Here is a 55,934-nt window from a genome sequence, read left to right on the forward strand (position 1 = left end):
CGCACCAGCCTGCTCGGCAACCTGGCCGCCATGCTGCGGGAGACCGCGCACCCGGTCGCTCTCCGGTACGCGGAACAGGCGTTGACGCTGGCCTGCCGGACCGGCTCCGCGTACCACCGGTCCGGCTGCCTCGACGTCCTCTGCGGACTGCACGCCGCACACGGCGAGTTCGAGGAATCAGTGCGCTACGGCGTTCCCGGCCTGGAGGCGGCCCGGCGTTCCCAGGACCCGCTGTTGGAGGCGAACCTGCTGATCAACCTGGGCCTGGCGGAACACGGGCTCGACGACACCGAGGCGGCCACGCGGTACTTCCGGGACGCGCTCGCCCTGTGCTCCGCCAACGGAGACCGCTATCACGAGGCGTTGGCTCTCGCCGCCCTGTCCAGGACGGGGTGGCCGGCGGGGTCCCAGCGGACGGCCGAGGATCTGGCGGACCAGGCGCGGGAGAAGGTGGCGGAGCTGGGCACGGCGGAGGCCGCCGTCGTCACCGGCCTCGTGGCCTCGTTGGACGCCATCGACGCAGGCCCCGCGGCACCGATCCGCTGCACGGCGCTGGGCGGCGTCACCCCGTTGCGCTGATCGCGCTGCCACAGCACCACCGCTTCGACCCGGCTGTTCGCGCCCAGCTGCCGGAAGATGCGGTTGAGATGGTTCTTCACGGTCTTCTCGCTGAGGCGCAGCCGTTCGGCGATCTCGGCGTTGCGCGCGCCGCGGGAGACCAGGGCCATCACCTCGTGCTGGCGCCGGGAGAGGGCGGACTCCGCAGGGCCGGACGCCTGGTCCGGCACCTTCGGCGCCGGGGCGGGTTCCTGCCGGTCCCCCGGGTCGGCCTCCGGGCCCGTGTCCCCGGTCTGGTCGACCACGTTCAGCCGGTACTCCGCACACAGCCGTCGCGTCGTCCGCGGGCCGCGGCGGACGATGCCGCCCGCCCGGCGGTCCGGCACGGCCTCCAGAGCGGGCCGGGGGACGGCGGCGGTCCCGTCCACCGGCCGGACATCGACGTCGATGTAAGGCATCTGGACGATGTCCACATCGAGGTTCTTGTCGGCGAAGACCTGCTTGATCCGAGCCAGGATGTCCGGGCTGACGATGGCGATACGTATCCGTTCGGCGGTGTTCTGCTGAAGTGCGGAGGTGACAGCGGCGCTCATTCCCTCAGCTTGCCGGAGCCCGCTTCATGTTCTCTTCATACCTGCCTCATGCCGGTGCATCGGCTCCGCCGGCCGGTTTCCCCGACTCCGCCGCCGGGGACAACTCGTCCAGTTCCGTGAGGACTTCGTCCTCCGTCGGGGCGTCGATCCGGTTCGACCAGCGCAGCGTCGACACGATCATGTCGAAGAGCAGCATGACGGCCTGGACCGGCTCGGCCTCCGGGTCGCCGTCGGTCAGCACGGTGTAGGTCAACAGGCCCCACACCCCGGGCGCGTCCGGGTTGGACACGTAGTACGAGACCCGCCAGGACGGCGCCTTGCGTCCCGCGCGGGCGCTGTCCACGATGGCGGCTAGGCGGACCGCCGGTGCCTGGCCGATCTCCAGGTAGCTCCCGGAGTCGCCCGCGTCAGCGAGGATGGACGCCAGCAGGGCCTCCGCGTCCTCGTCCTCCTCACCGCTTTCGATGACGGTGACCACCAGGGACCCGGGCAGCTTCACGCCGTTGAACTCGCGCAGCGGCAGCAGCACCGAGCGGGCGCCCTGCCGCGCGGCCTCATCGGTCGCCTCGATCAGCTCCTTGCGGAGCATCCGCCGGAACGGGCCCGCCTTGTCGCGCGGCAGCGAGTCGGGCAGGTGATGGCGGATCAGCTCGTCGACGACCCGGCCGCGCAGCTTGGTCGTGTCCGTGGTGGTGGGGATCTGCACCCAGCCGTCCGGCAGGACCAGTTCGAAGTCGATCACGACTGCACCTCGTTCTGCGGCGCCTGGAAGCCGAGCCGGGCCCGGCCGCCGTCGGGCTGCGGCGCGCTCTCCTCCGCGATCTGCTGCATCAACTGCTCCACTCCCGAACCGATGACGGCCATCAGTCCCATGTCGAACACCAGCGTCGACAGCAGGACGTCCACACCGATGTCCCCGCTGCCGGCGCCCTGGGGTATGTCGAGGCGCAGCGCCGCCCCGACGCGCCCGTAGGCCGCGCCGTCGTCGGTCCGGCCCAGGGCGAAGACCCGGAACCCGTCACCGCTCAGCGTGGTCACGTAATCCACCGTGGGTGGCCGCGCGTCCCCCTCGGCGCCGCCGGCGCCCATCAGCTCCAGGAGGTAGTTCGGGTCCTCGGCCTCGGGCCGGTGGAACTCCACGACGACCGGGACGGGCGCCCAGTGCGGTGCGCCCTCCTCCAGGAAGGCGGCGCCCCAGGCCAGCCGGGACCAGGCGGGCAGCTGGGCCGCGCGCTCGCGCAGCCAGGCCGCGATGGCAAGGCCCACCGCTTCCCCGGTCAGGGGGAAGTCGTCCGGGACCTCCTTCGCCCAGGACTGCCGGGCGGCGTCCAGCCCTTCGGCCGTCCACTCGGCGAAGAGTTCCGTCACGTGCTGGGCCCAGAGGTCTTCCTCCCCCTCGCCCGGCACCTCGCCGGGCACCCAGTCCCAGTGCCAGGGGACGTCGGTCAGTGCCGAAATCTTCTCGTTCATCGTTTCTCCCCCCACCTCAGGTCGCCACTACGCCGGGCGGGTTGACGTCGGGGATCCAGTGATTGTTGCGTCCACCGGTGTAGATCATTCCGCCGAGACCGAAGGCACCGTTCACGCCGCCCCAGACGTACCAGAGCTTGTTGATGTTCCCGAGGCCGGCCGCGTTCACGATGTTCGACAGGTCGCGCGCGCCCTGGATACCGCCGGCGATGCTGAGGAAGTCCTTGCCGAACGTGATCGGGTTCTTGCCCAGGTTGCCCCAGAACTTGCCGACATCGTTGAACTGGGTCCTGAAGGAGCCCCAGAACCCCTTGTCGGGGGTGGGGAAGCCGCCCTTCTTCAGCAGCCAGTCGGAGGCCGGGTTGTTGAACCACTCCGACAGGTTCCGCCAGTTGGCGGCAGCGTTGTTCGGGAACGGGTTGTTCGGGCCGAACGGCTTGGAGAAGTTCGGCACCGGCCTGCCGCCCCCGACCGCCCGCCCGCCGGGGCCGAGCGGGACCATCTCGATGTTCTTCCCGCCCCCGGCGACCGGGCGGAAGCCCCACTTGCCGAAGGTGCTGAGCTTGGCGGCGTTGGAGATGCTCTTGGTCGCCAGCGAGGCGATACCGCCGAGCCCGGCGAGACCGACGCCCACCGAGGCCATGATGACGTCGAGGAGGCTGCCCTTGCCGTGGGCGTAGAGCACGGAACTGGCGACGAGTGAGACCACACCCGCCGCGATTCCCGCAAAGACCAGGAGGTTCACCCCTGGAATGAGGATCGCGAGGACGCCGAGGACCAGGCCGATCCAGCCGAAGATCTCACCGATCTTCGCAAGCACCGCGTCGATCTTGTCCTTGGTGGAGTCGGTCAGTCCGTCGTCGTACTTCTTGCAGTTGACCGCGTCGCCGAAGCGCTTACCGGCGTCGTTGAGCGCGTTGACGGCGTCGTCCAGCCGCTTCTTCGCGGCGGCCATCTTGTCGTCGGCGCCCTTGGTGGCCTTGTTCTTGGCGTCGCCCTTGGCCTTCTCGTCGGCGGAGATCTCGCCGTCGTCGTCCTTCTTGGCGTCCGGCATGCCCTTGGCCTTGGCCTGGTCGCCCTTGGCCTCCTCCGCGTCGGTGCGGGCCGCCGCGGTCTCCTTCAGGGCGTGGTCCAGGTCCGGATCGTACTTCTTGATCTCGCTCGCGACGTCGCGGTAGCGGACCCCGGCCTTCTCCAGGCTCTCCTTGATCGACTTGGCGTCGTCCTTGAGCCCCTCGACGTACTTGCCCACCAGGCCGTCGCTGCCGGAGGTGACGACCTTCTCCAGCTTGGCGACGGCGTCGTCGATGGTGTCGGCGATGAACTCGTAGCGCTTCTGCGAGGCCCGCACCCGGTCGAGGTCGGCGTTGTGGACGGGGTCCGAACTGCGGTCCAGTGGTGACCAGTCGAGTTTCCTGACGGACATCGGCTCTCCTCAGCTGTCCTTCTTGAACGTGTCCAGCAGCTGCTGATCACCGTCGGCGAAGGCCTTGTCGAGCTCGGACACCTTGTCGCGGAAGCTCTTCATGCTCTTGACCATGTCGTCACGGTGGACGGTCCAGTTGTCGGCGAAGTCGCCCATCGAGAGATTGGCGTTGAGCTGTCCCCAGAGGCCCTTGTCGTCGTTCTGGAAGTCGAGCGCCCCCTCGAACTGGCTGATCAGTTCGCTCAGGTCGCTGGCCAGGGTGCCCAGGTCCTTCACCACGAGGTCTGCCATCACTGCCCCCTACGGTTGTCCGCGGCCGCCGTGGGAGGGACCGCCGTCGGAATCTGCGTGGTCATCAGGGTGCCGCTGCCCAGGTGCAGCAGGCCCGCGCCCGCCACGACCTTCGAGGCCACCTGGGCTCGGGAGAGTCTGACCCCCACCAGGTCGCCGTCGCCCAGGTTGGGCGGCGACAGCAGGACACCCCGGCGGTTCTTCTTGATCTCCGACTGCCAGCCGGAGAAGCCGACGCCCACGGTGGCGACATCACCGCCGATGATCACGCCACGGTTGCTGCCGGACGCCTTGCGGACGAACGTCTTGAGCCAGTCGCGGCAGATCAGGTCGCGCCACACCTCGGCGTCGTCGACCACCAGCACCACCGGCCCCTCACCCGGGTCGAGCAGTTCGGCGAACTGCTGCTCGGTGGGCTGCTCGTCGGTGAGGACGCCGCGGACCCCGGCCCGTCCGGCGAAGGCGCGCAGCGGGGAGTTCATCGGCGCACCGATCACCACCTCGGTGCCGCCGCGCAGCAGCGACTCCGTCATGACGCCCAGCGCGGTGCTGCGGCCGGAGCGGGACGGCCCCGCCACCAGGAAGGTCGGCTGGTCGCCGCGGAGGTCGGCGCCGACCGGTTCGAGGTCGTCGCCGGCCACGCCCACCAGCGCCCACATCGGCTCCGCTGTGCCGACCATGTCCCATGCCTGCTCGAAGGAGAGCTCGGTCGGCATCACCGCGATGCGGTTCGGCCGGGCCGACTTCGAGACCGCGGCCTCGCGCTCGATGAGCCGGTCGGCCAGCGCGTGCACCGCGGCGACCTGCGCCGGGCCCGAGGGGTCGGCCGCGACCAGGGCGACCTGGGTCTCGACCGCGTTGATCGCGCGGTAGCCACGGCCGGGCGGCAGGTTCTCGGGGATCTTGCGCGGGTTGAGCCCGGCCAGGCTGGCGTCCGTACGGTCCGAGAGCCGCAGGATGAGCTTGTCCTCGCAGAGCGACGCCATCCGGCCGCTCAGCAGCATCCGGTCGCCCGCGATGACGAGGTGTACGCCCGCGCTGCCACCCTCGCGGTGCAGCGTCTGGATCGTTTCGGCGAGGGTGCCGCCGTCGTACTCGCCGAGGGTGCCCATGAAGCCCTCCCAGCGGTCCAGCAGCAGCACGATGTGCGGCAGCCGCTCCTCGGCGGGCCGGGCCGCGCGCTGCTCGGCCACGTCCGCGAACCCGGACTCACCGAGCAGCCGCTGACGCCGCTGCACCTCGTCGTGGAGGCGCTTGAGCAGCCGGACCGCGCGGTCGGTCTCCGTACGCTGCACCACCGCGCCGCAGTGCGGCAGCCGGCTCAGGGAGAGCAGCGCGCCGTTGCCGCAGTCGAGCCCGTACAGATGGAGGTCGGTGACGCTGGACGCGCTGGCCGCGGCGGCGGCGAAGGTGCGCAGTGCCGCGGAGCGGCCCGAGCGCGGGGCGCCGACGATGTGCAGATGGCCGAAGGTGGCCAGGTCCACCGTTGCCGGTTCCTGGAGCTGCTGCGTCGGCAGGTCCTGGATCGCCCAGGAGAACACCGGGTCCTTGCCGGAGCCGTAGACCGGTTCCTTGGCCAGTTCGACCACCGGGGACAGCGGCAGCGGCGGGAGCCAGGGGCGGCGCTGCGGTGGGATGTTCAGCAGCTCCCCGGCCTGCCGCACCGACTTGACCAGGACCGACAGGTCGGTCGCCTCTTCGGTCTCCCCGGCGGCGCGCGGCCGCTGCGGTGCGGGCAGTCCCAGGTCCAGCCAGGAGACCGGCTGGAGGAACGGTGCGACGACCTCGTCGGACCGGTTCGCCGACGGGCGGCGGCCGCCCACCCGGCCGGTCTGGAAGGGGATGAGCGAGCTGTGCCCGAGGCGGGCGTAGGCCCGGCCGGGGGTGGAGGCGGAGATGTTGGCGGCCTCGGCGTCGTCGATGACGTCGGTGCTCTCCCCCGCGTCGGTCACGCGCAGCGCGATCCGCAGGTTGGTGTTGGCGCGGATCTCCGAGGAGACCACGCCGGAGGGCCGCTGGGTGGCCAGGATCAGGTGGATGCCGAGGGAACGGCCCCGCTGGGCGACGTTGACCAGGCCGGTCACGAAGTCCGGCAGTTCCCGTGCCATGGAGGCGAACTCGTCGATGACGATGAGCAGCCGGGGGATCGGCTTCAGTTCGGGCCGGCGGGTCGCGTAGTCGAGGTAGTCCTCCAGGTCCTTGGCGCCGGCGGCGGCGAGGAGGCGCTCGCGGTGGGTCAGCTCCGCGCCGAGCGAGGTCAGGGCACGTTCGACGAGGTGCGGGTCGAGGTCGGTCACCAGCCCGACGGTGTGCGGCAGATGGACGCACTCCTTGAAGGCGGCGCCGCCCTTGTAGTCGATCAGCACGAACGTCATGGCGTCCGGGCGGTTGGCGACGGCCAGGGACGCCACCAGCGTCTGGAGGAACTCCGACTTACCGGAGCCGGTGGTGCCCGCGACCAGGCCGTGCGGGCCGTGGCTGACCAGGTCGAGGGAGAACGGTCCGTCGAGGGTATAACCGACGACGGCCTTGGTGCTGCGGCCGCCGCCGCGCCACACGCCGGCGACGGAGGCCGCGTCGGGCTCCTCCATGCCGAGGGTCTCCAGCAGACGCGCGGAGCCCGGGAGCGCGGATTCGCCCTGGTTCTTGCTGACGTCCCGCAGCGGGGCGAGGTGACGCCCGGTGGACTCGTACCAGCTGTCCACGACCTCGTCGGCGAGGATGCCGTCGATCTGGTCGGCGCGCTGCTGCCGCAGGCTCGCGGGCACGCCCGCGCCGCCGACGACGACGGTGGCGCACTCCTCGGGGAGGGTCCGCTCGTCGCCGTCCACGCAGATGCAGTAGACGCCCACGGCGGGGCCTTCGCGCAGGATGGTCACCACGCCGGGCAGGGCCCGCAGCCGCCGGGCGCCGTCCATCACGACGACGATGTCCGGGTCGCTCAGCACGACCTGCGAGCCGGCCTGGAGCCGTACCTGCTTACGGACGTTGATCAGCTCGATCAGCTCGGCGACGCGGTGGCTGAGGGTCTGGGCGTCCGCGCCGACCAGCGCCAGGGCCTGCTGCCCGAGCAGGGGGCGGGTGTGCGGCAGCCAGGCCGCCCACTCCCACAGCCGTTCGCCCGCCGGGTCGGTCAGGACGTACAGCTGCATGTCGCGCGGGCTCTGCAGCACGGCCAGCTGGCCGGCCAGCCAGCGGGCCATCTGCCGGGGCCACTCCTCGTGTCCGGCGACGCCGACGACGCCCGCGTGGGCGAGGGAGAAGGCGACCGGGACGTCCGGCGCGGCCCGCAGATCACGGCGGTGCCGGCCGCCGGTGGCCTCCTCCTCCACCATGACCTCGGTGGGGAGGTCGGCGATGCCGACGCGGACCAGCAGGTGGTCGGGGTCGACGCGGCGGCGTTCCCAGAGCCTGGCGTGCGGGCCGGTCGCGATGACCTGCAGCTCGCCGGGGTCGGGGCTGGCGGCGCGGCGGTCGAGCCGCTCCTGGTCCAGCGCGTCGGCGATCTCCTGCTCGATCTCGGCCCGCTGCTGCTGGAACTCGGCCATCTTGCGGCGGTGGCCGACCTTGCCCTGACGCCGTCCGGAGATCCAGTTCCCGATCATCATGACCGGGGACATCCCGGCCATGAGCAGGAACATCGGGTTGCTCGACACCATCGCGATCACGCCGCCGAAGACGGCGGGCAAGGACGCGGCGAGCCACGGCAGCGCGTTCGGTGTCGGGGCCTTGGGCTCGGCGGGGAGCCGGAATTCGGTGCGCTTGGTGGGCGGCAGCAGTCGCGGCGGACGGTTGTAGTCCAGGTACTCGCCGTCCGGAGAGGGGTCGACGATGGCGTCCGGGCTCCGGACCGGCTGCACCTCCAGCAGGGTGTCCCCGCAGCGGAGTTGCGCATTGGGCTCCCAGCGGACCTCGTGCCCGGGCAGCGGGACGCGGTCCAGCCAGGAGTCGCCGGTGGAGGCGGAGAGGTGCACCGTCGCGTCCAGGAAGACCCGGATGACGGCGACCTGGGCCGGTTGGTCGCGTCCCAGCCGGACGCGGCCACGGGAGCCGATCACGTGCTCACCGGCGTCCAGGTGCCAGACCTGGCCCGCTCCCGTGCCCGCCACCGCCCGGACGGTGACCAGTCCGGCCCGCTTCCTGGTGCCCTTGCCGGGCCGGTCCAGCCACAGGACGCTGCCGTCGTGGATGCCGCTCTGCGAGAGGGACTGGTCGAGGTCGAGCAGCTGCCCGCCGAGGTAGACCTCGGGCAGCTGGGCGCCGCCCGGCTGCCCGCCCCCCACCACTCCTACGCTGGCCAGCAGTTTGCGGACGACCTCGCGCAGAACGGTGCCCGGATCCGCGTCCACGACCAGATCGGCCGACACGTCCGGTTCCCGGGCGATGGTGATCATCATGGGCATGGCCGCTCCCTCTCGCTGCCGACCGGCGTTTCGCGTTACTTCTTGTTCAGCGAGCCGGACAGCTGGGTGTCCATGTCCTGCATCGCGGTGACCGCCTTGTCGAGCCACTGCGACAGCTGGTCGAGGGTCTCCATCGCCGTGTTCGCCGAGGTGACGAACTCGGTGTGCACCTCTTCGAACTTGCCGGACGCCTGGTCGGTGACGAAACCGCTGGCGGTCAGGTTGTCAACGATGCTCTTGCACTCGCTGAGCTTGGCATCGATGTCGGACTTGTTGTTGCGCATACGGGTCGCGCTGTCCTGCATCTCGCCGTACGTCACGTTCATGTTCGCCATGAGAGACATCCCTTCTGCTGTCGCCTGGCGCCGTCTTGCGGCACATCGGCACTCGCCGGTACTCCCCGGCACGGACGCGCTCGATGCTAGGAACGGACGGGCGGTAGGGTCCACAACTACCGGGCGGTGATGGGCCCAAGGGCCCAAGCTCACCCCCCACCCTGCGTTGACACCCCCACGCGCGGCGCGCCAACGTTCCCTCCACGCCTGCGAACCCCGCGCGGAGCCTCCCCGCCCGCGCACCCGCGCGAAACCCCTCTCGCCGTCCGGCAGGCCCCAGTCGAGGAGTTGAAGGTGACACAGCCCAACCGACCCGCCGATCGAGGACGCCAGGGCAACTGGTTGACCCGGTTGTTCGGCAAGCGAAAAACCGAACCTCTGGCGGGGGGCCTGCGCGCCGATCACGGCCTGTGGACGGTCGACCGCGTGATGCGCGTGCTGGCCACCGCCTGCGCCCGGGAGAACCGCGAAGTGCCGCTGGTCCATGCGGTCGTCGTGGGCGCCGACAGCGTGCGGTTCCTCCTCAAGACCCCCGACGGGCGGCCCCCGGCGGGCTGGACCGCCGACCCGGACGCCCGTGCCTGGTACGCCCAGCTGCGCTGGGTGCAGACCGCGGAGGTCGCGGAGTCGGCGCGGGAGCCGTATCCGCATCTGGTCTCCGTCGGCAGCAACAGCGACGGCTTCGCGCTGCTCAATCTCGCCAATTCCGGCGGGATCATCGCCCTGGAGGGCGACAGCCGGCGCGCCCGCGCGCTCGTTCAGGACTGGACGCGCGAGCTGACCACCAACCCGTGGTCGCGGGGTGTCCAGGTGGTCCGGGTCGGGTTCAAGCCCGGCACCGCGGACCCGGTCGGGACGACCGAGGTGCAGCACCTGGAGGACGCCGGGGCGGCGCTGTCCCAGCCGTCGGGCGGTGTGCTGATCCTCGCGAGCATGCCCGGCGGGCGGGACCGCGAGCGCGTCCACTACCTGGCCGACCATCCGCGGACCCCCTGGTCGGTGGTGGTCCTGGGCCGCGGTGACCGTCCGCGCTGGCGGTTCACCATCGACTCCCGGGGGCTGATCGACACCCGGCTGCTGGCCGAGCCGGTGCTGCACCCGTTGAACCCGGCGCTGAACACCCCGCCGCTCGAGGACGACGTCAAGGACGTCACGGTCACCCCGGCGCCCCGGTCGGCCGCGGCGCCGTCGGCGCGTCCCGTCCCCGGGGTGCCGGCGGACAAGCCGTCGTCCAACCGCCGCCGTAACGTCATCCTCGCGTCGGTGGTGGCCGCCGCCTGTGTCGTGGCGGCCGGGCTGGTCTTCTTCTTCACCCGGCCCGGGACGACGGACACCCCGGCGGCGGACCATCCTGCGCCCTCCGCCACCACCGGGCCCGCCTCGCCCGGTCCGGGCGGCCCGGGCGGCCCGCCCTCCGGCGACCCCGCTCCGCCGGAGTCCCAGGGCCCGCCGAGCGACCCGAACGCCCCGGGTGGGCCGCTGCTGCACGCCGGTACGAAGAAGTGCCTGAGCGGTGCCGCCGGCAGCGACGGGACACCGCTGGCGCTCGCGCCCTGCGACGGCCTCCCCAACCAGCAGTGGGACACCGCCCAGGACGGCACGATCCGCACCAAGGGCCTGTGCATGGACGCCGCGGGGGGCGCCACCGAGGCCGGCACCACCGTCCAGATCGCCAACTGCAGCGGGAACCCGGCCCAGCAGTTCTCCCTGCGGGACGGCACCCTGTACGCAAGCCAGGCCGACAAGTGCGTCAAGCCGGGCGGCAACGGCGGCCTCCAGCTGCAGCCGTGCACCAAGGACGACACCGAGATCTTCCAGCGCAAGTGACGGACCGGGGAGCTGATCCCCGTACGGGCACCGCGCCCCACCGAAGGCCCCCGGCAGCGCCGGGGGCCTTCGTCGTACGCAGGCGGAGGGGGACGGATCACTCCGGAAGTAAACACGCTGTTTCCCTGATCTGACCAGTGCCTGGTCAGGCCGGGATCTCCCGGCGAACACTGCGGGAACACTTTGTTTACCTCAAACCATTGACGCGCCCGGCGGCCGTCTCTAAGTTGATCCGCCATGGGCAAGGAGAACGCGTCGGACGGAGTGCAGCGCAAGGTGCTGGACGCCGTGGCCGAGCTGCTGTCGGAGCTGGGCTACCTGGAGCTGACCGTCGACAAGGTCGCGAAGCGGGCCGGGGTGACGCGTAAGACCATCTACCACCGGTGGCCGAACAAGGCCGCGCTGGTGGGCGAACTCCTCATCCGGGATGCGCGGATGGACACCGTGCCCGAGCTCGGCGACAGCCGGGCCGAACTGCGCCATCTTTTCGAGCTGATCCTCCGCGACACACAGGGCGAGGGCACGCTCGTCCTGCCCGCCCTCTGGGCGAACATGGGCGAACCGGCGGTGATGGAACGCTTCCGCCGCGAGGTGCTCGCACCGCGCCGCCAGGACGCCCGGGCCACCGTCCAGCGGGCGATGGTCCGCGGCGACCTGCCCCCCGACACCGATGTGGACCTGCTGATCGACGGCTGGTCGGGGGTCGTCCAGTTCCGCAGCCAGATGCGCTCGGACGTCTTTCTGGCCGCCCAGGCCGATGAGCTGGTGGACCTGGCGCTGCGCGGCGGTGTGCCCCGGCTGCGCCGCTGAGCCGGGCCGCCACCCCTCCCAAGAGCTCCGAGGAGAGCCGCCATGCCCGAAATCACCACCGCTCCATCCACAGATCTGACGACACGTCAGATACGGCTGGGGGTCGGGTCGATGCTCGCCTCCATGGCCGTCGTCGAGACCGTCAGCGGCTTCACCCAGCAGTACCTCTACCCCGTGCTCCCCGCGGTCGGCGCGCAGCACGGCATCGGCACCGTCCAGCTGTCCTGGATCTACGTGGTCCAGCAGGTCGGCATGGCGGTGTTCACCCCGCTGCTGTCCCGGCTCGGCGACAACCACGGCTACCGCAGGATCCTGCGGCTGGCCGTGGCGATGCTGGCGACCGGATCGCTGCTGATGGCGGTGTGGCCGTCGCTGCCCGGCCTCGCGGTGGGCGCGCTGCTCCAGGGCAGCGTGGTCGGCTTCATGCCGCTGATGATCGGCATCCTGCGGGACCGGACCGGCGACGAGGGCGCCCGGCGCGGCATCGGCATCCTGGTCGGCGTGCTGCTGGCGGCCATCGGGCTGGCCGGGGTCGCGGCCGGGGCGATGGCCGCGGTCAGTCCGGTGCTCGGACTGTGGACCGGTGTCGCGGTGGCCGCCCTGGGTCTGGTGGCCGGTCTGCTGATCCCGGCCGAGCGGTCGGCACCGGCCGGGCAGGGCTTCCCGCTGAAGCCGTTCGCGCTGCTGTCGCTGGGGCTGGTCGGGATCACCCTGGCGCTCTCCCAGGGCCCGGTATGGGGCTGGGGCGCACCGGCCACGCTGGTGAGCGCCGGGGCCGGCGTACTGGCCGCGGCGGCCTGGCCGCTCGCGGAGCTACGGGCCGAGCGGCCGGTGGTGGACGTCCGGATGTTCCGCAACCGGCGGGTGACGCTGGCGTCCGTCGTGACCTTCTGCCTCTCCTTCGTCACCATCGGCACGCTGGGCGCCAACTCCACCTTCCTGGGCACCGATCCGCGGACCGCCGGATACGGCTTCGGGCTGGGGTCGCTGGCGATCGGCTTCGCGATGCTGCCGCAGGCGGCGACCGGGGTGGCCGCCTCGCTGCTCACCCCGCGGGCGCTGCGGCTGCTCGGCGACCGTACGACGGTGGCGATCGGTGGCCTCTCCGCACTGGCCGGATTCGGCGGACTGGCGCTCGTCCACGGGACGTTGGCGGCGTATCTGGTGCTGTCGGCGCTGACCGGTGTGGCCATGGGCATCTTCCAGTCGGCCACCCGGGCGCTGGCGGTGGAGGCCGTACCGGTCTCCGAGACGGCCACCGCGGCGGGCGTCAACGAGCTGGTCCTCTCGCTGGGCGGGGCCGTGGGCGCCGCGCTGGTGAGCGCGGTGCTGAGCGCCCACGCGGGCACCGGCGGGCGGGTGGAGGGCGGCGGCTACACCGCCGCCTGGGCGGTCTGCGCACTGGTGGGCGCGGTGGCCGCGGTGGCGGCGATCGGGCTGCGCACCGAACGGACATGAGAAGGAGCGAGCGAGCATGACGACGAACGGACTGCGCCGCCGGGTGGCGGAGCGCGCCGGCGAACTGCGCGGGGAACTGATCGGGTTGAGCCACCGGCTGCACGCCGAGCCCGAGGTGGCGTTCGAGGAGCACCGGTCCGCCGCGGCGATCGCCGCGCTGGCGGAGCGGGCCGGGTTCACGGTGGAGCGCGGGGTCGGCGGGCTGCCGACCGCCTTCGACGCGCGCATCGGCAGCGGCGATCTGGTGGTCGCCTACTGCGCGGAGTACGACGCGCTGCCGGGGCTGGGCCACGCCTGCGGCCACAACGTCAACGGGGCGTCCGCCACCGGCGCGGCGCTGGCGCTCGGCGCGGTCGCCGACGATCTCGGGCTCACCGTCCGGCTGATAGGCACCCCCGCCGAGGAGGACCGCGGCGGGAAGGCCTATCTGATCGAGGCGGGCGTCTTCGACGGTGTCGGCGCGGCGATGATGGCGCACGCCAACGACAAGGACCAGGTCAACGGCGACTCCCTGGCCATCTGCGCCTGGGACATCGCCTACACCGGCCGTCCCGCGCATGCCGCTGCCGCGCCCTGGGAGGGGGTCAACGCGCTGGACGCGCTGACCGTCGCCCAGACCTCGCTCGGCCTGCTGCGCCAGCAGCTGCCGCGGGACGCGGTGGTGCACGGCATCGTCACCGACGGCGGGCAGGCGGCCAACGTCATCCCGGCGCACACCGCCGCCCGCTACGAGATCCGCGCCGACTCCCTGGAGCGGCTGCGCGACATCCGGCGCCGCGTCCGCGCCTGCTTCGAGGCGGGCGCGGTGGCCACCGGAGCCGAGCTGACGATCGCCCCGCACGGCCACGACTTCGCCGAACTCCGCCAGGACGGGGAGCTGACCACGCTGTACGCCGCGGCCGCGGAGGAGCTGGGCCGTACCGTCGACCGCACCCCCTGCCGGACCGCCTCCACCGACATGGGCAACGTCTCCCATCTCGTCCCGGCCATCCACCCGATGCTCGGCTACGACACCGGCGGCGCCCGCCAGCACACGGCGGAGTTCACCGCCGCCGGGACCTCCCCCGGCGCCGACCGCGCGGTCCTGGACGGCGCCGTCGCGATGGCCTGGACGGGGGTGGAGTGCGCGGCCCGGCCGGCGCTGCGGGAACGGTTGCTGGCGGGGGTGCGGGAGCGGAGCGCGTAGCCCTTCGGACCGGGCGGCCATCGAGAGACGCAGGTCACATCGGCCGGTGTCACAGGCGGCCCGGCCGTCTCGTCCCAGGTGTGTACCCACTGACGAGCACGGAGGAGCACACCATGGATGCACGACTGACCTTCACCACCGGCCCGGACGCCCCCAAGTCCTTCAAGCATCTGATGGCCGCGGGCAGGGCGCTCAAGGAGGGGCCGCTGCCGGTCGGGCTCCAGGAGCTGATCGCGCTGCGGGTGAGCCAGATCAACGGCTGCGCGGTCTGTGTCGACATGCACACCAAGGAGGCCGCGGCCGCCGGGGAGAGCGCGGTGCGGCTGCATCTGGTGGCGGCGTGGCGGGAGGCCACGGTCTTCACCGAGGCGGAGCGCGCCGCGCTGGAACTGGCGGAGGAGGGCACCCGGGTCGCGGACGCGGCCACCGGCATCAGTGATGCGGTCTGGGCCCGGGCCGCCGCCCACTACGACGAGGAGCACCTCACGGCCCTCGTCCTCTTCGTCTCCTTCATGAACATGGTGAACCGGCTGAACGTCCTCACCCGGCAGCCGGCGGGAGACTACGTCCCCGGCCAGTACCGCTGAACTGCGCCGGACCACCGGGGAATCGAGGGGAAGGGGTCGGTGTGCGCAAGGTCGAGGAGTTCGAGGAGCTGCGGCCGCTGCTGTTCTCGCTGGCGTACCGGATTCTGGGCAGCGTCGGGGAGGCCGAGGACGCGGTGCAGGAGACCTGGCTGCGCTTCGACCGTGCGGCGACCCGGCCCGTGTCGGTCAAGGCGTATCTGTCGGCGGCGGTGACGCGTATCGCCATCGACGTGTTGCGGTCGGCGCGGGTGCGGCGGGAGGAGTATGTGGGCCCGTGGTTCCCCGAGCCGCTGCTCGACGATCCGTACCAGGATCCGGAGCGTGCGGCGGAGCTGGCCGATTCGCTGTCGATGGCGGCGCTCCTCCTGCTGGAGCGGCTCAGCCCGTTGGAGCGGGCGGTGTTCGTGATGCGGGAGGTGTTCGGCTTCACGTTCGACGAGGTCGCCGAGGCGGTGGAGCGGTCACCGGCGGCCTGCCGGCAGCTGCTGGTCCGGGCGCGGCGGCACATGGCGGCCGGGCGGCCGCGGTTCGCCGCGGTCCGGGCGGAGCAGGAGGAGTTGGCGTCCCGGTTCTTCGCCGCGCTCCACGAGGGCGATGTCGGCGGGCTCCAGGAGCTGCTGGCCGCCGATGTCACGATGGTCGGCGACGGTGGCGGCAAGGCACCGCAGTTCGCCCGTGCGGTGGTCGGCGCCGAGAAGGTGGCCCGGCTGCTCGGTTCGGTCTTCCCCTGGATGACGCGGGTCGGCGTGGTGCTCGACCCGCAGGAGATCAACGGCCACCCGGGCGCGGTCTTCCGCACCGCGGACGGCAAGGTGCTCCACACGCTGGTCCTCGACATCCTCGACGGGCGGATCCAGACCGTCCGCGGGGTGCTCAACCCCGACAAGCTCGGCCATCTCGGGCCGGTCGCCGACGCCTGGAGCGTCGATCGCGAGATCCGGCAGGCCCGTCGGCAGCGGAGCTGACGGTACGTCCGGCCGCCCGCACGGCACGCGGGCGGCCGGCGCCCTCGCCTCTCACGTCACTCCCGGCACAGCCACGGAATTCCGCCAGAGCGGAAACCGAATTCCCGGAAATCCCACGCTCCCCGCACCATTCGAACGGAATTACGCCGCCTCACCGCGGAACCTGATCCTCAATGCGGCAAATTTTAGGGACAATTGACCCCGGGTGAGTTCTTGTGCTGCTTTTGCCCAATCCTGCCTCGTTGTTCACCGAACCGGGCTTCAGCGCACCCGGGCGCCGTGCCTTACTGGACCCGCTACGCGCATGGCGTGCCGTTCGGCCACGTGAGGAGTTCCGGTGATTCCCCTCCGCAGTCTCACAACCACTCTCGCCGCAGGCGCATTGACCGCGGTGAGTTCCCTCGTTCCCGCCGCCCACGCCGCCGGGGTGCATTCCCTGGTGATCCTGCCGGACCAGAAGGAATCCGCGATCTACAACTTCGTCAACTCGGCCCGGAAATCGGTCGACGTGACGATCTACGAGCTGCGTGACACCACGCTCGTCAACGACCTGGTGCAGAAGGAGAAGGCGGGTGTGACGGTGCGGGTGGTCTTCGACTCGCAGCACTCGGCCATCGACGGCGCCGCCTACAAGAAGCTGTCCGCCGCCGGTGCCGGGGTGACGTACTCGTCCTCGAAGTACGTCTACACCCACCAGAAGACGATCACCGTCGACGGCACCACCTCGTACATCAGCACCGGCAACTTCGACACCACGTACTATCCGACCTCCCGCGACTACGGCGTCTTCGACCGTGACGCGGCCGATGTGAAGGCCATCGAGAAGGTCTTCGCCGCCGACTTCGCGAAGAAGTCGGTCACCCCCTCCGACGGCACCGATCTGGTCTGGTCGCCGACCGACTCGCAGAGCCGTCTGCTGACGCTGATCAAGAGCGCCAAACACAGCCTGGACGTCCAGGAGGAGGAATTCGGCGACACCACTCTGGTCAACGCGCTCGTCGCGGACGCGAAGCGGGGTGTCACCGTACGGGTCGTCGCGGAGAACCAGTCGTCGAAGTACAGCAAGCAGCTGAAGAAGGTCACCGCGGCGGGCGGCAAGGTCGTCACGTACACCAGCTCCACCGGCTACTACATTCACGCCAAGGCGATCGTCGTCGACAACGGCACCTCCGGCGCGAAGGTATTCGCCGGATCGGAGAACTTCTCCTCCAATTCCCTCAACCACAACCGTGAACTCGGCATCATCGTCAGCGATTCCGCGATCGTCGGCGGCATCGAGAAGGCGTTCACCGCCGACTTCCACAAGGGTTCCGGGAAAGCCTGACCCCGGCCGCGTACCGGCCCGCCCGCTCCCCCGTGGCGGGCAGGCCGGACGCGGGGTCACATCCGGTAGCGGCGGACGTGTTCCGGGTGGAGCACGACGCGTACCAGGTCCGGCTCCGCCGTCTGCTCGGCGGCGGCCTCGGCGGCCCGGTCCGGGGCCTCGAGGCCCCAGTAGCGGGCGGCCAGACGGGCGGCGAGGTCCTGGGCGCCGTCGGTCTCGATCGTGGTGCGGCCGGTGACCGCCACCCAGCGCTCGCGCTCCCCCGCCGGGGCGGCGACGAGGAGCGAGGCGCGGGGATCGCGGCGCAGCCGGCGCACCTTGAGGGTTTCCGCCCCGGTGAAGAGCTGGAGCGTGCCCTCGGCGGTGGCCTCGAACCACACCGGCCGGGGCTGCGGCGGAAGCGGGCCCGCGGCCACGGAGAGGATGCCGTGCAGCGGGCGGCGGAGAAGTTCGCGGTCTTCGTCGGTCAGGGAAGTAGTCGGTGAACTGGCGTTGCTCATACGTCGATTGAAGCGGCCCGGCGGGGGCGATCCCATAGGTCAGAGACCGGGACGCCTGCGTATGCGTCTAGCCTCGGCGGCGTGGATGTGTTCGATGATCTGATCCGCGGCGTTCGGGCCCACGGCTCGCTGTTCGGCAGTGCGACGCTGTCCCCGCCCTGGGCGCTGCACTTCGCGGACGGTGCGCCGCTGACCGTGTGCACCCTGCTCGACGGGGCGGGGTGGATCGTGCCGGAGGAGGGACCGCCCGCGCCGCTGCGCGCCCGGGAGACGGTGGTGGTGCGCGGGCCGGGGACGTTCACCTTCGTCGACGAGGTCGGCACCCGGGCCGAGCCGGTCGTGGTCGGTGAGCGGTGCGCGGCGCCCGAGCGGGGCGGTACCCGGCACCGGCGCGGCTGGCACGACCCCGGTACGGCCGCCGGTGACGGCGGGACGACGCTGCTCGTCGGCGCCCATCCGCTGCGCGGCGAGACCGGCCGGCGGCTGCTGGAGGCGCTGCCCACCGTGCTGCGGGTGCCGGCCGAGGAGGGTGACTCCGGGCTGCTGGACCACATCGCCGCCGAACTCCGCGTCGATGCGCCGGGCCAGCAGGTGGTGTTGGACCGGCTGTTGGACTGGATGCTGGTCTGCACGCTGCGGGCCTGGTTCGACCGGCCCGGCGGCGAGCCCCCGGCCTGGTGGTCGGCGCAGCGGGACCCGGTGGTGGGCGCGGCGCTGCGTCTGCTGCACACCGAACCGGCCGCGCCGTGGACGGTCGGGACGCTGGCGGGACGGGCGGGGGTCTCGCGCGCCACGCTGGCCAAGCGGTTCACCGAGCTGGTCGGTGAACCGCCGCTGACCTATCTCACCCACTGGCGGATGGCGCTCGCGGCGGACCTGCTGGTCGAGCGGGAGTCGGCGACCCTCGCGGACATCGCCCGGAGTGTGGGGTACGCCGATCCGTTCGGGTTCAGCGCGGCGTTCAAACGCGTCCGGGGCACCAGCCCGAGCGCGTTCCGGCGGGCCGCCACCGGCGCCCCGGCGGCCGAGCCCGCCGTCCGCCGGTGACCGGTCAGCGCCCGACGGTGGCCTGCGGCCGGGACGGGGCGAGGTGGTGTACGGCGGTCCGGTCGGCGTGCGGGGCGAGCAGCTCCGCCAGTTCCCCGGCGGCGGTTTCGACGAGGTGGCCGTCGCGGTCGCCGCGGACGGTTTCGAGGGCGAAGACGACGTCCGTGGAGTCCTCGGTGACGCGGGTGCGGTGGGCGTCGCGGTGGTTCCAGTGGCGGGTCAGCACACCGGTGGCGTCGGTGTAGACGATCTCGCCGGCGCCCGGGTTCTCGACCGTGCCGGGGGCGCCGAGCGGGGTGAAGCGCTCGGTGCCGTCGGCGTACCGGATGTCGATGTCGCCCTCGACCCGCGCCAGGTCGAAGGCGCCCGCGGGCAGGCCGTGCCGGACGGAGACGGCGTTGTACGTGTCGACCGCCGGGTTGATGCGCGGCAGCGCGCCCTTCTTGGCGAGGCGCCGGCCGAGCGCGTCGACGCTGGGGCGGATACGGCGCGGGTTGGTGCCGAAGGAGCGGTAGGCGGTGTGCCACGCCTCGATCCGGGGGTCGCTCTCGTCGGCGGGGAGCCAACTGCCCTCGGCGCAGCGCCGCTCCAGTTCCGCAAGCGCCGCGGTGGTGCCGGGCCAGGGCGTCCGGCCGCGCAGCCCGGCGGCGGTGACCAGGGCGATGTAGGTGTCGGGGAAGGCGTCGCCGACGGCGGGGGCGAGGCGGATGACGGTCATGGGCGGTCCTTCCAGAGGCGGCGGTACGTGCCGGAGGGGCGGAAGCGGGTGGGGCGGCGGCCGGTTGCGGGTCAGGGCAGGGCGAGGAGTCCGACGGCGACGGCGGCGGTGCCCAGGCCGACGAGTTGGCCGCGGTGGATGCGTTCGGCGAGCACGCCGCGGGCCAGCAGGACCGTGCCGGCCGGGTAGAGGGCGGTGAGCACGGCGACGACGGCGAGGTCGCCGCTGCGGGCGGCGAGGAGGAAGAGCAGGTTCGCCACGGAGTCGAGTGCGCCCGCGGCCGCCGACATCGCGTAGGCGGGGCGTTCCGTACCGATCCGGTGGCGCAGCAGCCCCGCCGCGGTCAGGGTGACGGCGGAGGAGACCGCGCGGCCGATGATCAGCGGGGCGACGCCGCTGTCGGAGGGCGCCTGGTGGAGGAAGACCAGTTGGAGGGCGATGGCGCCGCCCGCGCCGAGGGCGAGCAGCAGCGCGGTCCGGGAGGGGCGGGCCCGGCCGGCGCCGTGCCCGGCGCTGACCAGCACCACCGCGAGCAGCGCGAGCGGCAGCCCCACCAGCGCCGCGGCGCCCAGGTGTTCGCCCTGGAGCAGGCCCACCGCGACCGGCAGCGCGGCGGAGACCAGGGCGGTCACCGGCGACAGCACGTTCATCGGGCCCATCGCCAGGGTCCGGTAGAGCAGCGCGAACACCACGGCCGAGGCGAGCCCGGAGGCGGCGCCCCAGACGAGGGCGCCGGGGCTGAACGAAGCGCCGAGGAGCGGCCACAGCAGCAGCTCGACGGTGAGGCTGGCCGGCGCCGCGATCATCACGGTGCGCAGCACATGGGCCTTCCGGGCGCCGAGACCACCGAGAAAGTCGGCGCATCCGTAGGCGAGGGAGCTGCCCAGGGCCAGCAGCAGAGCGATCACGGCACTTCCCTTACTATTGCAGCGGAACGACCGCACCGTACAGTCAAACGACCGCAGTGTGTCAACCGACCGACCACGCGCTGCGCTGCGGCGTTCCGTTCGTGACAGGCGGCGGGCGCCGTGACCGGCGGCCGCCAGGAGAAGGGTGAGCGGATGGACGGGACGGCGGCCGCCCTGCGGATGCTGGCGCACAACGTCCGGGCGGCACGCACCCGCGCCGGTCTGTCCCTGGACGAGCTGGGGCGGCGGGCGCAGGTGAGCAAGGGTGCCCTGGTGGGGCTGGAGAAGGCCCAGGGCAATCCGAACTTCGCCACCCTGATCCGGCTGGCCGACACGCTCGGCGTCCCGGTCTCCGCCCTGCTGGAGGGGGAGCCCGAGGGCCGGGTCCGGGTGGTGTCCGCCGACGCCGTGGCGCCACTGTGGACCGGCCCGCACGGCGGCGAGTCACGGCTGCTGCTGACGACCTCCGGCCCGGCGCCGGTCGAGATCTGGCGCTGGCAGCTGGAGCCGGATGAGGAGTACCCGAGCCATCCGCATCCGGCCCAGGTCGTCGAGACGGTCACCGTCGTCGCGGGCCGGATGGTCCTGGTCGTCGACGGCACCGAACACCCCGTCGCCGCAGGCCAGACCGCCACCTTCGACGCCGACACCCCGCACGCCTACCGCGGTTCCGGCACCGGGACCTGCCACCTGATCATGACCGTTCACCTGCCGCCCGGCCCAGGTTCACCGCGGTGACGAGCGCGCCCACGCCCAGCACCGCACCGGCCAACAGGTGCATACCGGCGGCGTGGTCCCGGTGCCCGACCGCCGGGGCCAGCAGCGCGGTCGACAGGATGGAGCCGATGTAGCGGAAGCCCTGGAAGAACCCGCTGACCGCACCGGTCCGTTCCGTCGGCGTGTGTGCGTACAACACTGCCTGCAGGCCCAGGGTGTTGGGATTGTTGACCATTCCGACCAGCACGCACACCACGGTGATCAGCACCAACGGCGTCGTGTCGTCCACGGTCAGCAGGAGACCGCCACCGGCGACGAGTACGGCCGAGGCCGCCAGCAGCACCGAGCGGGCTCCCTGACGCTGAATCCACCGTGCCGCAAGCGGGGTCACCGCCGCACTGCACACCGCCACCGGCACCAGCACCAGCCCCGCCGTGGTGGGATCGGTGCCACGGTCGGCCTGCAACCACGTCGGCACCACGTACAGCATTCCGTAGTAGGCGATGTTGACCAGTCCGTACTGCGCGAACACCCCGAGCAGCACCGGCCGGCGAGCGATCAGCATCACGTCGAGGAACGGCTCCGGGGCCCGCCGCTCCCACAGCAGGAACGCCACGGTGAGGGGCACCGACGCCGCGAGCGCCACCCACGACACCGGGGCACCCGGATCCAGCAGGAACATCAGCAACGCCACCAGCGCTGCGGTGTACAGCCCGGCACCCGGCAGGTCCGCACGGGACGGGTCGGCGGCGCGGGGCGGGTCGGCGGGCAGCAGCCGGCCGGCCAGCAGCACGGCGGCCAGCGCCACCGGCACATTGGCCACGAACGTCGCCTGCCATCCCGCCCACGACACCAGCAGCCCCCCGGCGAGCGGCCCGACCGCGGCGGAGAGCGTGTTGACGGTTGTCAGGGCCCCCATCGCCTTCGCGGACGACCGGTTCAGATGCCGCCGGATGATCGCCATTCCGGTGGGGAACGCCACCGAGGTGCCCAGGGCCTGGACAACACGCAGCCCCACCAGCCACCCGAGCGTCGGCGCGAACGGGGCGCACGCACAGCTGACCGCCACGACGAGCAGACCCACGCGGAACACCCGGCGCGGCCCGAACCGGTCGGCGAGCCCGCCCATCAGCGCCTGCCCGACCGCGCCCGCCACGAAGAAGCCGCTGACCAGCAGGGATACCGCTGCGACAGAAACCCCGAAATGGACCTGGAGGGGATGCAGCGCCACCGCGGCCATCGTGGCGTCCAGCGGGTTGAGGACCGTACCGGTCGCCAGGGTCGCCACCACGGGACCGACGCGGACCACCGGGATCGTACGCTTCGCCACCGCCCCCCCATGACTCAGACTTGTGGCAGCGCATGTCGCACACCGTGTGACGTCGATGCGGCAGGCGCCGTCCCATGAGAGCGCTCCGGCGCGGCAGTTGATTCCTGACGACGCGCCCTGCTCCCCGGCCGCTTCCCTGTCCGCCCGTCAGGCGCCGCGCTCATGGAGTGCGGGCGGGGGAACGCGTCGCCGCCACCCCCGGCATCCCGCGCGGTCGGTATCGTCGCCGTTCTTACGACAACTTCTGACGGCGGCGACAGGCGCGGTGTCGGCTACGAGGGGCGAGGGCTGTGACGCAGGAGGGCACACCGGGGCGGCTGGTCGGGGGGCGGTACCGCCTGGTGGCCGAGGTCGGGTCCGGCGGCATGGGGCGGGTCTGGGAGGGCCGGGACGAACTGCTGGGCCGTCCGGTGGCCGTCAAGGAGGTCCGGCTGCCGGACTCCTCCGCCGAGGAGCGTGCGGAGGTGCTGGCCCGCGCACAGCGTGAGGGCCGCAACGCCGCCGCCCTCGCCGACCACCCCAACGTCGTCACCGTCTACGACGTGGTGATCGAGGACGGCGTGCCGTGGACGGTGATGCAGCTGGTCCAGGGCCGTTCCCTGCGGGCGGAGTTGGCGCACGGGCCGCTGGATCCCGGCCATGTGACGCATATCGCCGCGGCGCTGCTGTCGGCCCTGCGCGCGGCGGACGACGCGGCCGTCGTGCACCGTGACATCAAGCCGGGCAATGTACTGCTGGCCGACGACGGGCGGGTGCTGCTCGCGGACTTCGGGATCGCGCGGGTGCTCGGGGACGAGACGATCACGGCGCCCGGCGCCTTCGTCGGATCGTTCGAGTACACCTCGCCGGAGCGGGCCGACGGCCGGGCGGGCGGCGTGGCGTCGGACCTCTTCTCCCTGGGGGTGACGCTGTTCCACGCGGTGGAGGGCGCGGCGCCGTTCCGCCGCGACTCCCGGAGCGACACCCTCGCCGCCGTGCTGCTCGCCCCGCTCCCCGAGATGACCCGCGCCACCGGCGGACTGCGGGAGCTGATCACCGCCCTGACGGCGAAGGACCCGTCCGAACGCCCCGGCGTCGAGGTGGCCATGGCGGTACTCAGCGGCAGGCGCCCGGCCGGGCGCGGGACGGGTGCGGTGACCGGTACGGCGCGGACGGTGCGCGACGCACACCCCCGGCCCGGCGGCACGGTCGTCGCCGCGGCACCGGCGCCCGCGGCCGGTCTCCTCCCGCCGGAGGCGCCGCACTCCCCCGACGGCGCGGCCGGGCGGCGCGCGAACCGGCTGCCCGTCGTCCTCGCCGGGGTCTCCTCGCTCACCGTCGTCCTGACCGTCGGCGCGTTCCTGCTCACCCACCCCGGAGGAGACGAGGACGGCTCCGCGCCCGAACCGCCGCCCGCCGTCTCCACCTCCGCGCCCACCTCGGCCGGTGCGCCGGGGCCGGTCGCCGGGCCGGACGACACCTGTCTCGACGCCCACGGCGGGGACGGCGGCGGCAGTCCCACGGCCGTGGGCCTGTGGCAGTGCGGCGCCTCGGCCGCAGGTCAGCGCTGGGTGCACCGCTCCGGCGGGTCGCTGGAGGCGCTGCACCGCTGTCTGGGCCCGGTGGGTGACGGCGGCGCCCAGGACACCGCCGTCGAGCTGCAGGAGTGCACCGGCGACGACGGGCAGCGGTGGGAGCAGCGGGACGACGGTTCCCTGCTCCACCCGCGCTCGGGCCGCTGTCTGGAGCCCGCCGGGCCGCTCCGCAGCGGCGTCCCGCTCCGCATCCACGACTGCAGCGGCACCGCCGCCCAGAAGTTCACTCTGCCGTGACGCCCCTCGTCCCGCCGCTGTTCCGGTCCCGCCGCGGGCACGGGCCTGCGCGACCGGGCCGCCGTCGTACGCCTCTCGTACCGCTGCCGGATGCCTCCATACCGAAAAGGGCGGAGGGCGCCCGGCCCGGAGGGCGGAGGGCCGGGTCGCTCCCCCGCGGTCCGGCGGGCACACCCGCTACGCCGGAGCGTCTTCCGGGGGCCCGCAGCGTACGGATTTCCGCGCCGTACCCGGCATCGCCGCCGCCCCGCGACGGGGGCGGGAAGGCGGGCCTCCGCGCCTGCGCCCCGGCGCCGCACCGGGCCGTTGTCCTGCGGCTTCATCACACTTCGGAGGGCGGCGGCGCGCACGCGGCTTTTAGCACACTCCATCAGGACATACCCGTGGTTTCTCACTACATCCAAAGAGATGGTGGGGACTTGGCTGTTCGTGCGACATTTCCGGTGCGTCGCCGAGACGCCCGCCGCGCCGCAGGCCGACGGGGTCCGTGGAGCGGCGCGCCACCAGATCTCAAGGGGGATTCATGCGAAAGATCACCAAGGCCGTCGCGCTGACGCTCGCGGCCGGCGCCCTCGCGACGGCGGGAGCGACCACCGCCAACGCCGCCCAGATCGCGAGCACGGTGCGCGGCTGCCCGTCCGGAGCCGTCTGCGTCTACCCGCAGAACGCCGGGTGGAACAACGACCGCCCGTCGCTGGTGTTCTACAGCTACGGCGCCCACAACCTCAGCAACCAGGTCGGCCAGCACTACGTCTTCAACAACCAGACGGGCGGCGCCACGGCCCGCACCTGCACCGGCTACAACGGCACCGGCGACTGCCAGGGCTACCTCGGCGCCGGCTACTACATCGACAAGGACCTGACGCCGATCAACTCGATCCTCCTCGTCAGGCCGTAGCGGCCGGGCACCGGCAGGGGTGCGCCCGGGCCGGGCTCCTTCGGGGGCCCGGCCCGGGCGTCGCCGCGTCCGCCACCGAAAATGACGTGCGCCGCTCCCCCGCGCTTGCCAAGCTGCCCCGATGAACCGAGAACAGGTCTCCCGGATCGCCCATACCGAGCACCCGATCAAGGCGCCGCTCGACGACGCCTCCGTCCACCGGCTACTGACCCGGGGCCTGCCGCGGGGCGACGAGCGGGTGCTCGACCTCGGGTGCGGGGGCGGCGAATGGCTGCTGCGGGCCCTGGAGGCGCGGCCCGAGGTGTCGGCCACCGGGGTGGACATCTCCGAGGACGCGCTGACGCAGGCCAGGGCGGGCGCACGGGCGCGGGGCGTCGCGGACCGGCTCGCGCTGCACCGGCGGCCGGCCGCGGAGTTCGTCTCCGCCGAGCCGTTCGACCTGGTGCTGAGCGTCGGCGCGGCGCACGCCTTCGGCGGGCTGCTGCCCACGCTGGCCGCGGCGCGCAAGCACCTCGCCCCCGGCGGCCGCGTGGTGATCGGCGACGGCTTCTGGGAGCGCACACCGTCCCCGGAGGCGGTCGAGATGCTCGGGGACTTCGCCGACCTCGCGACCACCCTGGACCGCGTCGTCGCCGACGGCTGGACGCCCGTGGACGGGCACATCAGCACCCGCCAGGAGCTGGACGCCTACGAGTGGGCCTGCTGGGGCACGCTCGCCGCCTGGGCGCTGGACCACCCCGACGACCCCGACAGCGCGGAGGCGCTCGCCACCGCGCACCTGCGCCGCGCCGAGTGGCTGCGCGTCTACCGGGACACCTGGGGTTTCCTCACGTTGGTCCTGCGGCGGAGCCCGGACGGCCGCTGAGGCCGTCGAAGGCCCGGCCCGGCGGTGTGCGGACGCGCCGCCGGGCCGGTGGCCGTGGACCTGCCGGGTGCGGCGGCGAACCGTAGCCTGAAGGGAAACGGCGCCGGGCGGCGCGGGGACCGTCCGTGCGCGGTCCGCGTGCGCGTCGCGGGCACGGTGCGACGCCGCCCGAGACGGAGGATCGTGACGCGATGACGAATCTGGCGATCATCAGCGGGGGCCTGCGGGAGCCGTCCTCGACCCGACTGCTCGCCGACCGGCTGGAGGCCGCGGTACGCGCGGAGCTGGAGGCCCGGGGGCAGGACGTCGACTCGTCGTTCGTGGAGCTGCGGCCGCTGGGCCGGGCGATCACGGACGCGATGCTGTCCGGGTTCCCCGCCGGCCCGCTGGAGGAGGCGTTCGAGACGGTGGCGCGGGCCGACGGCGTGATCGCGGTGACGCCCGCCTTCAACGCCTCGTTCAGCGGACTCTTCAAGTCCTTCTTCGACGTGCTGCCGGAGGGGACGCTCGACGACATGCCGGTGCTGATGGCCGCCACCGGCGGTACGGAGCGGCATTCGCTGGTGCTGGAGCACGCGATGCGGCCGATGTTCTCCTATCTGCACGCCGTCGTCTCACCCCGCGGTGTCTACGCCGCGACCAGCGATTTCGGCTCGGACACCGCCCAGCAGGGCGCGGCGCTGCAAAAGCGGGTCGAGGCCGCGGCGGCGGACTACGCCCGGCTGGTCCAGGGCTGCGGGGTGCGGGTGCGGCGGGACGCGTTCGAGGACGTCGTCCCGATGGAGGAGTTGCTGGGCGGCGGGGCGGCCTCCTGACGCGGACCGGCCGCCCGCGGTGTGCGGGCGGCCGGTCCGTACGTGCGCGGTGGCCGCGTTACGTGGCCTCCGGGTCGACGCCGGGCGCCGTCTCCCGGGCGGCGACGGCCGGGTGGCGCGGTGCGGAGTCGGGCACCCCGGCCGGGCGGAGGGCCGCGAATTCCTTGCGGAGGACGGGTACGACCTCGCCGCCTAGGAGATCGAGCTGTTCCAGGACGGTCTTCAGCGGCAGTCCGGCGTGGTCCATCAGGAACAGCTGGCGCTGGTAGTCGCCGACGGCGTCACGGAAGCCGAGGGTCCGTTCGATGACCTGCTGCGGTGAGCCGACGGTCAGCGGCGTCTGCTCTGTGAACTCCTCCAGGGAAGGGCCGTGCCCGTAGACGGGTGCGTTGTCGAAGTACGGGCGGAACTCGCGGACCGCGTCCTGGGAGTTGGCGCGCATGAACACCTGGCCGCCGAGGCCGACGATGGCCTGGTCGGGGGCGCCGTGGCCGTGGTGGGTGAAGCGCTGCCGGTAGAGGCGGATCATCCGCCGGGTGTGGGACATGGGCCAGAAGATGTTGTTGTGGAAGAAGCCGTCGCCGTAGTACGCGGCCTGTTCCGCGATCTCCGGGGAGCGGATCGAGCCGTGCCAGACGAACGGGGGCACGCCGTCCAGCGGCCGGGGCGTGGCGGTGAAACCCTGGAGCGGGCCGCGGAACTTGCCCTCCCAGTCGACGATGTCCTCCCGCCAGAGCCGGTGCAGCAGCGCGTAGTTCTCGATGGCCAGCGGGATGCCCTGGCGGATGTCCTGGCCGAACCACGGGTAGACGGGTCCGGTGTTGCCGCGGCCCAGCATCAGGTCGACGCGGCCGTCGGCGAGGTGCTGGAGGTAGGCGAAGTCCTCGGCGATCTTCACGGGGTCGTTGGTGGTGATCAGCGTCGTGGAGGTGGACAGGACGATCCGTTCGGTGCGGGCCGCCAGATACCCGAGGAGGGTGGTGGGCGACGACGGCACGAACGGCGGGTTGTGGTGCTCGCCGGTGGCGAACACGTCCAGGCCGACCTCTTCGGCCTTGGCCGCGATGGCGAGCGTGGCCTTGATGCGCTCGTGCTCGCTCGGCGTACGGCCGGTGGTCGGGTCGGCCGTCACATCGCCGACGGTGAAGATGCCGAACTCCATGGTGACCGCCTCGCTCGGTTGCGTACTCGGGGTGCGGCCGGGCGCCCGCCCCGGTGCTGCGGGGCGGCCGGCCGACCGGTCTCCGGGGCCGGCCGGACACCGCCCCCGGCCCGGCCGATTCCGGCCTCCGTGCCACCGGGCCCACGCCACAGCCAGCGTGCCATGCCACCCGTACGGCGGCACTCCGGAGCGGACGGCGGGCGGGCCGGGCGTTTTCCCGTCCGCTCCCCCGGTTTCCGCCCGTCGCGCCGTGCGGTGCGGGAGAATCGGCCCATGCTGACAGTGGGTTCCGTGGTGCTGGGGGTCTCGGACGTGCGGCGGGCGGCGGCGTTCTGGGGCGAGGCGCTGGGCTATGTCCCGCGCGAGGAGATCGAGGACGACTGGGCGGTCCTCGTACCGGCCGCCGGACACGGTGTGCAGGTGGCGCTCGGCCACAGCGTGACGCCGGTCCAGGAGCGTCCGCGGGTCCATCTGGACCTCTATGCCTCAGACGCCGCCGACCAGGCCGCCGAGGTCGAACGGCTGGTGGCGCTGGGCGCCCGGCGGGTGGCGTGGGACCTCGCACCGGACGACGCCGACTTCATCGTCCTGGCCGATCCGGACGGCAACATTTTCTGCGTCATCGACACCGGGCGGGACTGAGCGGGACAGGCGGGCCGGCGGCCGCGCGGAACGGGCCGTACGGCAGGATCAGCGCGGCGGCGGAGTAGTGGGCGTGAGTTGCCGCCGTTCGGCGCGTGCGGCGTTTCCCGCCCTCGCGCATTTCATGCAAGCAAGAGCCGTGTCCCACCTCACCATCCGGATGGCGGACGCCCCTCCACCACGGCGCCGGTCGGCCCGTAGGGTGACCTGTGCAGCTGGTTCGCCCCGTCCGCCAGGCGGGTCGTCGTAAGAGGGAACCCGGTGGGAATCCGGGACTGCCCCGCAGCGGTGAGCGGGAACGACCGCCGTCATACGCACTGGGTCCACAGGGCCCGGGAAGCGACGGCCAGTAGGTGTCCTCCTCCGGAGGATGTGCCCGCGAGTCCGAAGACCTGCCAACTGCCCGGGTGCGCACCCCGCGTGCCCGGACATCCCGGTGACCTCGTGGGCGGGTCGGCGTACACATACCAGGCGGAGGACCGCGCCGTGCCGCGCGGGGTCACTTCCGTCCGGTCCGTCACCCCTTCGCGCTCCGTCCCGTCGCCGGGATCTCAGGGATTCATCTCGCGAAGGAGATCTCCGTGACCACCGAGTCCGCAGCCGCGGCAGCACGGGCCACCGTGTACGGCTACCCCCGTCAGGGACAGCACCGGGAACTGAAGAAGGCGATCGAGGGGTACTGGAAGGGCCACGTCACCGCCGACGCGCTGCGCGCCACCGCCGCCGAGCTGCGCCGCACCAACTGGCAGCAGCTGGCCGACGCCGGGATCGGCGAGGTCCCGACCGGCGACTTCTCGTACTACGACCACGTCCTGGACACCACCGTCATGGTGGGCGCGATCCCCGAGCGGCACCGCGAGGCCGTCGCCGACGACGCCCTGGACGGGTACTTCGCCATGGCGCGCGGTACGCAGGACGTCGCGCCGCTGGAGATGACCAAGTGGTTCGACACCAACTACCACTACCTGGTGCCCGAGCTGGGGCCGGACACGGTCTTCACGGCCGACTCCGGCAAGCAGGTGGGCGAGCTGACGGAGGCCCTGGCGCTGGGGCTGACGGCCCGTCCGGTGCTGGTCGGCCCGGTCACCTATCTCCTGCTGTCGAAGCCCGCCCCCGGGGTGGCCGCGGACTTCGACCCGCTGACGCTGCTGGACCGGCTGCTGCCGGTCTACGCCGAGGTCCTGGCCGATCTGCGCGCCGCCGGTGCCGGGTGGGTGCAGCTGGACGAGCCCGCGCTGGTGGCGGACCGTACGCCCGCCGAGCTGACCGCCGCCGCCCGCGCCTACCGTGAGCTGGGCGCCCTCACCGACCGGCCGAAGCTCCTCGTCGCCTCCTACTTCGACCGGCTCGGCGACGCGCTGCCGGTGCTGGCGAAGGCGCCGGTGGACGGTCTTGCGCTGGACTTCACCGAGTCCGCCGCCGCCAACCTCGACGCGCTCGCCGCGGTCGGGGGGCTCCCCGGCAAGCGGCTGGTGGCCGGTGTCGTGAGCGGCCGCAACATCTGGATCAACGACCTGACCGCGTCGCTGACCACCCTCGGCACGCTGCTGGGGCTCGCCGACCGGGTCGACGTGGCGGCCTCCTGCTCGCTGCTGCACGTCCCCCTCGACGCCGCCGCCGAGCGGGACATCGACCCGCAGATCCTGCGCTGGCTCGCCTTCGCCCGCCAGAAGTCCGCCGAGATCGTCACCCTCGCCACGGGCCTGGCCCGCGGGACCGGGGCCATCGCCGCCGAGCTGACCGCCAACAAGGCCGACCTGGCGTCGCGGGCGAACTCCCCGCTCACCCGCGACCCGGCGGTCCGCGCCCGCGCCGCCGCCGTCACCGACGCGGACGCCCGCCGCTCCCAGCCGTACGCCGAGCGGACCACCGCCCAGCGGGCCCACCTGGGGCTGCCGCTGCTGCCGACGACGACCATCGGCTCGTTCCCGCAGACCACCGAATTGCGCACCGCGCGGGCCGACCTGCGGGCCGGGCGGATCGACACCGAAGGGTACGAGGAGCGGATCCGCAACGAGATCCGTGCGGTGCTGGCGTTCCAGGAGAAGGCCGGGCTGGACGTCCTGGTGCACGGCGAGCCCGAGCGCAACGACATGGTCCAGTACTTCGCCGAGCAGCTGACCGGCTACCTCGCCACGCGGCACGGCTGGGTCCAGTCGTACGGCACCCGCTACGTCCGGCCGCCGATCCTGGCCGGCGACATCTCCCGCCCCGAGCCGATGACGGTGCGCTGGACGACGTACGCGCAGTCCTGCACCGAGCGGCCCGTCAAGGGGATGCTGACCGGTCCGGTGACCATGCTGGCCTGGTCGTTCGTCCGCGACGACCAGCCGCTGGGCGACACCGCACGCCAGGTCGCGCTGGCGCTGCGCGACGAGGTCGGCGACCTGGAGGCGGCCGGTACGTCGGTCATCCAGGTCGACGAACCGGCGCTGCGCGAGACCCTGCCGCTGCGCGCCGCCGACCACGCCGGGTACCTGGCCTGGGCCACGGAGGCGTTCCGTCTCTCCACCGGCGGTGTCCGGCCGGACACCCAGATCCACACGCACATGTGCTACGCCGAGTTCGGCGACATCGTGCAGGCCATCGATGATCTGGACGCCGACGTCATCAGCCTGGAGGCGGCCCGCTCCCACATGCAGGTCGCCCGCGAACTGGCCGCCCACGGCTACCCCCGCGAGGCGGGCCCCGGCGTGTACGACATCCACTCCCCCCGCGTCCCGAGCACCGAGGAGGCCACCGACCTGCTCCGCACCGGCCTCCAGGCCATCCCCGCGGAACGCCTGTGGGTCAACCCCGACTGCGGCCTGAAGACCCGCGGCTGGGCCGAGACCCGCTCCTCCCTGGAAAACCTGGTCGCCGCGGCCCGCACCGTCCGCGGTGAGCTGCCCACCTCCTGACCGGGGTCGCCCACCGGGGCCGGGATGTCTGCGGGCGTCCCGGCCCCGGTGGGTTACGGGAGGGGCGGGGTGCGGGCCGCCCGGACCAGCAGGTCGGTGGCGCGCTCGATGTCGTGGCCGGTCGTGGTGCGGCCGACACCGAGCCGCAGGGTCGCGCGGGCCCGCTCACGGGTCAGTCCGATCGCGGTGAGGACGTGGGAGGGTTCGCCGCTGCCGGTGTGGCAGGCGGAGCCGGTGGCGGCGGCGACGCCCGGCGCGCGGTCGAGGAGTTCGGCGGCCTCGATGCCCGGCAGGGTGAGACTGAGGTTGCCGGGGAGTCTTCGGTGCGGGTGTCCGTTGACGGCGGCGCCGGGGAGCGCTTTCAGGAGGTTGCGCTGAAGGCGGTCGCGCAGCGCCCGGACGTGGGACGGGGGTGGCAGCGCGCCGGCGGTGACGAGCTGGGCCGCGGCGCCGAAACCGACGAGGGCGGGGACGTTCGGGGTGCCCGCCCGCAGCCCGTGTTCCTGCCCGCCGCCGGTCAGCAGGCCGGTGACGCGGAGACCGTCGCGGACGTAGAGCGCTCCGATCCCCTTGGGACCGTGGAGTTTGTGCGCGGAGAGTGAGGCGAGATCGACGCCGAGGCCGGTGACGTCCAGCAGCTGCCAACCGGCGCTCTGGGCCGCGTCGGTGTGCAGGGCGATGCCCCGGGGCGCGGTGATCCCGGCGATGTCCGCGAGGTCTTGGAGTGTGCCGATCTCGTTGTTGGCGTGCATCACCGACACCAGGACGGTGTCCGGTGTGAGGGCCGCCGCGATGTCCGCGGGGTCGATGCGGCCATGGCGGTCGACGGCGACGCGGGTCAGCGTGTAGCCGTGGTGGTCGACCAGCCAGTTGCACGCACCGAGGACGGCTCGGTGTTCCACCGCGGTGGTGACGACATGGCCGCCGTACGGGCGGGAGGCCAGGGCGGTGCCGATGATCGCGAGGTGATCGGCCTCGGTGGCGCCGGAGGTGAAGACGATGTCGCGTTCGCGGTCGGCCCCGATCAGGTCGGCGACGCGGCGCCGGGCGATGCGGACGGCCCGCGCGGCGTCGCGTCCGAGGGCGTGCGGGCTGGAGGGGTTGCCGTACGCGCCGGTGAGGAACGGCAGCATCGCCTCCACCACGCGCGAGTCCAGGGGGGTGGTGGACTGGTGGTCGAGGTAGATCGGTTCGGTGGTCATGCGGTCCGCTCCTCGTCCAGGCCGCCGGAGGCCGTCGCGGCGTACTTGCGTGCGCCGTCGACCAGGTCCCAGTAGACGGTGCGGGCGCTGTCGAAGACGGAGAACGCGGTGGCCAGGCAGTGCCAGTTCCGGTTCGGCTGGGCCAGGGCGAGGAGGAAGGAGTCCTCGAACAGCCGCCGCGCGTATCGGGCCAGCGCCTCGCGGGTCGGCTGGGGCCCGAAGAGGTGCGTGAAGCCGTGCTCCCGCAGCCATGCCTCGGCGTGTGCGGGTCCGGCCGGGCCGGCCAGCTGTCCGCCGTCGGCGAGGGTCTGGGTGGCCAGCCGTTGGAGGCGGCGTCGGCGGCGGGCCGTCTCGCCGCCGGGGCAGCGGTCGCCGGTGATCCGCCACTCGTGCCAGCGGGGCGGTTCGTGGCGGTCCCAGTCGACACCGTCGAGGTGGGCGGTGACCTGGGGCGGGAGCTGGCCACGGGTCAGGTCCGCGACGTCGTAGCCGGGGCCCAGGGCTTCCAGGGTGAGGGCGCCGGAGCGCCGCGGGCCGGGCCGGTCCATCCGGACGAGGACGGTCAGGCGGTTGGTGAAGCGGTTGGTCGGCTCGGCGAGTATCACCGCCCGGCCGTCCGCCAGCAGCCCGGCGGCACGGGGCGGGATCTCCTCGACCGGGAAGGTGTTGCCACCCCGGTGGTACCGCTTCTTCTCGACGCCCCCGTCGGAGCGGATCATCAGGTGTTCCGTGCCGACCGTGGCGGCCAGCACCCGGGCGGCGGCGCCGACCTCGGATGCGCTGCGGCCGGGTTCGAGGAGGCAGGCGTTGAGGACGGGCAGCCGCAACGTCCGCAGCAGGGCCATGGTCTGCCATTTCGGCCAGCGCCGGTCCGTGGCGGCCGCGGCCAGTTCGGGGGCGGTCAGGGCGTGTAACGGGCAGGGCGAAGATGTCTGCATCGTGCCGTTCCCCCTTTCGTCCGTCAGGCGGCGTCGGTGAGGCCCAGGTCCGCGGAGAGTGCGAGGAAGGTGCGCTCGCGGTGCGTGGTGAACGGGTGGTCGCGCCAGTCGAAGACGTCGCCGACACCGAGGTGGTCCGCGCAGACACGGCGCACGAACTGGCGCGCGAAGCCTGCCGAGGGCCAGTAGTGGTGTTCCCCGGGCCGGGGCGACAGGTAGAGGTAGGAGGTGTCCCCGGCGGCCGGGAGTTCCGCCAGGGCGGCGAGGCGCCGTGCGGGGCCGCCGATCCGTTCGTAGGCGGCGGTGACCGCGTCCGGGTCGGGGACGGGGATCAGGTGCAGATGGCAGTGGCTGCAGCAGGAGGCGCCGAGTTCACCGTCGCGCGGGCCGTGCTCGGCCAGGACGACAGGTCCGTAGCGTGCCTGGATCAGCGCCCGCATCTCCTCCGTCTCCGCAGCGACCCGCTCCAGCTCGGTGCGGCCGAGGTCGGCGGTGGCGTCGAGGTGTGTCACCGGCATGAACAGGCAGTAGCCGGGGGTGAAGGCGCCGACGGTGGGTAACAGCACCCATCCTCCGGCGGTCTCGGTGATGATCCGGGTCGTGCGCTCGCGCAGCGCGAACTCGGTGCAGAACTGGCAGTCCATGGTCGCCTCCGGGTCGGACCGGCGAGGGATGCGCCGGCATCGGGTATCTGCTCTTCGGAGCGGTCGTACGCCCGGGCGGCGGTGCCGGCGTCCGGTGTGCGGCGCCGGTCGGGCCGTCAGGTCGTGCGGTGGTACGCGGTGTTCCGGGCGGCCGGCCGTGACGTGATCAATACGGTGGGCAACCGCATTTACGGAAAGAGGATCGCGGCTGCAGAAAATGTTCCCCCGGAAAATCCGCGATTTCCATATATTCGGTGGGACATTTGAAGGTTTTCTCGGGGTGAAATGCGGAGAAGTTCAGTTCCGTTGGCCGCGTGGACAGTGCAAGCTGGTGGAGTCGCGGCAGGGAGGGGCGTGAGGTGCCGTCGTCACCGTCCGGACCGCTGAAGGTGCCGGGCCCGCAGGGGTTCCGAGCAGATCTGCTGTCGTGCTCCCCGGACCTGCTGGACCTGACCTGGGACCAGATGCGGACGTTGATCGTCGTGCACGAGGCCGGAACCGCGCTGGCCGCGGCGAAGGTTCTCGGACGTGAACAATCCAGCGTGCAGAAGCAACTCGATATTCTCAACCGCAATTTCCAATCCCTGACCGGTGAGATGCTGGTGGTCAAACAGGGGCGCGGCAAAGATTTCCTGTTCACCCCGACCGGGCTGGAGGTCGTGGAAAGGGCCCGTGCCACCTTCGCCGACTGGCTGCGGGGCATCGCCGCCTCCCGCCGTCGGCTCGGTTCGACGCTGACGGTGGGGACCACCGAATTCACCCTCGGGTTCCTCGGCCGGGTATGGGAGCGGGTGGCTCCGGCCCTGCTGGAGCGGGAGGTCGAGCTGAAGGTCGTCCACGTGCGGACCCGCGACTTCTGGAAGCACCTGGATTCCAGCCAGGTCGACCTGTTGTGCGGTGGTCTGGCGGCCGACGCCGCCACCGAGCGGGTCGCCCCCGCGTACGACTTCCTCGAATGGCACCGCGAGGGGCTGGCCCTGCTCACCAACCTCCCGGTGCGCGAACTGGCCGTCAGAACCGTCGGCACCGACCGGCTGCGGAGCCTGCCGCTGGTCATCCCGTCCCGTGGGGTGATCACCGACTTCGTCGAGCGCTGGTACGGCCCGGACTTCCGGTCGCAGCTGCAGATCGCCGCCGAGATCGACGACATCTACTACGGCCTGGCCCTGCTGCGGAGCCGGATGACCTACGGCTGCATGCTGTGCGCCCGCTCCATAGGCCAGGCCGCCGTCGACGGGCGCCTGCCGACCAGCGAGGACTTCCGGCTCATCGACTTCGCCGACGACTTCGCCCCGGCACTCCGGCTGGTCTCCGGCGTCTTCGCCCGCAAGGGCGAACGCGAGACCTACGGCCCCTCCCACCCGCTGAACATCCTGTGGAACGCCTTCCGTGAGGAGGCCGCGTCCGGCAAGCCCCTGCCCCTGTGACCCCAAGGACCCTCTCGTGCTGCTGGCCTCGGTCAATCTCGACAAACGCCTCGGCGCCCCGGGCGCCCGCTCCCGTTTCGCCGCCTGGCTCCGCGCACACGGCGTCCGGGCCGTCCTCGCGCAGGAACCGTACAAACCGGCCGACCGGCCCCCTCCCGCGCTGGAGGGCTTCACCTTCGCCGGTGGCGACGGCCACCTCGCCGCCTGGATCGGTGAAGATCTGGCCGCACCGGCCGTCTCCTCCCCCGGCACCTGGGTGCAGCGAGTCGAGCTGGAGTGGCTCGTCGTCCTACAGGTGCATCTCGATGCCCGCACCGGCTCCGCCCGGGCCGCCCAGCTGGCGAAGCTGGGCACGATGGCCGCGGCCGAGGACGGCCGCCCGCTGCTGATCTGCGGTGATTTCAACCTCGCACCGCGCCTCGAGGACGGCCGGTACGGCGAGGAGTTCAGCTCCTTCACCACCGAGACGGAACGGATGAGGCTGCGGCAGTTGACGGACGGAGCGGGACTGGTCGACACCACCGCCGGCGCGGATCACGCCTTCACCTTCGAACGCACCCTGTCGGGCAGACCCAGCCGCTTCCGCTGCGACCTCGCCCTGCTCAGCGACCATCTGACGGCGACGACCACGGTCCGCGCCGACGCGGCGGTCCGCAGCGGCCCCACCGCGTTCACGGACCACTCCGCGCTGCTGATCGATCTGCCCGTCACCCTCCCCGCGGCCGGGCCGGACGATGTGCTCTTCGCGCTGAGCGATCTCACCGGCCACTCCCCCGCCACCGTCCCGCCCGCCCGGCGGGCGTATCAGCCGCACAAGACCGCGATGACCCGCCAGGCGCCGTCCGCGGCAGCCAGGGCGGTGACCGAGCATCTGGCCGGACCGCTCGGCATCAGAACGGTCCTGGACCACGGCTGCGGCCGCGGCGTCGATGTCGTCCACTACGGGTCGGCGGGGCTGGACGCCGAAGGCTTCGACCCGTACGAGGGTTTCGGCCGGCCCCGTCCGCGGCGGACCGGATTCGACCTGGTCACCTCGGTGTTCGTGCTGAATGTGCTGGCCGACCCCTGGCAGCGGATCCGGGTCCTCAAGGACGCGGCGTCCTACGTCCGGCCCGACGGGTACCTCGTGGTGGTCACCCGCTCCCCCGAGGAGATCGCCAGGGCCGCCGCGGACGGCGGATGGGCCGCCCATCACGACAGCTACTGGTCACACCGGAGCAAGGGGACCGTCCAGCGCGGTATCGGGCCGGACGAGATCATCGCCCTCGGCCGCCGGGCCGGCCTCGTCCCCGCCGTCGGCGCCCCCGCCTTCGAGCTGACAGCAGCGTGCCACGCCACGTTGACCCGGCCCGGCGGATGAGCGGGGCACGGCCGAACCGTGGCGAGGCGCCCCTACGGTGGGTCCCTCACCGATTGCCCACCCACACCACACGCTCGGTGAAGCCGCCCCGTTCCCGTGCCTTGGCCTCGCGGATCTTCTCCAGTTGGCCGGGGGCGACGCCGAGGTCGGCGGCGAGGGCGCGGACGACCTCCAGGACGTCCGCCAGTTCTTCCGGGGCGTCGGCCTCGTCCGCCGCGAGGAACTCGGCGACCTCCTCGCCGAGCTTGTCCCGCAGGCGGCTGCGGTACTCCTCCGGGCCCGCGGTCCGGACGATCGGCTCGGCCCCGTCCTCCCGGATGATCTGCGGGATCCGGTCACGTACCAACTTGCCGGCTGTGCTGTAGCGGTTCACCTGCTGCACCCGTCGCCGCGGAGCGGTCGCCGAACCGCCGCCCCTCATGCCGCCGCAGCCTAGGGAAGTCGCCACTCCTCTGACCAGACGTCCCACGGAACCCACTCGTACGGATGGGCGCCTTCGCGGAGGTGACGCCGCCCCGACCGGCAAGGAACTCGGCCTGACCGACTCCGCGAACACCACGTCCGGGCCGGCCCATCCGGCTGCGATCGGAGGCAGTGTTGTGGGTGCGGGTGGATCACCGGGCGCTGCGGGTGTCCGGTGAGGCCACTGGAGCTGTAGTACTCGGGTCGGCTGTACGCCACCGCCCGGGCTGATGGACGATGTGGCCGTCTTCGTCCGCCACCACGCGAACAGGGCGCTGATGGACCTGGGCCACCCGGCCCGGTTCGGCGCCACGGAGACGGAGGGCGATCCGGAGATCCTGGCGACGCTGTCGCCGGGGGCGGACGAGAATCACGGCTTCTTCTCCGGCTCCGGATCGTCCTCCGTCATGGGCAAGGCGGAGGACACCGCCGACGACGACTGGGTATTCTGAAAGGTTCACACATGACCGGCAACTCCTCCGTCCCCGCTCCCCGGGACACCTCCGCCGCTCCGGTCGGCGGTTCCTGTGTGCTGCTCAAGCACGGTGAGGTCTTCCTCAAGGGACGCAACCGCCACCGGTTCATCGAGCGGCTCCACGACAATCTGCGGATCGCGCTGCGCGGTATCGGCGGCTCCACCTGGATCAAGGGGGCGCAGAACATCACCGTGCTGGGTGGTGAGGTGCCGCCGGAGGCGTTGGTGGAGCGGGCCCGGCGGGTCGTCGGGTTCCACTGCGTCGAGCCCGCCGTGCGGGTGCCGTCGACGATGGAGGACGTGACCGCGGCGGCCGTCGCGGCGCTGCGTGCGGCCTGTGCGGAGCGGCGGGTGCGCAGTTTCGCCGTCCGGGTGCGGCGGCGGAACAAGGACTTCCCGCTGACGTCGTCGAAGATGGCGGTGCATCTGGGGGCGCGGATCCAGGAGGCGGTGGCGGGGCTGCCCGTCGATCTGACGCGGCCCGACGTCACCCTCTCGGTGGAGATCGACCACCGGGAGACCTATCTGTCGTGGGAACGCCACCGCGGGCTGAGCGGGCTGCCGGTCGGCTCCAGCGGGCGGGCGCTGGTGTTGCTGTCCGGCGGGTACGACTCACCGGTGGCCGCGCACCGGGCCATGCGGCGCGGTCTGGCCTGCGACTTCGTCCACTTCAGCGGGGCGCCGTACACCAACGCCGCCTCCGTCTACAAGGCGTATGCGCTGGCCCGGGAGCTGAACCGCAGCCAGCCGCCGGGCGAGCTGCACGTGGTCGCGCTCGGCTCGGCGCAGAAGCAGCTCGCGGTGGCGGGGGCGGGACGGCTCCAGGTGGTCGCGCAGCGGCGGCTGATGGTGCGTACCGCCTCGGCGCTGGCGGCGCGGACCGGGGCCGAGGCGCTGGTGACGGGCGACAGTCTGGGGCAGGTGGCGAGCCAGACGCTGGCGAACATGGTCGCGGTGGACGAGGCGGCCCGGCTGCCGGTGCTGCGGCCACTGATCGGCTGGGAGAAGCAGGAGATCATCGACGAGGCGCGGGCGATCGGTACGGCCGAGGTGTCGGTCCTGCCGGACGAGGACTGCTGCTCGCTGCTGGCCCCGCCGCAGGTCAGCACCCGGGCCGGGCTGCCGCAGCTGCGCTCGGTGGAGCGGCGGCTGGAGATGGACGAGGTGATCGAGGCGCTGCTGGAGTCGGCGCAGGTGCTGCGCCCCGGGGAGGACGCGACGGCACCGGCGAAGGGCGGCGACTGCCCGGCACCCGCCTGACGGCAGGCCCCCTCCGTCCTGCCCGCTCCTCGTAACGGCGGGGAGCGGGCGGTCTCCGTGGCGGTGTCCTACGCGGCGAGCGGCACCGCCCGCCGGCCCGGGCCGCCGTACGAGGCGAGCGGGCGGATCAGGGAGTTGTGGGCGAGCTGTTCGTCCTCGGTGGGGTCCTCGGCGCCGAAGAAGCTGAACCGCGCAGCGCAGCACGTCCATCGGGTGGCAGGTCTCGGGCAGCCGGGCCGGCAGCTCGGCGGTGGCGCGGTCCGGCGGCGGACGCCTTCCGGCGGTCAGGTGCCGGGCGGGAGGGTGAAGTCGAAGACGGCGGAGTCGAAGGCCGCGTACTCCTCGTAGCCGAGGAGTTCGTAGAGCCGGGAGCGGGTCTGCATGCGCGGGAGCAGGGACTTCTGGGTGCCTTCGGCGGCGAGGGTGCGCAGCCCGTCCTCGACGGCGCCCATCGCCAGGCGCAGCAGGGTGACGGGGTAGAGCGCGATGTCGTAGCCGAGGTTCTCCAGGGTGCGGGCGTCGAGGAGCGGGGTCTTGCCGAACTCCGTCATGTTGGCGAGCAGCGGCACGTCGACGGCGGCGCGGAAGGCCGCGAGCTCCCGCTCGTCGGTGAGGGCTTCGGGGAAGATCGCGTCGGCGCCGGCGTCGACGTAGGCCCTGGCGCGGTCGATCGCGGCGTCCAGGCCCTCGACGGAGCGGGCGTCGGTGCGGGCCATCAGGAGGAAGTCCGCATCGCGGCGGGCGTCGGCGGCGGCGCGGATGCGGCGGGTCATCTCCTCGCGGGAGGTGACGGTCTTGCCGTCGAGGTGGCCGCAGCGTTTGGGGTTGACCTGGTCCTCCAGATGGAGTCCGGCCAGGCCCGCGTCCTCCATCAGCTGGACGGTGCGGGCCGCGTTCATCGGTGCGCCGAAGCCGGTGTCGGCGTCGATGAGGACCGGCAGGTCGGTGGCGCGGGTGGTCTGCTGGGCGCGGGCGGCGATCTCGGTGGCGGTGGTCAGCCCGATGTCGGGCAGTCCGAGGTCGGCGGCGAGGACCGCCCCGGAGAGGTACGCGGCCTCGAAGCCGGTGTCCTGGATGAGCCGCGCGGAGAGCGGGTTGAGGGCGCCGGGCACGGCCAGCAGGCGGCCGGTGGCGAGCCGTTCGCGCAGTGCGCGGCGGCGCTGGGCCGGGGTGGTGCGGGTGTGCAGCATCAGAACAGGCCCTTCGGCAGGTCCGCGTCACAGGCGGCGACGGCGTCGGTGTCGACCGCGGGGAAGAGTCCGCCGAGGTCGGGCGCGGTCAGATCGGGCAGGTGGGCGGCGGCGGCCAGGAAGCGGTCCTGGGCGTCCGGGGTGACGGTGCCGTCGGCGAGGGTGCGGAACTTGCCCTCGTAGGCGGGGCGGTCGAAGGGGCGGGCGCCGGCCGGGTGGGCGTCGGCGACGGCGAGTTCGTCCTCGATGACGGTGCCGTCGTCGAGGGTGAGCACGGCGCGGCCGCCGAAGGCGCGGCGCTGCGGGTCGGGGTCGTGGTAGCGGCGGGTCCACTCCGGGTCCTCGACCGTGGTGATCTTCTGCCACAGCGCGACGGTGTCGGGCCGGGCGGCACGCTCGGGCGCGTAGGAGCGCTCGTGGTGCCAGGCGCGGTCCTGGAGGGCGACGGCGAAGATGTACGGGATCGAGTGGTCGAGCGTCTCGCGGCTCGCCGTCGGATCGTACTTCTGCGGGTCGTTGGCGCCGGAGCCGATGACGTGGTGGGTGTGGTGGCTGGTGTGGAGAACGATCGAGGCGACGCGGTCGAGCGGCGCCGTCCCGCCCAGCCGGCGGGCCAGGTCGATGAGCGCCTGCGCCTGGTACTCCGCGGAGTGCTCCTTGGTGTACGTGTCGAGGATGGCGCGGCGCGGCTCGCCCGGCTCGGGGAGGCTCACCCGGTAGTCGGCGTCCGGGCCGTCGAGCATCCAGGCGAGGAAGCCGTCCTCGCCCTCGTAGATCGGGGAGGGCGAGGTCTCGCCGCGCATCGCCCGGTCGACGGCCTCGATGGCGGCCTTTCCGGCGAAGGCCGGGGCGAACGCCTTCCAGCTGGAGATCTCGCCCTTGCGGGACTGCCGGGTCGCCGTGGTGGTGTGCACGGCCTGCTGGACGGCCTGGTGGACGGTTTCGGTGGGCAGCCGCAGCAGGGCGCCGAGGCCGCAGGCGGTGGCGGCGCCGAGGTGGGCGACGTGGTCGATGCGGTGCGCGTGCAGGCAGACGCCCTTGACCAGCGCGACCTGGATCTCGTACGCGGTGACCACGGCGCGCAGCAGGTCGGCGCCGGTGCGGCCGGTGTGCTGGGCGACGGCGAGCAGCGGCGGGATGTTGTCGCCGGGGTGGGAGTAGTCGGCGGCCAGGTAGGTGTCGTGATAGTCGAGTTCGCGGACGGCGGTGCCGTTGGCCCAGGCGGCCCACTCGGGTGAGACGCGGGCGCGGGAGCCGAAGACGGAGGCGCCGGATGCGCCGGACGAAGGGGTGCGGTGGGCGGTGGCCTGGGCGCGGGCGACGGCCACCGGGCGGCGCGTCAGGGAGGCGACGGCGACCGCGGCGTTGTCGATGACCCGGTTGACGGCCATGGTGACGCTCGCCGCGTCCAGCTCCTCGGTGGCGGTGGCCACGGAGGCGAGCCGCCAGGCGAGCTGTTCCTCGCGCGGCAGGCGGTCGGCGCTGGGGCGGACACGGACACGGTGCTCGATCACGGGACTCCTCGGGGTGTCGGGCGCTGCGGTGGTGACAGCCCTGAGCCTGCCCGCCGGAGCCGGGGCGGGCCAGCGTTCCCGGATACGGATTCCATACGTCGCGGAGCTGCGAATCTGCGAAAGGTGCGAAAGGTGCGGATGCTAGCTTCGCAAGTGGTGGGCTCGCCGCGTCGCGGGCGCGCGGGGCCCGCGACGGGAGGTACGTGATGGCCCGGGGAGCGCCCGGCCGCAAGGTCCACGCCCACGCGAAGCTGCGGCGGCTGCGCCGGGAGCACGGTACGTGACTTCTTTCCGCCCACCACAACCACTTCGGCGCGCCGGACACCGAGGCGGAACGCCTCGTCGAGGCGCTGGAGCCGCGTACCGGCCGGGTGTCTGTCAGCGGCGCGACTGCGCCCGGCGGGCGCGGCCCCCGGTGGGCGGCCGCCGCGCCATCGACCCGGACCGCCGCAGCTACGTCCCGTGCCCCGTCGTCCACCGCGCCACCCCGCCCGCCCCGCCGAAGGAGCCCTCGTGACCAGCCGTGTACTGCTCGTCTCCGCCGCCATGACCGCGTCCCTGCGTCGGGCGGCGTTCGACGACGGTGATCCGCTGGACGCCTCGGGGGCGGCGCACGCCCGGGCGGCGGCCGGGGCGCTGCCCGCCGCGGACGCCGTCGTGACCTCGCCGAGTGTGCGCTGCCGGGAGACCGCCGAGGCCCTGGGGCTGGCCCCGGACGACGCCCCGGCGGAGCTGGCCGGGCTGGACGCCGGGCACTGGCGCGGCCGCACCCTGGAGGAGGTGGCCGCGGCCGAGCCGGAGGCGGTGGCGCGCTGGCTGGCCGATCCCGAGGCGGCGGTCCCCGGCGGGGAGTCGGTGGCGGACGCCTGTGCCCGGGTGGCGCACTGGCTGGACGCGCTGCGGCCCGCGGCGGGCCGGATCGTGGCGGTGGTGGAGCCGGAGGCGGTGCGGGCGGCGGCCGTCCATGCGACGGGGGCGCCCACCGCCGCGTTCTGGCGCTTCGACGTACCGCCGCTGACCTGCACGGAGCTGACCGGCCGGGCGGGACGCTGGAACCTCCGGCTCGGGGGGCCGCTCGCCGCCGGGTGACGGCTTCCGGGTGGGCGCGGTCGCCCGGCACGTGCGAAAGGGCCCCCGGCCGGCTGCCGGGGGCCCTTCGTGCGTACGGACTCGTCTTACGAACCGGCCGGTACCGCCTGGGCGGAGGCCGCCGGTTCCGGGCGCAGCAGCCGCTGGGCCAACTCGCCGAAGAGCAGCCCGAAACCGGCCCACAGGGTGAGCTGCATACCGAGGGCGGAGAGCCGGAAGCGCCACAGCAGCGCCGCCGGGAAGTGCTCCGGCACCTCGTCGACGACGGGCAGGAACGCGTAGGCGAGAGCGATGACCACGGCGAAGGCGAGGACGGCGACGACCGTGGCGTACCAGTTGCCGATGCGGGGCGCGAGCCGCCTGCCCAGGAGGGTGGCGGCGAGTGTGAGGAGCACGCTGAGCAGCATCATCAGGAAGTACAGGGCGGTCCGTTCGCCGATGGTGTCGGGGTCGCCGACGGCGGGCGGGTTGGCCGGGTACTTCAGGAACGGGACGACGTAGACGGCGAGCAGGGCGCAGCCGGAGAGCAGCAGCGCGGTGGCGCGGGGACCGAAGCGGCCCACCCGGCCGAGGGCGAAGCAGTAGGCGAGGGCGGCGATACTGCCGAAGGCGATGCCGTGGACGAGGACGCCGGTGGCGAGCCCTGCGGTGGACTGCAGGCCACGGGAGACGAGTTCGACCTCGTCGCCGTGGGAGTGCCCGGCGTGGGCCTCCTCGAAGCCGATGGCGCTGTTGACGTTCGGCTCGCCGAGGACGTAGGCGACGATCAGGGCGAGCACGCCGGCCCCCAGGCCGGCGAGCATGCCGCGAACGAGCAGATTGCGGACGGTGGTGGAGTTCATGGAGGTGGCGGCGTCCCTTGCGTCAGTGGCAGGGGAAGCCGAGCAGGTGGCGGGCGTCGTGCACCCATTCATGAACCCCCGCGCCGTTGAACACGGAGGTGGCGCCCTGCTCGGCGCCGACGAAGTAGAGCAGAACCAGCATCAGGATGCCGACGAAGACCGCCCAGGGAGCGACCGTCTTGAGCGGAAGCTTGGCGGGTGTCGCGGGAGCGGCGGTCGGGTGGGCGAAGGGCTGCGCCATGGCGGGTGCCTCCTTTGGGAGTTCGCGTCCCATCTCGGTGGTGCACAGGACGACGGCCCCGGGTCTGACTCACACACCGCCCCGTCCGTGCGGAGGGGCGGCGTGCACACAGTGGCGCGACCGTGCCGGATTTGCACCGGCTTCCGTCGTGCCGTCGTCGATATCGCACCGAAGGTACCGCGTGGCGGGTGACCGGCCAAGGGCGGGCCCCGTGAAGATCCGGTCGGCCGCCGGCCCGGGAGACACAGGTCAGCGACAGAACCGCGGCCGGATCTGCACGATCGGCGAAGAAGTCACCTGGCCGTGCCGACCGGGTCGATCGTGAGGGGCGGGGAGTCTTCGCTGGCGGCGATGTTGAGGTTGATCGGCAGGGAACGGGAGTGGGTCTCGTTGGGCGGGGTGATCTTCATGGAGGTGAAGGTCAACCCGCTGCCGCCGGAGGTGTTCGGCTGGTAGTGCAGGAGGAAGCGCGTCGTGCCCCCGGGCACGATGCTGACCTTCGGCGGGGTGACCTTGCTGCGGTCGACGCTCACGCTGCCCCAGCGGCTCTTGAGGTCGACCCCCGCGAAGCCCTGGAGGGTGCAGGCGGCGGACCCGGTGTTCTTGAAGGTGATCGTGTAGGTGCTGCGGCCGCCGACGGCGCTGAAGGCGAGCTGCGAGGTCGTGCAGGAGCGGGCGGCGGCCTCGCCACCCCTCGGCGCGCTGCCCGAGCCGGAGCGGGAGCCGGACTCCGCGCGAGAGCCGGAGGTGCCCGCCTCGCGGGAACCGGAGGCACCGCCCTCATGGGAGCTGGAGGTGCCGCCCTCACCGGAGCTGGAGGCGCCGCCCTCGCGGGAATCGGAGGCACCGGCGGCGCGGGACTCGGAGGCGCTGGCGGCGCGGGCCGGGGCCTTGCCGGAGTTCTGGGGGGAGTCGTCGGCGCCCTGGGCGGACGAGGGGGAGGATACCGAACTCGCCTTGGAGCCGCCGCCACCGTCACAAGCCGTGAGCGAGAGTCCGGCGGCGAGGACCAAAGCGGTGAGAGGAAGTATGTGGGCGCGCATCTGAATCTCCTTGCGGGGTGGTACTGCTCACCGTGGGTGGGCCTTGCATGCCTCCTGAGGATCACACCGCCACCGGCCGCTTCCGCGCCCGATTCCCCTGCCACAACAGGACGCTGACAAGTCCGAACAGGATGCTGACAATTGCGGGTGGCGCTGCGGACGGAGATGACCGCCTATGTCCGGACCCACGGATTCCGGTGCCGTGGCGCCCTGGAGCGAGACGGCCGGCCGGGCCGCGGTCGACGACTTCCTGGAAGCCGCCTTCCGCGCCGGACAGGAAACGGCCGCAGCAGGGTTACTTGCCCGTGCCGACCGGGTCGACGGTGACGGCCACGGGCTTGTCGGAGGCGGGGAGGTTGATGCCGGCGGGCAGGGTGTGGGAGTGGGTCTCGTTGGGCGGGGTGACGATCAGGGAGGTGAAGGTCACGCCGCTGCCGCCGGAGTTGTTCGGCGGGGCGTTCAGGGTGAAACGGGTCTCCTCGCCGGGCTGGACGGTGACCTTCACCGGGGCGACCGTGCTGCGGGTGGCGCTGATGGTGCCGTCCTTGCCCTTGAGGTCGACACCCGGGAAACCCTGGAGGGAGCAGGCGGCGGACCCGGTGTTCTTGAGGTTGACCAGGTAGCTGCCCTCGGCCATGCCGTGGGAGAGGCTGAAGTCGAGCTGCGCGGTCTTGCAGGTGTCGCCCGCGCCGGAGCCGGAGCCGCCGGTGGAGCCGCCGGACGCGGAGCCGGATCCGCCCGAGGCGGAGCCTCCGTCGGCGGGGGCCGCGGAGTCGCCGCCGTTCTGGGCGGAGTCGCCGGAGCCCTGGGCGGACGAGGGTGCGTCACTCGCCGCCGACTTGTCCCCTCCGTCGCAGGCCGTGAGCGTGAGCCCGGCGACGAGGGCCAGACCGGCGAGGGACAGGGTGTGGGCGCGCATTTTCTCTCCTTGCGGGGTGGTGCCGCTCACCCGCGGGTGAGCCTTCCGTGATCACCGAGACTCCCACGGCCCGGCACCGGTTCCGTGCCCAGCCCCCTTGTCTCCACAGTCCGTTGACAAACGTGACGGCGCGGCGGCGGAGATACCCGGCCACACCGGACGCTGCTCCGGCATGATCGCGTGAGCAAAGCGTTCGGCGCTTCCCCGGCGGCGCGCCGCTCGGGGGCGTCCCTCAGCTCAGCAGCAACGCCGCATCCCAGCCGCAGGCCGGGGGTGCGCCCGTGGCGTAGGCGTGGAGGGCGAGGGCGGTGCCGGCGGCGCCGGTGAGGAGGCCGGCGGAGTTTGCGCCTCCGGTCTCCTGCGCGGGGTCCCCGCCGAAGAGGAAGGGCCGGGCGGGGTCGTGGAAGTCCAGTGTGCGGGCGGCGAACCGGTGCTGAAGGGCGGTGAAGCGGGCGTCGCCGGAGGCGTGGCCGAGGACCGTCGCCAGGTGCAGCAGACCGGCCCAGCCGTGGCAGAGACCGGCGTCACCCACACCGGACGGGTCCGTCAGGTCGAGGAGGGCGGCGTCCACCGCGGTCCGTCGCCAGTCGGGCCGGTCCAGCGCCTGTCCGGCCCGGTGCAGTACGGCGGCCACGCCGGGGGTGCCGTAGCACCAGGCGGAGCGGCCGGGGTACGTGGTGCGGCCGGCGGTGAAGTCGGACAGCGGGAGCAGCGCGGGCCACCGGCCGTCCGCCGTGCGCCGGGCCAGCAGCAGTGCGGCGATGTGGTGGATCCCGTCGCCGAGTCCGGGCACCGGCACCTGCGCGCGGTGGGCGGTCACCAGGACCGACAGCACCCCGGGGATGCCGTGCGCCACCCCGAAGTTGAGATGGCCGTCGGGGAAGCTCTCGTCGGCCCGGTCGTGGGACCCGCCCGGCGACCACCAGCCCGGAACCGGCGTTCCGTCCCGTGGCAGGGGCTCCAGGATCCGGAGCAGATGGGCCACCGCACCGGTCAGCGTGGGGTCGTCCGCCGGGCGCCGGGCCAGCAGCAGCCGGGTGAGGCCGGCCAGACCGCCGATCAGGTCGTAGGCGGAGAAGGGGAGACCGGCCCGGCGCTCGGCGAGGCGGGCCCGGTCCTGCTCCAGCAGCGCACGGACGGTGGCGTCGACCGCGGGGTCGAGGCGCGCCAGCAACCCCGCGTAGTCGTCCGGGACGCGCCGGGCGGTATGCGCGGCGAAGGTCAGTGCCGGCGCTCCGTGGTAGAGCCCGGCGCCGGGCCGGCCGGGCAGGGCGGCGGCGCAGGCCGCGAGGTGGGCGTGGACGGTGGGGCGGTGTGCGGGGTCCTGGTGGGCGAGTTCGGCGAAGAACAGTGCCATCCCCGAGTGCCCGTCGCTCAGCGCCGACGGGATCCAGAAGTCGGCGGTCTCCGCCACCTTCCGGGGGTCGGCCAGCCGCTCGGCGACCTCGCCGACCGCCTCGGTGGCCCGTGTCCGCAGTGCGACCGGATCAGGGGCGCCGTCCCCGGCCGGGCCGGTGGGGTTCATCGGCGGTGCCTCCTGCGGTCGGTGTGGGCCTGTGCCGCGCCCCGGGCGACGGCGAGGGCGAGGTTCTCGTGGTCGCGGTCCACGCCCACCAGCCGGTTGTGGTGCATGTGCAGCAACGAGAGAAGTACCTGGTCGGGGCCGGACCAGCAGCGGTCGCCCAGGTCGCGCAGCAGCTGTCCGTAGGCGGCGACGGCCTCGGCCCGGTGGGTCCATGCGGTGCGCAGCGCCTCGTCGGTGGCGGCGGGCCCCGGCTCGGTGCGGTACGGATCGACGAGTATCAGGGCCTCGCGTCGCCGCTCGCGGAAGGCGCGTTGGCGCGTCTCGTCCTTGGCCACGACGCGGGTGAGCCATTCCGCGGCGGCCTGTCCCGCCACCTCGTCGCCCCCGCCGTGGAAGGCGCGGGCCAGGTCGGTGAAGCCCGCGGCCACCCGCAGCAGCGGCGCGGTGGTGTCGGTACGGGCGTAGGCGCGGCGCAGATGGGCCAGTACCGCCACGCTGTCGGCGTGGAAGGCCCGTTCCGCGGCTTCGATGGCCTCCGGTCCGCCGTAGCGCTCCAGTTCCGGGTCGTAGGTGTCCATGACGACCCGGCCGAGCACGCCGCCGTCGCGCAGGGCGGTGGTGAGGTCGTGCAGCCTCGGCAGCAGCGTGGCGTGGAGCGCCTCGCGCGGGGCGTGGAAGCGCAGGCGCAGATGGGCGCCGGTGGCGTCCCCGTACCGCAGGAAGAACCAGCGGTCGACCTCGGGCGGCAGATCGTCCAGGAGCGGCGGCAGGTGGACGGCGAGGAGTTCCTCGTGGCGTTCGGCCGGGGCGTACAGGGAGGCGTACAGCCAGTCGCCGCCCGGCAGATGGGCGCCCGGCGCCGTGCGCGGCGGGGCGTGCCGGCGCGCCGGCAGAGGCTGCGGGGCCGGGGCGGCGGGCCGGGCGGTGCACAGCGGAATGGTGACCTCGGTGCGGTGCGCGCCGTCCGGTCCGCCGAGCCAGCTGTCCGGGAGCCCGGCGGCGTCGGCGGGTACTTCGCGCAGTTCCGCCTGCTCGTGGCGGAGCAGTTCGTGGCGCAGGAGTTCCGGTTGGCCGGGCAGGGTCAGGTCGAGGTGGACGCCGCGGTCCCCCTGGCCCGCCCAGACCCGGTCGGGGACCCGCCACCGCTCCCGCCAGCGCTCCAGCGCCTCCAGCCACTGCGGGAACGGCAGGTCGGCGTCGCGCAGTTCGGCGGTGGGCCGCCAGCACGCCCGGGCGAGCACGGTGCGCCCGTACCGCACTCGGGGCAGGTGGGGCAGCGCATCGGCGGCTCCCCAGTCCCACGGCTGCCAGCGGCGCACTCCGCTGCCGGCGATGTCGCAGACGAAACGGGCCGCGTTGGGCAGCGCCCATCGCGGGTTGAGGACGTGGAAGACCGCGGGGTCGACCTGGCGGCCGGAGGCGGTGTCCACGAGGTACAGCCGGTCGGGGTCGGCGCCCACCGCGAGGCGGCGCAGATCGACGACGGCGGGGTCGTCGGGATCGGCGAAGCAGCCCACCGGCAGGGTGTGGTCCAGCCACTGCGGTACCTGCGCCACGTTGGCGGAGCGTGCGTGGCCGGGCCGGAAGGCCACCTGTGCGCCGAGCGCACCGGCGGACGTGGCGCCGGCCCTCGCCGCCTCGGCCACTTCGGCGTGGTCGTCCTCCTTCAGCAGGTGGCCGAAGCGGCCGAGCATGGCTCCGGCCTGCCCGGAGACGCCCGCCACCACCAGCCGGAAGTCGCCGTCGGCCAGCTCCTCGCAGGAGCGGGCGAGGAGATGTGCGTTGACCTCCAGGGAGGCGGGGGGCCGTCCGCCGTCGTGGGCGAGGGCACGTACGGCGGGGTGGTCGTCGTCGAGGACCACTTCGTCGGCGCCGTCCAGCAGCGCCTGCTGGGCCAGTTCGGCGAGGATGCGGTCGCGCTGCGGGTCGGGTTCGGCGGGCGTGGCCCGGCGGGGGCTGGACGGCCGCTGGTAGCCCGCGGGGGCGGCCAGGCCGATGTCCGGGTCGAGCAGTTCGGCGACCGGGACGAGGCGTCCGGTGCCGTAGCGCTCCATGAAGGCTCCGTGGTATTCGCGCAGGTGGGCGGGTTCGCCCTGCGGTGGGGACAGCCGCCAGAGCAGGGTGGCGGCGCGGGCGGCCTCCGCCGCCACCGCGGCGGGCAGCCGGGCCTCGGCGTCCAGCGCCAGATCGACCTGGAGGGGACTCGGCAGGTCGTTCAGCTTCCGCATACGGGCGGTGAGGTCCCGCAGCACGGTGCGGCCGTCGCCGAGGGGCTGTGCCGCGTACCGCTCGATCTCCTGCTGTACCGCGGCGAGTTCCGCGCGCTCGGGAAGGTCCTCGGCGGGCACCTCGGCGAAGACGCGCAGCAGGTGCTCCAGGGAGTCGGCCGTCTCCAGGGGCGGGCGGGCGTCGGTAAGCAGGATTTCCTTGGCGACCAGTTCGGTCAGCACGCCGTCCACCGCCTGCTCGGTGGCGCCCGGGAAGCGTTCCCGCAGCATCCGGGCCAGCTCCGCGCCCCGTACGGGCCGGTGGGCGGCCTCCAGTACCGCCCGGACGACGACCGTGTGCCGGACGCTGACCTCCTGCACCGTACGGAGGGTGGGTCCGGTGCCGGTGCCGGAGGGCGTCTCGCGGGCGGACTCCGGGACGTACGGGAGGACGAGCCTGCCGCCGCGCACGGTGCACAGCGCGTTGCTGACGACGCGCAGGTGGCGCAGGACGCCGGGGCGGCGTTCCCAGGCCGCCACCAGTCCGGTGAGCCACTCCCCGTCCGGCCGGACGGCCCGGGTGTGCGCCTCGCCCCACCGCACCTTGGCGGTGGCCTCGTCCGCGAAGCGCACCGGGGCGACCCCGGCCATCAGCCCGAACGGCGTGGCCCGGCTGCTCATCCGCAGCCGGTAGGACGCCAAGGCCCGTACGGAGCGCCGCAGTTGAGGGAGCGGAACGCTTTCCGCCCGGTCCAGTACGCGGTCCAGCACCTCGGCCAGGGACGGGCTGGAGATCTCGATGGCCTCACGGACCGGCGCACCGTCCGCCAGCGCGTGCAGCGATGCGGTCAGCCGGGCGGCCTCGTCCGTTCCGGGGCCGGTGTCCGGCCGGACCTCCGCGGCCTCGTGCACCGGCCGGACGGGCGCCCGGACCATGCCGATGCCGGTACCTCGGAACAGGGGCTCCTCGGGCATGACTGACCTTTCTCGGCGCAACGGCCGTACTACGAGCGGGCGTTGCCGCCCCGGCGGGCGAGCCACCGAGCATCCGGTACCCGGGCCCCGCGGGGTCCGGGCACCGGGCGGTGTCACCGATTCCGTGGTCAGCAGCCCCGGAAGCAGTTGACCTGCGTGTGCAGCGTGGAACAGGTCTCGACGCTGGTCCAGCCGGTGCGCTGGGCGTCGGCCTCGCCCTGGAAGCTCGTCTCCTCGGCGACGACCTCGCGGACGTCCAGGTCGAAAGCGTCGAGCAGGTCGAGAGACATGGTGGTTCTCCGTTCGTTCGGCGATGGAATCCGTGCGTGACCGCACAAGCGGCTCCGCGCCGGTCCCGCACAGCGGTCAACCGCAGCTCCGGACGGACGGGCGTGGCAGCCACATGATCGAATTTATCCCGGCCCCGCTCTCCCACCCACGCCCAACTGGGGGGGTTGGTAACGCCTTTCGGCCGCCCGTGACGCAAAACCGGTGCCCTGTTCCCTTCTCATCACCGAAGGCGGGGAGATCCTTTACGGAAGTCCACGCGGGCAGTGGCCGCCTTCGTACGGACCGCGGCGGTGGGAAAAGAGGAACCGGCGGCGCACCGTGCGGGGGACGGGGTGCGCCGCCGGGGGCCTGGCGGGCCTCACGCCCGTGGGCCATCGCCGTTACTTGGCCAGCGCGGCAGCCCCCGCCTGCGCGAAGGTCTCGTCCTGGTCTCCGGAGGGGGCGCCGGCGACGCCGATCCCGGCGACCGGCGCGCCCTTCGCGGTGACCGGGGCGCCGCCGGCGAGGAAGAGGGTGCCGGGGATGTCCTTCAGTGTCGGGGCGTTCCCCAGGCGCTTGACCAGTTCGGAGGTGGGGGCGTTCCAGGAGACGGCGGTGTACGCCTTCTTGACCGCGGACTCGTAGGACTGCGGGCCGGCGCCGTCGCCGCGCAGGGTGACGAGCGTGTTGCCGTTGCGGTCCACGACGGCGACCGAGACCTTCTGGTGCGCCTTCTCCGCGGCGTCCAGCGCGGCCCGGGCGGCCCGGGTGGCGGCGTCGACGGTCAGGTGGGTGGAGTGCGTGAGGTGCGTGTCGGCCGCGGTGGCCTTGATCGGCTCGGCGGCCGGGGTGGAGGCGGCGGCGGACCAGGCACCGGCGCCGCCGACGAGGAGGGCGACGGCCACGCCGCCGGTGACGACGCGGGTACGCCGGGAGACCTTCGTGACGTGCTTCATGGGATCAACTCCGTGGTGTCAAAGCCGAGGTGGCGTGGGCCGTACGGGGGCGGGGCCGAGGGGTGCCGGGTGCCGCCGGGCCGGTCCCCCGCTTCCGTCATCCATCCTGGGTCCGCCCGCGGACCCGGCCCGTCGCCGTACCGGCTCGGCCCGGCGCGCGGGTCGGTGGAGGCGGGGGTCAACCGATCGGATGACCCGCAGGGGCCCGGGGCGGGGAAAGAATGGGAGGGTCCGTCGCGCGTCCGCGCAGGTCGGACGGGTGCCCGGGCGGCAGGAAGGCGGTGTGCGGTGGGCGCGAGTGAGCAGATGCCGGGCGGCGATCCGGATGCCCGGCGGCTGGTGGCCGTCCTCCACGTGACGTTCTTCCTGCTGCTCGGCTCGTCGACGGCGCGGTTCGTGCAGCGCCACGGCGGCGAGGCACGCGCACCGTGGGTCCTGGCACTGGCCGTGGTGCTGGCGCTGCTGTACGTCGCCGGGGCCTGGCGGGGCGGGCCCACGGTGCCGCCGGGCGCGCGGGTGCCGTGGCCGCCGGTGCGGCGGCTGGTGTGGCTGGGTGCGGTCGTCGTGACGTGGGCGGTGCTGGTGGAGCGGGCGCCGAGCTTCGGGTGGGTGGCGGTGCCGCTGTTCTACGCGGCGCTGCGCACTCTGCCGCCGCCCGCCGCGTATGCGCTGGTCACGGTCTTGACGGTGTGCGTGATCCTCGCGCAGTTGACGCTGGCGCAGCGGTTCGAGCTGGATCTGGTGATCGGTCCGGCGGCGGTCGCCGCGTTCGCCACATCCGTCTTCACGCAGTTGCAGCGGCAGGCGGCGCGGCAGCGGGCGCTGATCGACGATCTGGTCCGCACCCGGCGGGAGCTGGCGGCGGCCGAGCGGCGGGCGGGCACCCTCGCCGAGCGGCAGCGGCTGTCGATGGAGATCCACGACTCGCTGGCCCAGGGCCTGTCCAGCCAGCGGATGCTGCTCCAGGCGGCGGACCGCACCTGGGACGCGGATCCGGCGAAGGCCCGCGGGCACGTCCGTACGGCCGCGTCGATCGCCGAGCACAATCTGACCGAGGCGCGGCGTTTCGTCCACGATCTGGCCCCGGCCGATCTGGCGCGCGGCGGCGGGCTGCCGCAGGCGCTGCGGGCGCTCGCGGAGCGCGGCGGCGACGACCGGTTGACGGTCCGGGTGCACATCGACGGCCCGGACGGCGTGGAGCTGCCGGATCCGGTGCGGTCGGCACTGCTGCGGATCGCGCAGGGTGCGCTGGCCAACGTCCGCGAGCACGCGGACGCGACCACCGCCGCGCTCACCCTGACCGTCCTGGACGACCAGGTGGTCCTGGATGTCGCCGACGACGGCCGCGGGTTCGATCCGGCGGCGCTGCCCGCGGTGGCGTCCGGGGTGCGCGGGCACGGCGTCCCGGCGATCCGGGCCCGGGTCCGTCAGCTCGGCGGAACCCTCACCATCGAGTCGGCGCCCGGCGAGGGCGCCGTGCTGACCGCCGCGATCCCCTTGGAGCAGCCGCAGTGAACACCACTCCGCCCCCGGTCCGGATCCTGCTCTGCGACGACCATGCACTCGTGCGGGCCGGTTTGCTGGCGTTGCTGGACAGTGCGCCGGACATCGAGGTCGTCGGTGAGGCGGGCACCGGCGAGGAGACCCTGGCGCTGGCCGCCAAGGTCCGTCCCGACGTGGTCCTGATGGACCTCCAGCTCGGCGAGGGCATCGACGGCGTGGAGACCACCCGCCGGCTGACCGCCGCGGGTCCGGTGCCGCATGTGCTGGTGTTGACGACGTACGACACGGACGCGGACATCACCCGGGCCATCGAGGCGGGTGCGACCGGCTATCTGCTGAAGGCGGAGCGGCCCGAGGAGCTGTTCGCGGCGATCCATGCGGCGGCGCAGGGCCGTACCGCGCTGTCGGCGCCGGTCGCGGGCCGGGTGATGGCCCAGCTGCGGCGGCCGCGCCCGGCCCTGACCGACCGGGAGCGGGACATCCTGGCCCAGCTCGCGCAGGGGCTCGGCAACCGCTCCATCGCCAAGGCGCTGTTCATCAGCGAGGCCACGGTCAAGACCCATCTGGGCCGGATCTACGACAAGCTCGGCGTCGACACCCGCGCCGGTGCGGTGGCGGTCGCGAAGGAGCAGCGGCTGCTGCCGTGAGCGGCCGGGCGGGGTGCCCGGCGGCGCGGGGACGAAGGGTCGCGGTGCCGCACCCGGCCTCCCGAGGCGTACGCGAGTGGGGATCCCCGGCACCCCGGCCTCGGCATACCAAATTCCGCGACCGGCGGTGCACCCGCCCCGACCAGGCGATGAACCCCGCGCCATTCTCTTGACCTCCCGGGTGACGGGCCTTGTCGCACTCCACCGTTTTGGTATACCAATTGGGCGATCCGTTGACCGGCCGGCCGGTTTTCAGGCCGAGAACGTCCGAAGGAGCCCGCCATGTGTGTCGAGAACGTGCCGCCGCCGTCCAGCCGGGTCACCCGCCGCGGGGTGCTGGCCGGGGCCGCCGCCCTCGCCGGAACGGCCGCCGCGCTCTCCGCCGCGCCGGGCGCCGTCGCCGCCCCCGCACCGGACTCCGGGCGCGGCCCGAGGACCGGCGCCGGACCCACCGGCGATCTCGTCGTCGAGGGCGGCACCCTGCTCGACCCGGCGACCGGCGAGGTCGCCGAGGACGCGGTCGTCGTCATCCGCGACGGGGTGGTGCAGGCCGCCGGGGCCCGCTCCCGCACCGCCGTACCGAAGGGCCTCCCGCGGCTGGACGCGCACGGCCGCTGGGTGCTGCCGGGCCTGATCGACGCGCACATCCACCTCAACACCGCCACCGAGGCACAGGACGCGGTCCGCAAGGGCGCCACCGGCGCGCGCAGCGGCTCGACCAACTTCTACCAGGACATCGCCGTACGGGAGTTGGCCCGCCAGGCGCCGCAGCAGGCGCCCCGGCTGCGGGCGGCGGGCATCTTCGTCACCCCCGACCTGGGCGACACGGTCCTCGCCGACCCCGATCTCACCCCTCTCGCGCGGCTGCACGACGGGGTGCGGTCCGCGCAGGCGCTGCGCCGTGTGGTGGAGATCAACCTCGCCCGCGGCGCCGATGTGATCAAGACGCGGGTCAACGAACGCGCCGGGCTGCCCGAGCAGGACCCGCTGACGCAGGTCTACTCGTACGAGCAGCTGTCCGAGATCACGGCGGCGGCGCGGCGCGGCGGCAAGGGCGTGCTGTGCCACAGCTACAGCGAGCGCGGCTGCGACGACGCGGTGCGGGCGGGCATCCGCTCCCTGGAGCACGGCGTGTTCGTCGGCGAGCGCACGCTGCGCGAGATGCGGCGGTGCGGCACGTACTTCACGCCGACGTTGACCGCCATCGCCGGGATGATCGGCGACCCGGACCCGGTGCTGGACGAGCGCGGCCGCACCTATCTGCCGATCCTCAAGGAGGCCGTCCGCACCGCGCACGAGCTGGGCGTTCCGCTGGCGGCGGGCACCGACTCGTCCGGCGGGACGGTCGAGCCGATCGGCCGGGAGGTCGCGCTGATGCGGGCGGCCGGGCTGCCGGCGCTGGACGCGATCCGCACCGCCACCACCGGCGCCGCCCGGCTGCTCGGCGTGGAGCGCACGGCGGGTCGGCCGGCGCGCGGCTTCGCGGGCGATGTGATCGTGGTGGACGGCGACCCGCTCGCCGACCCGTCCGTCCTCGCCGAGCCCCGGCACGTGGTGCGCGCCGGTCTGCCCGTCCAGCACTGACCCGCACCCCGACCGCCCTCCGCGTCCCTGCCCGGTGTGCCCCGGCCCCTCCCCCGGCCGGGGCACGCCGCCGCGCCACCTCACCGCCTCTCCAGGAGTTGTCATGCCTTCCGCC

At 73.2% G+C, this 55,934-nt stretch carries 50 protein-coding genes, 2 pseudogenes and 1 riboswitch (2 of these 53 only partly in view); of the genes and pseudogenes, 25 read left to right on the forward strand and 27 right to left on the reverse strand.

Annotated features, from left to right (window positions below; genetic code table 11):
* Positions 1–579, forward strand: partial view of an AfsR/SARP family transcriptional regulator gene (locus ACZ4U4_RS15085; protein ID WP_467873538.1) — the 3' portion only. Its footprint begins 2,280 nt before the window's first position; only the last 579 of its 2,859 coding nucleotides appear in the window; its start codon lies off the left edge, out of view; the stop codon is at positions 577–579.
* 23 nt (positions 580–602) lie between these two features.
* Here ACZ4U4_RS15085 and ACZ4U4_RS15090 read toward each other — a convergent pair.
* The 7 genes and pseudogenes from ACZ4U4_RS15090 to ACZ4U4_RS15120 form a co-directional block, all read right to left on the reverse strand.
* Positions 603–1,151, reverse strand: a pseudogene (locus tag ACZ4U4_RS15090) (helix-turn-helix transcriptional regulator); the annotation flags it as partial.
* 46 nt (positions 1,152–1,197) lie between these two features.
* On the reverse strand, positions 1,198–1,893 hold the full coding sequence (locus tag ACZ4U4_RS15095) for a hypothetical protein (protein WP_467873540.1): 696 nt from the start codon (positions 1,891–1,893) through the stop codon (positions 1,198–1,200).
* On the reverse strand, positions 1,890–2,621 hold the full coding sequence (locus tag ACZ4U4_RS15100) for a hypothetical protein (RefSeq protein ID WP_467873543.1): 732 nt from the start codon (positions 2,619–2,621) through the stop codon (positions 1,890–1,892). Before ACZ4U4_RS15100 ends, ACZ4U4_RS15095 begins: the two co-directional genes overlap by 4 nt.
* Positions 2,622–2,637: 16 nt before the next feature.
* On the reverse strand, positions 2,638–4,047 hold the full coding sequence (locus ACZ4U4_RS15105) for a DUF308 domain-containing protein (RefSeq protein ID WP_467873545.1): 1,410 nt from the start codon (positions 4,045–4,047) through the stop codon (positions 2,638–2,640).
* Positions 4,048–4,056: 9 nt separating this feature from the next.
* Positions 4,057–4,338, reverse strand: coding sequence for a hypothetical protein (locus tag ACZ4U4_RS15110; RefSeq protein ID WP_391642288.1), 282 nt, complete (start codon positions 4,336–4,338; stop codon positions 4,057–4,059).
* Entirely contained in the window at positions 4,338–8,741 is a 4,404-nt protein-coding gene (locus tag ACZ4U4_RS15115) for an FtsK/SpoIIIE domain-containing protein (protein WP_467873550.1), read from the reverse strand. The genes ACZ4U4_RS15110 and ACZ4U4_RS15115 overlap by 1 nt, the downstream gene beginning before the upstream one ends.
* Before the next feature lie 35 nt (positions 8,742–8,776).
* Positions 8,777–9,076 (reverse strand): WXG100 family type VII secretion target, encoded by a 300-nt coding sequence (locus ACZ4U4_RS15120; protein ID WP_030282407.1) that lies wholly within the window; start codon positions 9,074–9,076, stop codon positions 8,777–8,779.
* 294 nt (positions 9,077–9,370) lie between these two features.
* Between ACZ4U4_RS15120 and ACZ4U4_RS15125 the strand changes: the two genes are divergently transcribed.
* The 7 genes from ACZ4U4_RS15125 (at position 9,371) to ACZ4U4_RS15155 (ending at position 17,233) form a co-directional block, all read left to right on the forward strand.
* Positions 9,371–10,903, forward strand: coding sequence for a ricin-type beta-trefoil lectin domain protein (locus ACZ4U4_RS15125; protein ID WP_467873553.1), 1,533 nt, complete (start codon positions 9,371–9,373; stop codon positions 10,901–10,903).
* A 237-nt stretch (positions 10,904–11,140) separates the two neighbouring features.
* Positions 11,141–11,713, forward strand: a complete 573-nt coding sequence (locus ACZ4U4_RS15130) for a TetR/AcrR family transcriptional regulator (protein WP_467873556.1) — start codon at positions 11,141–11,143, stop codon at positions 11,711–11,713.
* Between the two features lie 42 nt (positions 11,714–11,755).
* Complete coding sequence (locus tag ACZ4U4_RS15135) at positions 11,756–13,171, forward strand: MFS transporter (RefSeq protein ID WP_467873558.1); 1,416 nt, start codon at positions 11,756–11,758, stop codon at positions 13,169–13,171.
* A gap of 16 nt (positions 13,172–13,187) precedes the next feature.
* Positions 13,188–14,357 (forward strand): amidohydrolase, encoded by a 1,170-nt coding sequence (locus ACZ4U4_RS15140; RefSeq protein WP_467873561.1) that lies wholly within the window; start codon positions 13,188–13,190, stop codon positions 14,355–14,357.
* 113 nt (positions 14,358–14,470) lie between these two features.
* Entirely contained in the window at positions 14,471–14,944 is a 474-nt protein-coding gene (locus ACZ4U4_RS15145; RefSeq protein WP_467873563.1) for a carboxymuconolactone decarboxylase family protein, read from the forward strand.
* 41 nt (positions 14,945–14,985) lie between these two features.
* Positions 14,986–15,909 (forward strand): RNA polymerase sigma-70 factor, encoded by a 924-nt coding sequence (locus ACZ4U4_RS15150; protein WP_467873566.1) that lies wholly within the window; start codon positions 14,986–14,988, stop codon positions 15,907–15,909.
* Positions 15,910–16,300: 391 nt separating this feature from the next.
* Positions 16,301–17,233, forward strand: coding sequence for a phospholipase D-like domain-containing protein (locus ACZ4U4_RS15155; RefSeq protein ID WP_467873569.1), 933 nt, complete (start codon positions 16,301–16,303; stop codon positions 17,231–17,233).
* A 56-nt stretch (positions 17,234–17,289) separates the two neighbouring features.
* On the opposite strand, the gene ACZ4U4_RS15160 is transcribed toward ACZ4U4_RS15155, so the two are convergent.
* The gene (locus ACZ4U4_RS15160) at positions 17,290–17,733 is read right to left on the reverse strand and encodes a pyridoxamine 5'-phosphate oxidase family protein (protein WP_467873572.1); all 444 of its coding nucleotides are present in this window, start codon (positions 17,731–17,733) and stop codon (positions 17,290–17,292) included.
* An 81-nt stretch (positions 17,734–17,814) separates the two neighbouring features.
* On the opposite strand from ACZ4U4_RS15160, the gene ACZ4U4_RS15165 reads away from it, so the two are divergent.
* Entirely contained in the window at positions 17,815–18,780 is a 966-nt protein-coding gene (locus ACZ4U4_RS15165; protein ID WP_467873575.1) for an AraC family transcriptional regulator, read from the forward strand.
* 4 nt (positions 18,781–18,784) lie between these two features.
* On the opposite strand, the gene ACZ4U4_RS15170 is transcribed toward ACZ4U4_RS15165, so the two are convergent.
* Positions 18,785–19,498: a B3/B4 domain-containing protein gene (locus ACZ4U4_RS15170; RefSeq protein ID WP_467873577.1), complete on the reverse strand. Its 714-nt coding sequence runs from the start codon at positions 19,496–19,498 to the stop codon at positions 18,785–18,787.
* 71 nt (positions 19,499–19,569) lie between these two features.
* Positions 19,570–20,406 carry an EamA family transporter gene (locus ACZ4U4_RS15175; protein WP_467873579.1) on the reverse strand — a complete coding sequence of 279 codons (837 nt, stop codon included), beginning with the start codon at positions 20,404–20,406 and terminating at the stop codon, positions 19,570–19,572.
* Positions 20,407–20,559: 153 nt separating this feature from the next.
* Here ACZ4U4_RS15175 and ACZ4U4_RS15180 point away from each other — a divergent pair, with 153 nt between their 5' ends.
* A complete protein-coding gene (locus ACZ4U4_RS15180) occupies positions 20,560–21,144 on the forward strand; it encodes a helix-turn-helix domain-containing protein (RefSeq protein ID WP_467873852.1) in 585 nt (194 codons plus the stop codon).
* On the opposite strand, the gene ACZ4U4_RS15185 is transcribed toward ACZ4U4_RS15180, so the two are convergent.
* The gene (locus ACZ4U4_RS15185; protein ID WP_467873581.1) at positions 21,101–22,453 is read right to left on the reverse strand and encodes an MFS transporter; all 1,353 of its coding nucleotides are present in this window, start codon (positions 22,451–22,453) and stop codon (positions 21,101–21,103) included. The two genes, ACZ4U4_RS15180 and ACZ4U4_RS15185, sit on opposite strands and share 44 nt — an antisense overlap.
* A 290-nt stretch (positions 22,454–22,743) precedes the next feature.
* Between ACZ4U4_RS15185 and ACZ4U4_RS15190 the strand changes: the two genes are divergently transcribed.
* From ACZ4U4_RS15190 to ACZ4U4_RS15205, 4 genes are all read left to right on the forward strand, one after another.
* Entirely contained in the window at positions 22,744–24,264 is a 1,521-nt protein-coding gene (locus tag ACZ4U4_RS15190) for a protein kinase domain-containing protein (protein ID WP_467873583.1), read from the forward strand.
* Positions 24,265–24,787: 523 nt separating this feature from the next.
* Positions 24,788–25,162, forward strand: coding sequence for a hypothetical protein (locus tag ACZ4U4_RS15195; protein ID WP_467873585.1), 375 nt, complete (start codon positions 24,788–24,790; stop codon positions 25,160–25,162).
* Between the two features lie 121 nt (positions 25,163–25,283).
* A complete protein-coding gene (locus tag ACZ4U4_RS15200; RefSeq protein WP_467873588.1) occupies positions 25,284–26,027 on the forward strand; it encodes an SAM-dependent methyltransferase in 744 nt (247 codons plus the stop codon).
* Between the two features lie 191 nt (positions 26,028–26,218).
* A complete protein-coding gene (locus tag ACZ4U4_RS15205) occupies positions 26,219–26,842 on the forward strand; it encodes an FMN reductase (protein WP_467873591.1) in 624 nt (207 codons plus the stop codon).
* Positions 26,843–26,900: 58 nt separating this feature from the next.
* On the opposite strand, the gene ACZ4U4_RS15210 is transcribed toward ACZ4U4_RS15205, so the two are convergent.
* Positions 26,901–28,004, reverse strand: coding sequence for an LLM class flavin-dependent oxidoreductase (locus ACZ4U4_RS15210; RefSeq protein WP_467873593.1), 1,104 nt, complete (start codon positions 28,002–28,004; stop codon positions 26,901–26,903).
* Positions 28,005–28,277: 273 nt separating this feature from the next.
* On the opposite strand from ACZ4U4_RS15210, the gene ACZ4U4_RS15215 reads away from it, so the two are divergent.
* Positions 28,278–28,646, forward strand: a complete 369-nt coding sequence (locus ACZ4U4_RS15215; protein ID WP_467873596.1) for a VOC family protein — start codon at positions 28,278–28,280, stop codon at positions 28,644–28,646.
* A 199-nt stretch (positions 28,647–28,845) separates the two neighbouring features.
* Positions 28,846–29,060: riboswitch (cobalamin riboswitch) on the forward strand.
* Between the two features lie 167 nt (positions 29,061–29,227).
* The gene (metE, locus tag ACZ4U4_RS15220) at positions 29,228–31,546 is read left to right on the forward strand and encodes a 5-methyltetrahydropteroyltriglutamate--homocysteine S-methyltransferase (RefSeq protein WP_467873599.1); all 2,319 of its coding nucleotides are present in this window, start codon (positions 29,228–29,230) and stop codon (positions 31,544–31,546) included.
* Between the two features lie 53 nt (positions 31,547–31,599).
* Here the strand turns inward: metE and ACZ4U4_RS15225 are convergent, their stop codons facing one another.
* From ACZ4U4_RS15225 to ACZ4U4_RS15235, 3 genes are read right to left on the reverse strand one after another with little or no spacing between them, the layout of a single operon-like run.
* Positions 31,600–32,748 carry a cysteine desulfurase family protein gene (locus ACZ4U4_RS15225; RefSeq protein WP_467873602.1) on the reverse strand — a complete coding sequence of 383 codons (1,149 nt, stop codon included), beginning with the start codon at positions 32,746–32,748 and terminating at the stop codon, positions 31,600–31,602.
* The gene (locus tag ACZ4U4_RS15230) at positions 32,745–33,686 is read right to left on the reverse strand and encodes a hypothetical protein (protein WP_467873605.1); all 942 of its coding nucleotides are present in this window, start codon (positions 33,684–33,686) and stop codon (positions 32,745–32,747) included. Before ACZ4U4_RS15230 ends, ACZ4U4_RS15225 begins: the two co-directional genes overlap by 4 nt.
* Positions 33,687–33,709: 23 nt before the next feature.
* Complete coding sequence (locus ACZ4U4_RS15235) at positions 33,710–34,330, reverse strand: hypothetical protein (protein ID WP_467873607.1); 621 nt, start codon at positions 34,328–34,330, stop codon at positions 33,710–33,712.
* 359 nt (positions 34,331–34,689) lie between these two features.
* On the opposite strand from ACZ4U4_RS15235, the gene ACZ4U4_RS15240 reads away from it, so the two are divergent.
* Together ACZ4U4_RS15240 and ACZ4U4_RS15245 are read left to right on the forward strand one after the other, a co-directional pair.
* Entirely contained in the window at positions 34,690–35,757 is a 1,068-nt protein-coding gene (locus ACZ4U4_RS15240; protein WP_467873610.1) for a LysR family transcriptional regulator, read from the forward strand.
* A gap of 16 nt (positions 35,758–35,773) precedes the next feature.
* Positions 35,774–37,117 carry a methyltransferase domain-containing protein gene (locus ACZ4U4_RS15245; RefSeq protein ID WP_467873613.1) on the forward strand — a complete coding sequence of 448 codons (1,344 nt, stop codon included), beginning with the start codon at positions 35,774–35,776 and terminating at the stop codon, positions 37,115–37,117.
* Between the two features lie 46 nt (positions 37,118–37,163).
* Here ACZ4U4_RS15245 and ACZ4U4_RS15250 read toward each other — a convergent pair whose 3' ends face one another.
* Positions 37,164–37,538 carry a nucleoside triphosphate pyrophosphohydrolase gene (locus ACZ4U4_RS15250; RefSeq protein ID WP_467873615.1) on the reverse strand — a complete coding sequence of 125 codons (375 nt, stop codon included), beginning with the start codon at positions 37,536–37,538 and terminating at the stop codon, positions 37,164–37,166.
* 271 nt (positions 37,539–37,809) lie between these two features.
* Between ACZ4U4_RS15250 and ACZ4U4_RS15255 the strand changes: the two genes are divergently transcribed.
* Positions 37,810–38,031, forward strand: a complete 222-nt coding sequence (locus ACZ4U4_RS15255; RefSeq protein WP_467873616.1) for a hypothetical protein — start codon at positions 37,810–37,812, stop codon at positions 38,029–38,031.
* Between the two features lie 11 nt (positions 38,032–38,042).
* On the forward strand, positions 38,043–39,314 hold the full coding sequence (gene thiI, locus ACZ4U4_RS15260) for a tRNA uracil 4-sulfurtransferase ThiI (RefSeq protein ID WP_467873618.1): 1,272 nt from the start codon (positions 38,043–38,045) through the stop codon (positions 39,312–39,314).
* Positions 39,315–39,463: 149 nt separating this feature from the next.
* Here thiI and ACZ4U4_RS15265 read toward each other — a convergent pair.
* The 3 genes and pseudogenes from ACZ4U4_RS15265 to ACZ4U4_RS15275 form a co-directional block, all read right to left on the reverse strand.
* Positions 39,464–39,581 (reverse strand): annotated as a pseudogene (locus tag ACZ4U4_RS15265) (bifunctional 2-methylcitrate synthase/citrate synthase); the annotation flags it as partial.
* 17 nt (positions 39,582–39,598) lie between these two features.
* Positions 39,599–40,504, reverse strand: coding sequence for a methylisocitrate lyase (prpB, locus tag ACZ4U4_RS15270; RefSeq protein WP_467873620.1), 906 nt, complete (start codon positions 40,502–40,504; stop codon positions 39,599–39,601).
* On the reverse strand, positions 40,504–42,018 hold the full coding sequence (locus ACZ4U4_RS15275) for an MmgE/PrpD family protein (protein ID WP_467873622.1): 1,515 nt from the start codon (positions 42,016–42,018) through the stop codon (positions 40,504–40,506). The genes prpB and ACZ4U4_RS15275 overlap by 1 nt, the downstream gene beginning before the upstream one ends.
* A gap of 513 nt (positions 42,019–42,531) precedes the next feature.
* On the opposite strand from ACZ4U4_RS15275, the gene ACZ4U4_RS15280 reads away from it, so the two are divergent.
* On the forward strand, positions 42,532–43,107 hold the full coding sequence (locus ACZ4U4_RS15280; protein WP_467873624.1) for a histidine phosphatase family protein: 576 nt from the start codon (positions 42,532–42,534) through the stop codon (positions 43,105–43,107).
* An 86-nt stretch (positions 43,108–43,193) separates the two neighbouring features.
* Here ACZ4U4_RS15280 and ACZ4U4_RS15285 read toward each other — a convergent pair whose 3' ends face one another.
* The 8 genes from ACZ4U4_RS15285 to ACZ4U4_RS15320 form a co-directional block, all read right to left on the reverse strand.
* Positions 43,194–43,949 carry a CbtA family protein gene (locus ACZ4U4_RS15285; protein WP_467873626.1) on the reverse strand — a complete coding sequence of 252 codons (756 nt, stop codon included), beginning with the start codon at positions 43,947–43,949 and terminating at the stop codon, positions 43,194–43,196.
* A 22-nt stretch (positions 43,950–43,971) separates the two neighbouring features.
* On the reverse strand, positions 43,972–44,190 hold the full coding sequence (locus ACZ4U4_RS15290) for a CbtB domain-containing protein (protein ID WP_467873628.1): 219 nt from the start codon (positions 44,188–44,190) through the stop codon (positions 43,972–43,974).
* Positions 44,191–44,483: 293 nt separating this feature from the next.
* Entirely contained in the window at positions 44,484–45,233 is a 750-nt protein-coding gene (locus ACZ4U4_RS15295) for a DUF4232 domain-containing protein (RefSeq protein WP_467873630.1), read from the reverse strand.
* Positions 45,234–45,528: 295 nt separating this feature from the next.
* Positions 45,529–46,152: a DUF4232 domain-containing protein gene (locus ACZ4U4_RS15300; RefSeq protein WP_467873632.1), complete on the reverse strand. Its 624-nt coding sequence runs from the start codon at positions 46,150–46,152 to the stop codon at positions 45,529–45,531.
* Between the two features lie 232 nt (positions 46,153–46,384).
* A complete protein-coding gene (locus tag ACZ4U4_RS15305) occupies positions 46,385–47,677 on the reverse strand; it encodes a lanthionine synthetase C family protein (RefSeq protein ID WP_467873634.1) in 1,293 nt (430 codons plus the stop codon).
* Positions 47,674–50,859: a lantibiotic dehydratase gene (locus ACZ4U4_RS15310; protein WP_467873635.1), complete on the reverse strand. Its 3,186-nt coding sequence runs from the start codon at positions 50,857–50,859 to the stop codon at positions 47,674–47,676. Before ACZ4U4_RS15310 ends, ACZ4U4_RS15305 begins: the two co-directional genes overlap by 4 nt.
* A gap of 128 nt (positions 50,860–50,987) precedes the next feature.
* A complete protein-coding gene (locus ACZ4U4_RS15315; protein ID WP_391642324.1) occupies positions 50,988–51,149 on the reverse strand; it encodes a hypothetical protein in 162 nt (53 codons plus the stop codon).
* 381 nt (positions 51,150–51,530) lie between these two features.
* Positions 51,531–52,085 (reverse strand): GlcG/HbpS family heme-binding protein, encoded by a 555-nt coding sequence (locus ACZ4U4_RS15320; RefSeq protein ID WP_467873639.1) that lies wholly within the window; start codon positions 52,083–52,085, stop codon positions 51,531–51,533.
* Between the two features lie 306 nt (positions 52,086–52,391).
* Here ACZ4U4_RS15320 and ACZ4U4_RS15325 point away from each other — a divergent pair, with 306 nt between their 5' ends.
* From ACZ4U4_RS15325 to ACZ4U4_RS15340, 4 genes are all read left to right on the forward strand, one after another.
* Positions 52,392–53,600 carry a sensor histidine kinase gene (locus ACZ4U4_RS15325; protein ID WP_467873855.1) on the forward strand — a complete coding sequence of 403 codons (1,209 nt, stop codon included), beginning with the start codon at positions 52,392–52,394 and terminating at the stop codon, positions 53,598–53,600.
* Positions 53,597–54,235 (forward strand): response regulator, encoded by a 639-nt coding sequence (locus tag ACZ4U4_RS15330; protein WP_467873641.1) that lies wholly within the window; start codon positions 53,597–53,599, stop codon positions 54,233–54,235. Before ACZ4U4_RS15325 ends, ACZ4U4_RS15330 begins: the two co-directional genes overlap by 4 nt.
* A gap of 282 nt (positions 54,236–54,517) precedes the next feature.
* Entirely contained in the window at positions 54,518–55,819 is a 1,302-nt protein-coding gene (locus ACZ4U4_RS15335) for an amidohydrolase family protein (RefSeq protein ID WP_467873644.1), read from the forward strand.
* Between the two features lie 103 nt (positions 55,820–55,922).
* Positions 55,923–55,934 carry the 5' portion of an amidohydrolase gene (locus tag ACZ4U4_RS15340; protein WP_467873647.1) on the forward strand. The gene runs 1,212 nt beyond the window's last position, so the window shows 12 of its 1,224 coding nt (coding positions 1–12); its start codon is at positions 55,923–55,925; the stop codon falls past the right edge of the window.

Source organism: Streptomyces sp. NPDC029159, assembly GCF_055564055.1.

Bases quoted from the DNA above. Each gene is read 5' to 3' on its own strand.
- ACZ4U4_RS15145 (WP_467873563.1), top strand. From the start codon at position 14,471: ATGGATGCACGACTGACCTTCACCACCGGCCCGGACGCCCCCAAGTCC.
- ACZ4U4_RS15110 (WP_391642288.1), bottom strand. From the start codon at position 4,338: ATGGCAGACCTCGTGGTGAAGGACCTGGGCACCCTGGCCAGCGACCTG.
- ACZ4U4_RS15295 (WP_467873630.1), bottom strand. From the start codon at position 45,233: ATGCGCGCCCACATACTTCCTCTCACCGCTTTGGTCCTCGCCGCCGGA.
- ACZ4U4_RS15140 (WP_467873561.1), top strand. From the start codon at position 13,188: ATGACGACGAACGGACTGCGCCGCCGGGTGGCGGAGCGCGCCGGCGAA.
- ACZ4U4_RS15315 (WP_391642324.1), bottom strand. From the start codon at position 51,149: ATGTCTCTCGACCTGCTCGACGCTTTCGACCTGGACGTCCGCGAGGTC.
- ACZ4U4_RS15255 (WP_467873616.1), top strand. From the start codon at position 37,810: ATGGACGATGTGGCCGTCTTCGTCCGCCACCACGCGAACAGGGCGCTG.
- ACZ4U4_RS15130 (WP_467873556.1), top strand. From the start codon at position 11,141: ATGGGCAAGGAGAACGCGTCGGACGGAGTGCAGCGCAAGGTGCTGGAC.
- prpB (WP_467873620.1), bottom strand. From the start codon at position 40,504: ATGCTGCACACCCGCACCACCCCGGCCCAGCGCCGCCGCGCACTGCGC.
- ACZ4U4_RS15290 (WP_467873628.1), bottom strand. From the start codon at position 44,190: ATGGCGCAGCCCTTCGCCCACCCGACCGCCGCTCCCGCGACACCCGCC.
- ACZ4U4_RS15310 (WP_467873635.1), bottom strand. From the start codon at position 50,859: ATGCCCGAGGAGCCCCTGTTCCGAGGTACCGGCATCGGCATGGTCCGG.
- ACZ4U4_RS15160 (WP_467873572.1), bottom strand. From the start codon at position 17,733: ATGAGCAACGCCAGTTCACCGACTACTTCCCTGACCGACGAAGACCGC.
- ACZ4U4_RS15235 (WP_467873607.1), bottom strand. From the start codon at position 34,330: ATGGACTGCCAGTTCTGCACCGAGTTCGCGCTGCGCGAGCGCACGACC.
- ACZ4U4_RS15210 (WP_467873593.1), bottom strand. From the start codon at position 28,004: ATGGAGTTCGGCATCTTCACCGTCGGCGATGTGACGGCCGACCCGACC.
- ACZ4U4_RS15305 (WP_467873634.1), bottom strand. From the start codon at position 47,677: ATGAACCCCACCGGCCCGGCCGGGGACGGCGCCCCTGATCCGGTCGCA.
- ACZ4U4_RS15195 (WP_467873585.1), top strand. From the start codon at position 24,788: ATGCGAAAGATCACCAAGGCCGTCGCGCTGACGCTCGCGGCCGGCGCC.
- ACZ4U4_RS15100 (WP_467873543.1), bottom strand. From the start codon at position 2,621: ATGAACGAGAAGATTTCGGCACTGACCGACGTCCCCTGGCACTGGGAC.
- thiI (WP_467873618.1), top strand. From the start codon at position 38,043: ATGACCGGCAACTCCTCCGTCCCCGCTCCCCGGGACACCTCCGCCGCT.
- ACZ4U4_RS15105 (WP_467873545.1), bottom strand. From the start codon at position 4,047: ATGTCCGTCAGGAAACTCGACTGGTCACCACTGGACCGCAGTTCGGAC.
- ACZ4U4_RS15335 (WP_467873644.1), top strand. From the start codon at position 54,518: ATGTGTGTCGAGAACGTGCCGCCGCCGTCCAGCCGGGTCACCCGCCGC.
- ACZ4U4_RS15285 (WP_467873626.1), bottom strand. From the start codon at position 43,949: ATGAACTCCACCACCGTCCGCAATCTGCTCGTTCGCGGCATGCTCGCC.
- ACZ4U4_RS15250 (WP_467873615.1), bottom strand. From the start codon at position 37,538: ATGAGGGGCGGCGGTTCGGCGACCGCTCCGCGGCGACGGGTGCAGCAG.
- ACZ4U4_RS15205 (WP_467873591.1), top strand. From the start codon at position 26,219: ATGACGAATCTGGCGATCATCAGCGGGGGCCTGCGGGAGCCGTCCTCG.
- ACZ4U4_RS15135 (WP_467873558.1), top strand. From the start codon at position 11,756: ATGCCCGAAATCACCACCGCTCCATCCACAGATCTGACGACACGTCAG.
- ACZ4U4_RS15180 (WP_467873852.1), top strand. From the start codon at position 20,560: ATGGACGGGACGGCGGCCGCCCTGCGGATGCTGGCGCACAACGTCCGG.
- ACZ4U4_RS15300 (WP_467873632.1), bottom strand. From the start codon at position 46,152: ATGCGCGCCCACACCCTGTCCCTCGCCGGTCTGGCCCTCGTCGCCGGG.
- ACZ4U4_RS15225 (WP_467873602.1), bottom strand. From the start codon at position 32,748: ATGACCACCGAACCGATCTACCTCGACCACCAGTCCACCACCCCCCTG.
- ACZ4U4_RS15325 (WP_467873855.1), top strand. From the start codon at position 52,392: ATGCCGGGCGGCGATCCGGATGCCCGGCGGCTGGTGGCCGTCCTCCAC.
- ACZ4U4_RS15115 (WP_467873550.1), bottom strand. From the start codon at position 8,741: ATGCCCATGATGATCACCATCGCCCGGGAACCGGACGTGTCGGCCGAT.
- ACZ4U4_RS15170 (WP_467873577.1), bottom strand. From the start codon at position 19,498: ATGACCGTCATCCGCCTCGCCCCCGCCGTCGGCGACGCCTTCCCCGAC.
- ACZ4U4_RS15120 (WP_030282407.1), bottom strand. From the start codon at position 9,076: ATGGCGAACATGAACGTGACGTACGGCGAGATGCAGGACAGCGCGACC.
- ACZ4U4_RS15320 (WP_467873639.1), bottom strand. From the start codon at position 52,085: ATGAAGCACGTCACGAAGGTCTCCCGGCGTACCCGCGTCGTCACCGGC.
- ACZ4U4_RS15230 (WP_467873605.1), bottom strand. From the start codon at position 33,686: ATGCAGACATCTTCGCCCTGCCCGTTACACGCCCTGACCGCCCCCGAA.
- ACZ4U4_RS15200 (WP_467873588.1), top strand. From the start codon at position 25,284: ATGAACCGAGAACAGGTCTCCCGGATCGCCCATACCGAGCACCCGATC.
- ACZ4U4_RS15215 (WP_467873596.1), top strand. From the start codon at position 28,278: ATGCTGACAGTGGGTTCCGTGGTGCTGGGGGTCTCGGACGTGCGGCGG.